Origin of the sequence: Baekduia sp. (assembly GCF_035685985.1) — a bacterium.
In the GTDB taxonomy this organism is placed as follows: Bacteria; Actinomycetota; Thermoleophilia; order Solirubrobacterales; family Solirubrobacteraceae; genus Baekduia.
Genome location: NZ_DASRZV010000024.1, coordinates 506,157 through 562,622, shown reverse-complemented (window position 1 = coordinate 562,622; position 56,466 = coordinate 506,157). Strand labels below are relative to the sequence as shown.

Genomic DNA, 56,466 nt, shown 5'->3' with positions numbered 1-56,466 from the left:
GCCCGCGCCCGGGTGCGGCAGCGCGCCCAGCAGCGCGCGCGTGTAGGGATGGCCCGGCCGCTTGAGGACGTCGGCGGCGTCGCCGCTCTCGATCACGCGCCCGGCGTACATCACCGACATGCGCTCGGCGATCGACGACATCACGCCGAGGTCGTGGGTGATCATCACCACCGACATGCCCTTCTCCCGACGCAGGCGGTCCAGCAGACGCAGGATGCCGGCCTGCACGGTCACGTCCAGCGCGGTCGTCGGCTCGTCGGCGATCAGCACGCGCGGCTCGCACATCAGCGCGATGGCGATCGCGATGCGCTGGCGCATGCCGCCGGAGAACTCGTGCGGGTAGGCGTGCAGCGCGGCCTCGCCGTCGGGGATGCGCACGTCGGCGAGCATCTGCACGGCGCGCGCCTCGGCGTCCTTCTTGGACAGCTTCAGGTGCCGGCGCGCGTGCTCGGTCATCTGCTTGCCGACCGTGAGCATCGGGTGCAGCGAGGTCATCGGGTCCTGGAAGACCATCGCCAGGTCGCGTCCGCGCAGCGCGCGCCGGGCGCTGGCGTCGGCCCCCGAGCCGAGCACCTCGCGCCCGTCGAAGCGCGCCGAGCCCGACGCGACGCCGCCGCGCGGCAGCAGGCCCAGCAGCGACAGCATCGTCAGCGTCTTGCCGCTGCCGCTCTCGCCCGCGATCCCGTAGATCTGCCCCGCCTCGACCTCCAGGTCGACGCGGTGCACGACCGTGCGCGGGCCGCGGGGCGTCGCCAGGCGGATCGACAGGTCCTCCAGCGTCAGCAGCGCGGTCACGACTTGTCCTCCTCGCGGAAGCTCGACTGCGGGTCGAACACGTCGCGCAGCCCGTCGCCGATGAAGTTGAAGGCCAGCACGGCGGTGAAGATCGCCAGGCCGGGGAACGTCGCCATCCACCAGTTCTGGAAGTACTGCGTGCCGACCGAGACCATCGAGCCCCACTCCGGCGTCGGCGGCTGCGTGCCGAGGCCCAGGAACGACAGCGAGGCCAGCAGCAAGAGGCCGTCGGCCAGGTAGATCGCCACGAGCACGACGATCGGCCCGACGACGTTGGGCAGGACCTCCTTGCGCATCGCGCGCGCGGCCGACGCGCCGTGCAGGCGGAAGGCCTGGACGTACTCGGCCTGCCCGATCGACAGCACCAGCGAGCGCACGACGCGCGCGTAGATCGGCCACTGGACGATCACCAGCGCGAGCACGGCGTTGCGCGTCGACGGCCCCAGCGAGGCGGTGACGACCATCGCCAGCACGATCGCCGGGAACGCCGAGACGAGGTCGGCCAGGCGCATGACCACGCCGTCGACCCAGCCGCCGACGTAGCCCGCGACGACGCCGAGGACCGTGCCGATCGTCCCCGACAGCGCGACGAGCAGCAGCGCGAGCGGCAGCGAGTGCCGGGCGCCCTCCATGACGCGGCTGAGGATGTCGCGGCCCAGCTCGTCGGTGCCGAAGAGGTGGCCGGACGACGGCGCCTGCGTGATCGCGAAGTCCTGCGCGAGCGGGTCGTGGGGCTCGATCAGCGGCGCGAAGATCGCGATCAGGATCCAGGCGGCCGCGATCGTCAACCCCACCACCATGGTCGGGCGACGCCAGGCCGAGCCGGCGGTCTTCGTGCCCGCGCGGCGGCGCAGGCGCGCCAGGCGCGAGGGCGGCAGGACGGCGGGCTGGGCGCTCACGACAGCCGCACCCGCGGATCGATCGCCGCGTACAGCAGGTCGACGATCAGGTTGATGATGACGTAGACCAAGGCGATGAAGATCGAGACGCCCATGATCGCGGGCAGGTCCAGCGACACGGCGCTCTTGTAGGCGTACTGGCCGATGCCCGGCCAGCTGAAGATGTTCTCGACCAGGACCGCCCCCGCCAGCACCGACGCGAAGACGAGGCCGAGCACGGTGACGATCGACGGCAGCGCCCCGCGCAGGATGTAGCGCGTGACGACGACGTGGTCGGGCAGGCCCTTGGCGCGCGCGGCGCGGACGTAGTCGGCGTTCAGGACCTCGAGCACCGCCGAGCGCGTGTAGCGCGCGATCAGGCTGACGTTGTAGGCCGTGAGCACGAGGCCGGGCATGATCAGGTGCTTGAACGCGTCCCAGAACGCGCTGAGGTTGCCGGCCAGCAGCGAGTCGATCGTGTCGAAGCCGGTGACGTCGGGCGGCGGCGTGACGGTCGGGCTCATGCGCCCGCCGCCGGGCAGCAGCCCCCACTTGAAGAAGAACAGGTACAGCGCGATCAGGCCGAACCAGAACATCGGCAGCGAGATGCCGGCCAGCGTCACGACGCGGACGCCGGCGTCGACGGCGGTGTCGCGCCGCAGCGCGGCGAGCACGCCGAGGCCGATGCCGAACAGGGCGCTGAGGACGATCGAGAACAGCGCCAGCTCGGCGGTCGCCGGGATCGCGACGCCGAGGTCGTGGGTGACCGCCTGATGGGTCTGCTGCGAGGTGCCGAGGTCACCCTGGAGCAGGTGCCCCATGTAGGTCAGGTACTGCTGCGGCAGCGAGTCGTCCAGGCCGTACTTCTCGTGGAAGGCGTGGATGGCCTCGGGCGTCGGGTTCTGGCCGAGGTTGGCCAGCGCCGGGTCGCCCGGCACCGCCTGCGTGAGCACGAACGAGACGATCGTGATCCCGATCAGCAGGAGGACCAGCGCGCCGAGGCGGCGCGCCAGGAACCGGACCAGCGGCTTGTGCGAGCGCGTCTTTCGACGCGCTCGCACGGGTGCCGGGACGGCGGCGGTTGTCTCAGTTGCCGCCAACGGCCGGGATGTTGAGGGTGTACGTCGGGTCGAGCACGACGTTCGTCAGGTTCTTGGACCCGACGATCGCCTGCGCGGGCTGGAACAGCGGGAAGTACGGGCTGTCCTTGTTGAAGCCGCGCTGCAGCTCCTGGAACAGCGAGCCGCGCTCCGCGTCGTCCAGCGTGCGGCCGGCCTTCTCGCCCAACGCGGCGAGGTCGGGGGCGTCCGCCTTGGTGTACTTGTTGTCGTTGGCGCGGCTGGTGCCCGGGGCGCCCGGCGCGTAGACGAGGTAGTCGTTGGGATCCGGGTAGTCCGGGCCCCAGTAGGACACGCTCATCTGGTTCTTGCCCGCGGCGTAGTTCTTCAGGAACGTGACCGCCGGGCGGCCGTCCAGCGAGACGTCGATCCCGATCTTGCCCAGGTCGGACTTGACCTTCTGGGCGACCGAGGCGAACGACACGCCGTTGGGCGTCGCGTCGGACGGGTAGGACAGCTTGACCTTGATGCCGGACTTGCCGCCCAGCGCCTGCTTGGCCGCGTCGAGGTCCTGCTTGACCGCGTCGGACTGCGGCAGCGCGCCGAGGAACTGCGACGGGATCACGCCCGGCGCCTGGACCGCGCCGGCGCCCGACAGCTTCGCGTAGCCGTCGTAGTCGAGCGCGAGGCGGATCGCCTTGCGGACGGCCGCGTCACCGGTCGGCGACACGCCGCTGTCCATGTTGGCCTCGACGTCGAAGATGTTGACCGAGGCGTCGGTGGTGACCTGCAGCGCGCCGTTGGACTTCAGCGTGCCGGCCTGCTGGGCCGAGAGGTCGAGGGCGATCTCGTTGCTGCCGCGCTGGACGTTGAGCAGCTGGGTCGGCGCCGCCATGTTGCGGACGACGACCTTCGGGTAGCCCTTGGCCTCGCCCCAGTACTTGGGGTTGGCGTTCAGCGTGTACTGCTGGTTCTGCTGCGCCGCGCCGAGGACGTACGGACCAGACCCGGCGCTCGCGGTCTGGAGGTACGCCTCGGCCTTGTCCGCCTTGTTGGCGTCCTTGGCGTCCGTGCCACCGTGCGCCTTGAGGACCTTCGAGTTCAGGATCGAGGTCGGCGGGGTGGCCAGGATGCGCAGGAGCGCCGGGTTGGACGTCTTGGACTTCACGACGACGGTCTTGTCGTCGGGCGCGGTGACGGTCACGCCGTCGAGCAGGAAGGCGCCGCTGCTCTGGAGGTTGACCAGGCGGTTGAGCGAGAAGACGACGTCGGCCGAGGTGACCGGGGTCCCGTCGGAGAACTTCGCGCCGTCGCGCAGCGTGAACGTGAAGGACTTGGCGTCCTTGGTGCCCTTCCAGGACTCGGCCAGCGACGGGACCGGGTCGGTCTTGCCGGGCTCGAACGTCACGAGCGTGTCGTACATCGCCTTGACGAGCATGTTGTTGGTCGGCGTGAACTCGTGACCCGGGTCGATGCCCTTGTCCACGAACGACTGGTCGACGACGAGCGTGCCGCTCGGCGCGCCCGCGGCCTTGGCGGTGCCGCCCGTGCTGCCGGTCGCCGCCGGCGAATCGGTCGACGCGCTGCCGCCACAGCCGGCGACGCCGAGCGCGCCAACGGCAGCGGCGAGGCCGACGGTCCTTCCAAGCCTGCTGATCTGCATGTGCTCTCCAACTCCTCCACGCGCCGGACGCGCCAAATCAATGTTCAGGGTGGGCTCTCAGGGAGCCGCCGCGCATTCTATTCAATATGCTGGCCGGAATGTCCAGTTCTTTGAATGAGTCGCTCGGGAAGAGCGTCGACGTCGCGATCGTCGGCGCGGGGATCACGGGTCTGTCGGCGGCGTGGCATCTGTCCCAGCGCGGGCTCACGGTAGCCGCCTTCGACGGGACGGGCATCGGTTCCGGCGCGACGGCGGTCCAGCCGGGCGGCGTGCGTCAGCAGTGGGGCACCGAGGTCGCGTGCCGGATGGCGCGCGAGGCCTACGCCTTCTACAACGAGATCGGCGAGCGCCTCGCGCCCGCCGTCGACCCGCGGCTGACGGCCTGCGGCTACCTGTTCGTGGCGCGCGGCGAGGCCGAGCTGGCCGCCCAGCGCGAGCGCCTGGAGCTGCAGCACAAGCTGGGCATCCCGTCGCGCGAGGTCACGCCGGAGGAGGCGGGCGAGCTGGTCGAGGGGCTGGACACCAGCGAGGTCGTCGGCGGCGTCTGGTGCGACCAGGACGGCTACTTCGACCGGCCGCTGGCCGTCGTCGGCGCGTTCGCCGACGCGGCCGCACGCGACGGCGCGACGTTCGTCGGCCGCCGCGTCGAGCGGATCGCGCGCGACGGCGAGGGCTGGCGGCTGGAGCTGGCCGGCGGCGAGGTCGCCCGCGCCGGCGCGGTCGTGGTCGCCGCCGCGTGGGACACGCCGAAGCTGCTGGGCCCGCTGGGCGTCGAGCTGCCGATCGAGCGCGAGCCCAAGTACCTGTTCTACTCCGACCCGATCCGCGAGCGGCTGCTGGAGCCACTGGTCGTCGTGCCCGAGCTGCACTTCGCCGCCAAGCAGCTCGCCGACGGCTCGGTCCTGGCCAGCGACCTCGGCGGCGGCAGCCGTCCGGACGAGGGCAAGGAGGACTGGCACCGCAACGTGCGCCGCGCGATCACCGCGACGCTGCCGATCCTCGAGTACGTGTCGTTCCCCGTGCTCGTCGAGGGCTTCTACGACGTGACGCCCGACCGCCAGCCGGTGCTCGGCGCGATCGACGGCCACGACGGCCTGTTCGTCGCCGCCGGCCTCAACGGCCGCGGGCTGATGATGGCGCCCGCGATCGGCCGCGTGATCGCCGACGGCGTGGCCACCGGCGAGGTCGAGGACTGGATGTCGGCCCTCTCCCCCTCGCGCTTCGCCGACGGGACGCTCACGCCCGAGCTGCAGGTCGTCTGACCGTTATGGTGCGCCCCGATGTCTTCGGCCGCTGACTCGCCCAGCCAACAAGCCTTCCTCGGCGCCCAGCTGCGGGCGCTGAGGGGCGCTCGTCGGCTGTCGCTGGGCGAGGTGGCCAAGGAGACCGGGATCTCCGCGTCGTTCCTGTCGCTGGTCGAGAACGGCCGCAGCGACATCACGATCGGCCGCCTGACGCGGCTGGTCGACTACTACGGCATCTCGATCATCGACCTGCTGCCGTCGGCCGAGCACGCCGACCCCGACGTCGTCCGCGCCGGCGAGACGCGCCTGCTGCGGTCGCCGGAGGAGGGCACGACGATGTACCTGCTGGCCTCCGGGACCAACCGCACCATGTTGCCGATGCTGCTGGAGCTGGAGCCCGGGTCGAGCATGGCCGAGCGCGGCCACCACGCGGGCGAGGAGTTCGTCCACGTGCTCGACGGCACGCTGCTGCTGGAGGTCGACACGACCGAGCCGCAGACGCTGAACGCCGGCGACTCGGCCTACTACCGCGCCGACCGCCCGCACCTGTTCCGCAACGCGAGCGCCGAGGCGCCGCTGCGGCTCATCTGCGTGGACTCGCCGCCGCCGCTGTAGCCCGGCGCACGACACTAGAGCGCCAGCGGCTCGACGTCGGCGGCCTTCAGCGTCAGGCCGTTGCCGACGCGCGACAGGTCGGGCGCCAGCGCGCCGTCGCGCGGGTCCGGGACGCCGTCGAAGAGCATCGACTCGATCCGGACGTGGTCGTGGAAGTACTCGAGGTGCAGCGCGGTCTCCGCGGCGCACATCGCGTGCAGGCTCAGCGCGGGCGCGCAGTGCGCCGACAGCGGGACCTCGCGCGCGCGGCAGAGGCCGTCGACGTGGCGGAAGCTCGTGAAGCCGCCGCAGCGCGTGACGTCGGCCTGGAGCGCGTCGACCGCGTCGTGGTCGAGCATCCGCTGGAGGTCGAAGGCGTCCCACGCGTACTCGCCGGCGGCGATCATCACGCCGGGCGGGCCCTGGCGGCGGACCTCGGCCAGCCCGCGCAGGTCGTCGCTGGAGACCGGCTCCTCCAGCCAGTCGACGCCCTGGCCGGCGAAGCGGTGCGCCCAGGCGATCGCCTCCTTCGCCTGGTAGGCGCCGTTGGCGTCGACCATCAGCCGGACGTGCGGCCCGATCGCCTCGCGGGCCAGCGCGACGCGCGCCGCGTCGGCGTGCGGGTCGCGCCCGACCTTCAGCTTCACGCGCCCGACGTCCTGCCGCGCCCAGCCGCCGAGCTGCTCCTGGAGCCGGTCGGCGTCGTAGTTGCAGAAGCCGCCCGAGCCGTAGATCGCGGCCTCGTCGTGGACCTGGCCCAGGAGCGTGACGAGCGGCACGCCGATCAGCCGCGCGGCGAGGTCCCAGAGCGCGGTGTCGACCGCCGAGACCGCCATCGCGCCGACGCCCTCGCGGCCGGCGTTGCGGATCGCGACGTTCATCCGCGACCACGTCTGCGCGGGCTTGAGCGCGTCGGCGTCGCCGACGATCGGCGCCAGCTCGTCGAGCACGAAGCGCCCGACCGCGGCCGGGCCGTAGGTGTAGCCGAGGCCCGTCCGGCCGCCCTCGTGGGCGAGGACGATCACGCAGGTCGTCGAGGACCACTCCAGCGTCCCGTCGCTCTCGCGGCCGCCGGGGCCGTCGGTGGGGATCTCGTAGACGCGGACCTCGAGCCGGGCCATGTCCCCGTGGTAACCCGAACGCGCCAGGCGAGTTGCGTGGATGTCCGTCCGGGCGCGGGCGCCCCACCCGGTGTCATCCGCATGACACCCGGCGATGCTCTGGCCCGCCGGTGGGTTAGAGGACCTAGCTCCGTCCCACCCGATGTCGTCCCGCCGTCTCTCTGCCGACGCCCGGCGCTTCCTCGCCGAGCACGTCGGCTCCGTCCTGCAACTCGAGCTCGTGCTGCTGCTCGCGCGCGATCCCGCGCGCGCGTGGACGGCCGCCGACGCGGCGAGCGAGCTGCGCGCGCCCGCGGAGTGGATCGGCGGGCGGCTCGCGGAGCTGGCGACGCTCGGCGTGGCCGCGACGCAGACCGACGCCTACACCTTCGTCGCCGACGGGCCCTGGGCGCCGGCGATCGACGAGGTCGCCACGCAGTTCGCGCGGCGGCGCACGTCGATCATCGAGGCGATCTTCGGCTGAGCCGAAGGCTCAGAGCAGCGCGGAGATCGGCGCGGCGTCGGCCGCGCCGGAGTCGACCGCGGCCTGGCGGACGGCCTGGGCGACCGACTCGTGCACCTCGCGGTCCAGGACGTCGGGCACCAGCTCGGACTCGACGGTCAGCCCGGCCAGCGCCCACGCGGCCGCGCGCTTCATCTCCAGGTTGATCCGCGTGGCGCCGGCCTGCAGCGCGCCGGCGAAGATGCCGGGGTAGCCGAGGACGTTGTTGACCGACGTGCCGTCGGCGGCGAACGCCGCGCCCGCGGCCAGCGCGGCGTCGGGCTCGATCTCGGGCACGGGGTTGGTCAGCGCGAGGATGACCTGGCCGGGACGGATCGTGTCGGGGGCGATGAGGCCGGGGCGACCGGAGGTCGCGACGACGACGTCGGCCTGCGCCATCACGTCCGCGAGCGTCCCGATCTCGATGCCGGCGGCGAGCGCCTGCTCCTGGGCGATCGGGTTGGGGTCGGTGGCGATCACGCGCTTGACGCCCGCGTCGTGGATCAGCGAGGCGATGCCGAAGCCGGCGGCGCCGAGGCCGATCTGGCCGACGACGGCCTCGTCGAGGCGCATGTCGACCTGGCGGCAGGCGGCGATCGCCGCGGCGAACGTGACGACCGCGGTGCCGTGGACGTCGTCGTGCATCACCGGCTGGGGCAGCGCGTCGATCAGCCGGCGCTCGATCTCGAAGCAGCCGGGCGCGGCGATGTCCTCCAGGTGGATGCCGCCGAAGCCGGGCGCGATCCGCACGACGGTCTCGACGAACTCGTCGACGTCCTTGGTGTCGATCAGGATCGGGACCGCGCTGATCCCGACGAGCTGGGCGTAGAACAAGGCCTTGCCCTCCATCACCGGCAGGCTGGCCACCGGGCCGATGTCGCCGAGGCCGAGCACGCGCGTGCCGTTGGTGCAGATCGCGACGCTGCGGCCCAGCGACGTGAAGCGCCCGGCGAGCTGCGGGAACTCGGCGATCGCCTCGCACACGCGGGCCACGCCCGGCGTGTAGACGTCGCGCACGTCCTGGTTGGTCTCGATCGGGCGCCGCGCGACGACCTCCAGCTTGCCGCCGTCGTGGGCGATGAACGCCCGGTCGTGGAACCACGCGACGGTCACGCCCTCCAGGTCGTTCAGCCCCGCGGCGAGCCGGTCGGCGTGGTCCTTGTCGACCACCTCGACCGTGATCTCCCGCAACGCCTCGTGCTTGGCGACCGAGATCGTCTTGACGTCCCCGATCAACCCACCGTGCTCGGCGATCCGGCCCGCGACCTTCGCCAGCTGGCCGGCCACGTGCGGGATCCGCAGCCGGTACGTGCAATCCATGGCCATGGCCTAACAACGTAGGTGATCGGCGCGCGCGCCGGCGGACGGCGCGTCGCCGCGGTCAGCGCCTGAGCTCGTCGCGCGGCGCGCTCCACGCCGACCACAGCGCGGCGTAGCGCCCGTCGGCGGCCAGCAGCGCGTCGTGGTCGCCGACCTCCACGACGCGCCCGGCGTCCAGGACGACGATGCGGTCGGCGGTGCGCGCCTGCGTGAGGCGGTGCGCGACGACCAGCGCGGTGCGCCCGTCCAGCACGGCCCGCGCCGCGCGCTCCAGGACGCGGGCGCCGGCGCTGCCGGCCTCGGCGGTCGCCTCGTCGAGCACGACGACCGGCGCGCCGCGCAGCACCAGCCGCGCGAGCGCGAGCTGCTGGGCCTGCAGCGCGGTCAGCGCGTGGCCGCCGTCGCCGACGACGGTCTCCAGCCCGTCGGGCAGCGCGGAGGCCCAGCCGTCGGCGCCGACGAGCGCCAGCGCGTCGTGAAGCTCCTGCTCGGTGGCCTCGGGCGCGGCCAGCCGCAGGTCGGCGGCCAGCGGGCCGGCGAAGACGTGGACCTCCTGGGTGACCAAGGCCATGTCCTTGCCCCGGCGCGCCGCGGCGACCGGCACGCCGCCGAGGACGACGTCGCCGCGCGTCGGGGTCAGCGAGCCGGCGACGATCCGCGCCAGCGTCGTCTTGCCCGCACCGCTCTCCCCCACCACCGCCACGCGCTCGCCCGGCGCGACGTCGAGCGCCACGTCGGCCAGCACCGCGCGGCCCGGGACGTGCTCGTGGCCGACGCCGGCGATGACCACCGAGCCGTCGCCGCGGCCGTCGGCGCGCGGCGCCGCGGGCGCGGGCAGCCGCGCCACGCCGGCCAGCCGCGTCAGCGCGGTGGCCGCCTGCTGGACCTGGTCGACCAACAGCAACAACTCGGCCACCGGGTCGAAGGCGCGGTGGAAGTACAGGGCCGCCGCGGTCGCCGCGCCGACCGTCACGTCGCCGGAGCGCACGAGCAGGAAGCCGACGACCAGCACCGCCGACAGGCCCACCAGCTCGGCGCCGTTGACCGCCGTCCAGAGCCGGTAGGCCTGCCGCCGCGACGCCTCCAGCGCCAGGTCGGCGACCGCGCGCGACGCCGCGTCGACCTCGGCCATCCGCGGCTCGCGCAGCCCGAGCGCGCGGACCGTCCGCGCCGCGCCGAGCGCGCCGACCAGCCGCTGGGTCCGCTCGCCCTCGGCGACGCGCACGCGCGCGTAGAGCGGCACGACGCGCCGCAGGTACCCGTGGACGCCGACGGCCTCCAGCGGCAGCGCCGCGCACGCCGCCAGCGCCAAGCGCCAGTCCAGGGCGGCCAGGCCGACGACCGTCAAGACCACCAACAACCCCGCGCGGATGAGCGACGGCAGGACGTCGCGGATGCCGCCCGACACGGTCTCGACGTCGTTGCCGACGCGGCTGACGAGGTCGCCGACGCCCGCGGCCTCGACGCGCGCCTCGGGCAGCGCCAGCGCGCGGTCCACGACGCGCTCGCGCAGCCGCGCCAGCACGGTCTCGCCCGCCACCGCGGTCTGCCGCGCGCCGACGGCGGTCAGCAGCGCCTGCGCGATCGCGGCGGCGACCAGGCCGAGCACCGGGGCGGTCACCGCGCCGGCGCCCGTGCCGTCCACGACGACGTCGACGAGGACGCCGAGCAGCGCCGGCACCGCCAGCCCGGCGATCGTCGCGCCCAGCAGGGCCAGCACGCCGACGAGCGCCGGGCGGCGCACGTCGCCCAGCAGCGCCCGCAGCAGCGCGAAGGCCTCGCGTCCCGACGCGACCGGCAGCAGCGCGCGGCCGCTCATCCCAGCACCGCCTCGCGGTAGCGCGGGTCGGCCAGCAGCTCGGCGTGGGTCCCGCGCGCCAGGACCGCCCCGCCGTCGCCGACGAGCACGACCGCGTCGCAGCGCGCCAGCAGCGCCGGGCTGCTGCAGACCATCACCGTGGTCCGGCCCTCGCGCACGCGCGCCAGGCCCTCGCCGATCCGCGCCTCGGTCGCCGCGTCGACCGCCGTCGTCGGGTCGTGCAGGACCAACACGATGGGGTCGATCGCCAGCGCGCGGGCCAGCGCGAGCCGCTGGCGCTGGCCGCCCGACAGCCGCCGCCCGCGCTCGCCGACGTCGCTGTCCGCGCCGTCGGCCAGCGCGTCGAGCACCTGGTCGGCGCCGGCGGCGGCCAGCACGGCGTCCGACGCCGCGCCGAGGTTGTCGGCCACCGAGCCCTCGAACAGCTCGGCGTCGTGGTCGGCGACCAGCAGCGGCCGGTCGGCGTCGTCGAGCACCAGGTCGCCCAGCGCGACGCCGTCCAGCGCGACCGTCGCACCCGCCGGCACCGGCGCGCGGCGCGCCAGGATGTCCAACAACGCGCCCGCCGCGGCCGGCGCGGCGACGACGCCGACGTGCGCGCCGGGCGCGACGTCCAACGCGATCGGCCCGCTCACGCGCAGCGCGCCCGCGCCGCGCGCGGTCGCCGCGCCCCCGGCGACCGCCGGCGCCGCCGCGAGCACCGCGTCGACCCGCGCCGCCGACGCGCGCGCCCGCGCGAGCATCCCGTTGGCGTAGGCCAACCGCTCCAGCGGCCCGACCAGGAACTGCGCCATCCCGACCGCGGCCACGAGCTGCCCGATCGAGATGTGCCCGTCGACCGCCAGGCGCGCGCCGACGAACGCGACCAGCGCGAGGAACAGGCCGCCGACGAGCTCGTTGACGGCCTCCAGGTTGCCCTCCGCGCGCGCCGCGCCGACCGTCGCGTCCAGCGACGCCGCGCTCACCCGCCGGTAGCGTCGCGCCGCCGCCCGCTCCATCCCCAGGCCGCGCAGGCCGCGCAGCCCGCGCACGAGGTCGGTGGCCAGGTGCGCGGCCTCGGCGCCGCGCGCCTGCTCGGCCGCGCTGCGGCGCTGCAGCGGGATCGCGGCGCGGTGCAGCAGCCAGGCGACCGGCGGCGCGCCGAGCAGGATCACCAGCCCGAGCACGACCGAGACGCCGGCCAGCAGGACGACGGCGGCGACGACCAGCGCCGAGATCGCGCCGGCGAGGATCGCGATCGCCGGGATCGCCTGCGCGGCGCGCAGCGCGTCGGTGCCGGCGACGTTCGTCAGCGCGCCGCCGCCGGTGCCCACGCCCTCCACCGCCGCCAGCCCTTCGGGCGCCAGCACGCGCGCCGACAGCGCCAGGCGCAGGTCGTGCTCGGCCCGCAGCGTGGCGCGGCGCCCGACGACGTACTGGGTGCGGTAGGCGCCGTTCAACACGATGAACAACGCGGCCAGCAGCCCGAGCCACAGCAGCAGGGCGCCGTCGTCGGACGGCGCGATCGCCTGGTCGACCGCCGCGCCGACGACCGCCGGCACGAGGATCTCGCAGGCCTGGTGGACGATGCCCCCGAGCGCCGAGATCGCGGTCGCGCGCCGGTGCGCGCGCAGCGTCCGGGGCAGCGCCAGGGCCTCCGTCACGCGATCCGCGTCAGACCGCGATCGAGGTCGTCCAGCGCGGCCGTCGCGGTCCCGTAGCTGACCAGCAGGAAGTTGACGCTGCCGATCAACCGCTTGGCCTTGACGGCCTCCAGCAGCTTGAAGCCCTTCTGCGCGAACAGCTTCGGCCCCAGGTTGGCGGGCGTGCCGTCGTTGTTGGTGTAGTAGAAGACCACGTCGGCGTCGGCGAGGCGGTCGAGGTTCTCATAGGAGACGGTCTGCTGCTCGGAGGCCGCCGCCGACGCCCGGGCCAGCGCCATGCCGGTCATCCCGAGCACGTCGCCGATGTTGGACTTCGCGCCGTAGGTCCAGAACTGGCCGTTGTCGAAGCCGCCCTGCAGCAGGTCGAAGCGCCACCGTGCCAGCGCGTCGGCGTGGTCGGCCTTCACCTTGGCCGCGCGCTGGACGAGCTTGGCGTCGAGCGCGCGCAGGTCCTCGGTGCGGCCCAGCGCCTCGGCCGTGCCCTTGGCCATCGGGCGCCAGGCGCCGTTGGACGCGGTGAACGGCAGCAGGACCGTCGGCGCGATCTTGCTCAGCTGCCCGTAGGGCGCCTTCTGGGCGTCGATGCCGATGATGAGGTCGGGCTTCAGCGCGAGGATCTTCTCGACGCTCAGCTCGCCGGCGACCTTCTCGTCGTTGATCACCGGCAGCCCGCGCCAGCGGTCCAGGTAGGTCGGCGGCACGTACTGCTCACCCGCCGAGTAGATGCCGATCGGGTCCAGGCCGAGGTCGAGCATCGTGTACAAGGCATAGTCGTTGATCGCCACCACGCGCGACGGCCGCGCGGGCACCTCGACGCGCCCCTTGGGCGTGGCGACCGTGCGCGTGGCGTCGGCGGCCGCCGCCTTGGTGTCGTCGTCGGCGCCGCCACACGCGGCCAGGCCGAGGCTGAGCCCCGCGGCGGCCGCGCCGCCGAGGAAGCGGCGGCGGGTGAGTTCGGCGACGACGGGCGGCAACGTGGCGGCAGACATGGTTAGGGCACCCTACAACGAGACGCGCCTCGGTGTTAGGTTCCCCTAATGCATTCGGCCTCCGCCCGTCCCGCCACCCGCCGGCGCTTCCTCGGCACCACGTTCGCCGCCGGGCTCGGCCTCGGTCTCGCGGCGTGCGGGAGCGATGACGACAACAAGAACGCCGGCGCCGCCGACCCCGACGCGCCGTGGACGTTCGTCGACGACCGCCACAAGCGCGTGCGCCTGGACCGGCGTCCGACGCGCGTCGTCTGCCTCACCGACACGACCACGGCCGCGCTGTGGGCGGCGGGCCTGCGCCCGGTCGGCGGCGCCGACAACGGCACGGGCATCACGACGGCCGCGCACGTCGACTTCGCCCGCGCGCGCAAGATCTCCGACAAGGACGGCGAGATCGACCCCGAGGCCCTGGCCGCGCTGCGGCCCGACCTGCTGATCGACGCCGTCCAGGCCGACGGGAAGCTGCAGGCGATCAGCACGACCCCGAAGCTCGCGGACCTGGCGCCCGCGGTCGGCCTCGACGTCTACCGGCCGGTCGAGCAGATCGTCGCCACCGCCGACCACCTCACCACCGCGCTGGGCGCCGAGCTCGCCGACGGCGCGGCCAAGGCCCGCTACGCCGCCGCGGCCGACGCGCTGCGCCGCGCGACGCGGGGCAACCCCGAGCTGCGCGTCGGCTTCGTGTTCGGCATGGGCGCCGACGGCGTCGGCGTCATGAACCCGCGCACGTGGGCGGTCCTCAAGACGGTGGCGGCGCTCGGCGTCAACCTCGTGCGCGTCCCGTCCGGCGCGGACAACCTCTACAGCCGGCGGATCAGCTGGGAGCGCGTCGGCGACATCCCGGCCGACCTGCTCGTCTGGGCCGTCCCGGACCCGCTGCCGACGCAGAGGATCTGGAAGGCCGCGCCCGCCGTGGCCGCCGGCCAGGTCTGGAAGCCCGCGCTGCCGTCCTGGTACGCCTACACCTACGACAACTTCGCGCTGCTGCTCTCCGGGCTGGCCGAGCACGTCGCCACGGCCAGGCCGGGCGTGGGGCCGGGCGCCGGGGCCTAGCGGACGCGCCGCACCGGGTGGGCCGGGCGCTTCGACTAGCGTCAGGCCCATGTCCGACGCCTCCCCGACCCCGCTGGGCCTGGCCGGCGCCGACGCGATCGCGCTCGGCCGGCTGACCCAGGAGCTCGCGACCGCGTGGGACGGCTTCCGGCGCCCGCGCGCCGAGGAGCCGGTCCCCGACGAGACGCTGCGGGCGCTGCTGGCCGAGCCGCTGCCCGAGGAGGGCACGCCGCTGCCGCGCGCGATCGACGCCACCATGTCGGTCCTCGACCGCAGCCTCGCGCAGTCGCGCCCGCGCTACTTCGGGTTCGTCGGCGGGTCGGGCCTGGAGTCCGCCGTGCTGGCCGACGCGCTGTCGGAGTCGTTCGACATCAACCTGGCCTCGTGGTCGGCGGCGGCGACCGACCTGGAGCCACAGGCGATCGGCTGGCTGGCGACGTTCCTCGGCTACCCGGCCGCCGACGGGCACTTCACCAGCGGCGGCACGATCTCCAACGTCACCGCGCTGGCCGCCGCGCGCCGGCGCGTCGTGCCCGACGTGCGCGTCGAGGGCCTGGGCGGCCGCCGGCTGGCGCTGTACTGCTCGGCCGAGGCGCACGCGTCGATCGTGCGCGCCGCCGAGCTGCTCGGGCTCGGCAGCGGGGCCGTGCGCGCGCTGCCGCTGCGCGCCGACCGCGGCGTCGACCCCGACGCCGTGGCCGCCGCGATCGCGGCCGACCGCGCCGAGGGCGTCGTGCCGCTGGCGGTCGTGGCCACCGCGGGGACGACGCTGACCGGCGCGATCGACCCGCTCGACGCGCTGGCCGACCTCTGCGCGCGCGAGGGCGTCTGGCTCCACGTCGACGGCGCCTACGGGGCGCCCGCCGCCGCGGTCGCCTCGGTGCGCGAGCGCTTCCGCGGGATGGAGCGCGCGGACTCGCTGACCGTCGACCCGCACAAGTGGCTGTACCTGCCCAAGGCCTGCGGCGCCGTGCTGGTCCGCGACCCGGACATCCTCGAGCAGACCTTCGGCCACGCCAAGTCCTACATGCCCGACGAGGACGAGCTGCCCAACGCGGTCGACCGCACGCTGGAGTACTCCCGCCCGTTCCGCGCGCTGAAGCTGTGGCTGGCCTTCCGCGTCCACGGCGCCGAGCGCTTCCGGACCGCGATCGAGCGCAACCTGCTGCACGCGCGCCTGTTGTACGACCTGGTCCAGTCGCACCCGCGCCTGCGCGCGATGACCGGCCCGCCGGCGCTCTCGGTCCTCCCCTTCCAGCACGTCCCCGAGGACCCCGACGTCGACCTCGACGCCCACAACGCGCGCCTCGCCCGCCGCCTCCAGCGCGACGGCCACGTCTGGGTCGCCTCCGCCGTGGTCGACGGCGCGGTCGCGATCCGGCCGTGCTTCGTGAACTTCCGGACGACCGACGCCGACGTCCAGGCGCTGGTCGACGAGGTCTGCCGGGTCGGGGCGGAGCTGGCCGAGACCCCGCTCAAATAAGACTCGATCTCATCTTTGTGACGGTGCCGGGCCATGCCCGAAGACCCCCGTCTGCCCGTCACCGTCCTCTCCGGCTTCCTCGGCGCCGGCAAGACCACCATGTTGAACCACGTGCTCGCCAACCAGGACGGCCTGCGCGTCGCGGTGATCGTCAACGACATGAGCGAGGTCAACGTCGACGCCCGGCTCGTGCGCGAGGGCCCGGGCGCCGCCGCGCTGACGCGCGTGGACGCCCAGCTGGTCGAGCTGTCCAACGGCTGCATCTGCTGCACGCTGCGCGAGGACCTGCTGGTCGAGGTCGCCCGGCTGGCGGCGGCCGGGCGCTTCGACTACCTGCTGATCGAGTCCACCGGGATCTCCGAGCCGCTGCCGGTCGCCGAGACCTTCACCTTCGCGGGCGACGACGGCCGCAGCCTCGGCGACGTCGCGCGGCTGGACACGATGGTCACCGTGGTCGACGCGGGCGCGTTCCTGGACGACCTCGGCTCGGTCGACGCGATCGCGCGGCGCGGGGAGGCGCTCGGACCCGACGACGAGCGCAGCGTGGTCGACCTGCTCGTCGACCAGGTCGAGTTCGCCGACGTCATCGTCATCAACAAGCTCGACCGCGTCGACGCCGACCGCCGCGGCCACGTCGAGGCCGTCGTGCGCTCGCTGAACCCCGCCGCCCGGATCGTCGGCGCGCGGCACGGCCGCGTGCCGCTGGACGAGGTGCTCGGCACCGGCCGCTTCGACTTTCACCGCGCCGCCGAGGCGCCCGGCTGGCTCGCCGTGCTGCGCGGCGAGGAGACGCCGGAGACCGACGAGTACGGGATCTCCAGCTTCGCCTACCGCGCCCGCCGCCCGTTTCACCCGGAGCGGCTGTGGGCCGCCGTCAACGGCGCCTGGCCCGGCGTCATCCGCGCCAAGGGCTTCTTCTGGCTGGCCACCCGCCCCACGCTGGCGGGCAGCTGGTCGACCGCGGGCGGCGTGCTCAGCATCGGGCCCGCCGGGTTCTGGGTGACGGAGGAGGACCGCGGTCAGGAGCTGGTCTTCATCGGCATCGACCTCGACGAGCCCGCGCTGCGCGCGACCCTCGACGCCTGCCTGCTCACCGACGCCGAGCTGACCGACGACGGGGCCGGCCTCGCCGACCCGTGGCCCGCCTGGGAGGCCTGAGCCGCCGCGGCGGCCGTCCGCTCAGTGCCCGTGGCTGTGGCCGTGCCCGTGGCCGTCGGGCACCGAGGCCGCCGGGATGCGCGCCACGAGCGCGGCGGCCAGCCCGGTGGTCAGCGGGACGGCGGCGATCAGCGCGACGCAGCCGACGGCGGTGGCCGCGATCGGCTCGGCGATCGACTGGGCGTTGAGCGCGTCGGAGAGCGGCAGGCGCGACTGGCGCATGATCAACAACAACGGCAGCGCCGCGCCGGTGTAGGCCAACACCAAGGTGTGGATCGTCGCCGAGAGGTGGTCGCGGCCGACGACGAACGCCTCGCGGTACAGGCGCGCGACGCCGAGCGTCGGGTTGGCGCGGCGCAGCGCCATGACCGCGCTGGCCTGCGTGACCGCGGTGTCGGCCAGCACGCCGAGCGCGCCGACGAGCATCGCGGCCAGGACCACGCCGGTCAGCGAGACCGTGCCGTTCTGGGCGCCGAGCGCGAGCGTGACGTCGTCGGTCTTGCCGTCCAGGTGCGCGAGCGTCACCGCCGCCTCGGCCAGCCCGCAGGCCAGCGCGAGCGTCACCGAGATCCCCAGCGCGGCGGCCAGCGTCTGGGCGCCGAGGCCGTTGGTCAGCACCAAGGTCACGAACATGACGGCCAGCGACGCGACCAGGGCCACCAACAACGCCGGGCGGCCGTCGAGGATCGCGGGAACCAGGAAGGCCAACACGATGAACAGCGACAGCGCGACGCCGCCGAGCGCCAGCAGCCCGCGCCAGCGCAGCAGCGCCAACGCCAGCAGGACGAGCACGGCGCCGATCCACAGCAGGCCGCCGTGGCGGTCGACGTCGACGAAGGAGTACGTGCCCGCGACCTTGCTGACGCGCACGCTCTCCCCCGCCCGCACCGCGGCGGCGGCGGTGACCGGGCCGAGCGGGATCGTGGTCGTGCGGCCCTCGGTGCGGACCGTCAGCGTCCGGCAGTCCTGCGGCACCGGCGAGGACGGGCAGCGCCCGTCGACGACCCGCTCGACGTGCGCGGGCAGCGTCGCGCCGACGCCCTCGCCGTGCGGATGCCAGCCGTAGGGCCACAGCGCCAGCAGGCCGATCAGCGTCAGCGCCGCGACCGTCCCGACCGCGCCGACCAGGACGCGCCCGCCGCGCGTGGCCGCCAGCGCGCGCAGCTCGCGCCCGACCGGGATCGGGCGGCGACGACGCCGGGCGCGGCGCGGGCCGCGCCGCCGCTGTCGCGCGTCCCGGCGCTCGCGCCGCTCGCGGGCGCGGCGGTCGTACTCGGCCAGCAGCTCGTCGTAGGCGTCGTCGGTGGCCATGCTGCGGGGTTCGCCCCGCGCTTCCCCGGCCCTGCGTGCGCGGCGATACTGGCGCGATGCGCCACAACCCCCATCACTCGGTCACCGACCCCGCCGTCGTCCGCCGGCTGATCGACGAGCACCCGTGGGCGACGCTGGTCAGCGAGCACGACGGCGAGCTGGTGGCGTCGCACCTGCCCGTGCTGCTCGACGACCGCGACGAGGACGTGCTGGCCGTCGTCACCCACCTCGGCCGGCCCGACGACGAGCTGCACGGCCTCGGGACCCGGGAGGCGCTGCTGATCGTCGCCGGCCCGCACGGCTACGTGTCGCCGAGCTGGTACGGCCCGCTCGGCGTGCGCGCGCCGACGTGGAACTTCAGCGTCGCGCACTGCTACGGCGTGCCCGAGATCCTCGGCGCCGAGGAGAACCTGCGCGTGCTCACGCGCCTGGCCGCGCGCTTCGAGCGCCAGGTGGACGACCCGGTCCACCTCGACCCCGAGGTCGGCGAGCGGCTGGCGCCCGGGACCGTCGGCCTGCGGATCCCGATCGCCCGCTTCCTCTGCAAGGTCAAGATGAGCCAGGACAAGGACCCGCAGAGCCGACAGCAGGTCCTCGCCGCGCTGCGCCGCCCCGGCCCGTACGAGAACCCGGCGCTGGCGGACGCCATGGAGCGCGCGCTGCGTGTGCTTTGATCGACGGCATGGGCGACGCGCGCGAGGCACCGGCCGGAGACTTCGACTACGAGGCCAACGGCGGCGGCTACGCGCTGCGCCGGCAGCCCGACCCGCGGATCGCGGCGCTCGTGCACGAGGCGCTGGGCGACGCGCGGACGGTGCTGAACGTCGGCGCGGGCGCGGGCAGCTACGAGCCGCCCGACCGCCACGTCGTCGCGGTCGAGCCGTCGGCGGCGATGCGGGCGCAGCGGCCCCGGCACCTCGCGCCGGCGCTCGACGGCGCCGCCGAGCGCCTGCCGTTCGACGACGACAGCTTCGACGCCGCGATGGCGATGATCACCGTCCACCAGTGGAGCGACCTGGAGGCCGGGCTGCGCGAGCTGCGCCGCGTGAGCCGCGGGCCGGTCGTCCTGCTGACCTTCGACGGCGACGCGCTGCCGGCGTTCTGGATGAACGACTACTTCCCCGAGGTCGTCGCCACCGAGCGCGGGCGCTTCCCGGCGATCGACCACCTCGTCGACGTCCTCGGCGGCGCGGCCGAGGTGCTCGCCGTCCCGGTCCCCCGCGACTGCACCGACGGCTTCGGCGAGGCCTACTACGCCCGCCCCGAGGCATTCCTCCAGGACGACGTCCGCGCGGCGCAGTCGGGCTTCGTGCTGACCGACCCCGACGCGGTCGCCCGCGGCGCCGCGCGGCTGGCCGACGACCTGGCCTCCGGCCGCTGGGACGAGCGCCACGGCCACCTGCGCGACCAGCCCGAGCGCGTCGGCGCCGTGCGGCTGATCGTCGCGCGCTAAGGCGCCAGCAGCCGCTCGGTCCAGCCGCCCGCGTCGCCCTCGCGGACGAACAGCCGCCGCTCGTGCAGGCGATCCGGCGCCTCCTCCCACAGCTCCACCGCGCTGGGCACCAGCTCCAGCACGCCCCAGTCCGGCGGGCAGGTCGGCGGCGTCTCGGCGACGCGCGTGAGATGGGCGAGGCGGTCCCGCAACGGCTCCAGGTCCTCGATCGGCTCGCCCTGGCGCGAGACGACCGCCTGCCAGCGGTGCAGCTCCTCGCGCTCGTCGAACAGCTCCTCGGCCAGCGCGCGCGGCCCGACCCGCGCGGTCGCGGTCACGTGGACCTGGCGCCCCAGCGACGGCCAGTGGAACAGCAGCGCGACGTGCGGGTTGGCGGCGACGTCGCGCGCCTTGCGCGTCCACAGCGCCGAGGTGAAGACCAAGGACTCGCTGTCGACGCGCTTGAGCGTGACCGTCCGCGCCGACGGCCGGCCCTCCGCGTCGGCGGTGACGAACGCGACCGAGGCCGGATGCGCGACGCCCGCCTCCCGCGCGGCGGCGATCCACGCCTCCAGTTCCCGCAGCGGATGCGCCGGCATCCGCGGAGCGTACCGGTAACATCTGTCGCCGCGTGGGGTGCGAGGAAGCCGGTTGAAGTCCGGCGCGGTCGCGCCACTGTGACCGGTCCTTCGGGTCCGGAAGCCAGACACTCGACCCCGCCGGACCTTTCGTATCCACGGGACGCACGATCCCGAGAAGGAGCCACCACCACATGTCTGACGTCGCTCTCGAGCGTCGCCCCGGCGCGGAGACCGCGCCGGTCCCGATCGCCTCGGCACGCGATCTCCTGCCGTTCGTCCTGTTCGGCGGGCTGATCCTCATGATCATCATCTACTTCGTGGGCGCCGAGGAGGGCGCGACGTCGGTCATCGCCGGCATGGACGTCCACGAGTGGGTCCACGACGCCCGGCACCTGCTGGGCTTCCCCTGCCACTAGGCGACCGAGACCATCGACATGGTTCGCTCCCTGCTCATCCGCGGGATGCTGGTCGGCGCCGTCGCCGGCGTCCTGGCGTTCGCGTTCGCCCTGATCTTCGGCGAGCCGCAGGTCGGTCACGCGATCGACTTCGAGGACTACCTGGCCAAGATGCACCACGACCCGGCCGAGGCCGAGATCGTCAGCCGCGGCGTCCAGCGCACCTGGGGCCTGCTGACCGGCACGCTGGCGATGGGGGTCGCGCTCGGCGGCCTGTTCTCGCTGGCCTACGCCTGGGCCTACGGGCGCATCGGCAACGGCAAGCTCGGCCCGCGGGCGACGTCCGCGCTGCTCGCGCTGGCCGCCTACCTGACGATCGTGATCGTCCCGTTCACCAAGTACCCGGCCAACCCGCCGACGGTCGGCAACCCCGACACGATCGGGCGCCGCACGGTCCTCTACTTCCTGATGATCGTGATCTCGCTGGCGGCCGCGATCGCCGCCGGGCGCATCCGCCGGCAGCTGCTGCCGGCGCTGGGCGCGTGGAACGCGGCGATCGTCGCGTTCGTGGCCTTCGTCGTCGTCATCGCCGTCGCGCAGCTGATCCTGCCCGTCGTCCACGAGACGCCGCAGGGCTTCCCGGCCGACGTGCTGTACCGGTTCCGCCTGGCGTCGCTGGGCATCAACGCCACCATCTGGCTGGTGCTCGGCCTCGGCTTCGGCGCGGCCGCCGAGCGCCTGCTGAGCCCGGCGGCGCGCCGGGCCCCGGCCGCCGCCCCCGCCGCCTCCTGACCACGGGGCGACGCGCGGCACCTATCGCGTGAGATCTCCGAATGTTGTGGGATCTCGATGAATCAGGTAGGTTGCCGTGCGTCGCCGCGCAGGGGAATCCGGTGGAGTCCGGAGCTGACGCGCAACGGTAGGGACGGCACCGCCCGTCCGAGCCCGAACGCCTTCGCGACGACGCAGATCAGACGACCCCGTCTCGCGAATCGGACGGCGGCCGCCACCCGAGGCACGGGTCGCCGAGCGCAAGGCGAGATCGTGGCGACGGAGCGTCCGGCGTCCTTCCCACAAGGAGCCTCACACATGTCTCGCACCCACCGGTCGCGGCTGCTGGCCGTGCCCACGGCGATGGCCGCGCTCGCCGCCGCCCTCGCCCCCTCGGCCCAGGCGACGACGTCGCCGCCCGCCCTGGCCACCTCGGTCGCCAACGCGGTGACCTACGTCAAGGGCCTGCAGGACGCCAACGGCCACTTCGTGACCACCGGCCTCTCCAACGAGTGGGCGTTCAGCGGCCTGGCCGCCGCCGGCACCGCCGCGGCCGACGTGCTGCCCGCCGCGCCGAACAACACCAGCGCCTACAACGCGCGGCTGGTCTACCGCGGCGACCTGTCGGCCGCCGGCTGGCCCGGCGCGTCGCCGGTCGCCACCGACTACGAGCGCGCGACGCTCAACGCCTACAGCGCCGGGATCGACCCCGCGCGCGTGTCGCCGGGCCGCAACCTGATCGCCGACATCGCCGCCGCCTGGCAGACCGCGTCGCCGGGGTACTGGGGCAGCCCGAGCCTGTTCAACGGCACGGTCTTCGGCCTGCTCGCGCTGAGCGCCGCCAAGACCCCGTCCGGCGCCCAGCGCGTGCCGCAGGCGTTGTTGAACACGTCGATCCAGACCGTCCGCAACAACCAGCACACCGACGGCGGCTGGAACTACCCCAAGGCCGAGGGCGTCCCGGCGCAGCTGGCGGCCGTCAGCGACATCGACATGACCGGCGCCGCGATGGCGTCGCTGTGCCAGGCGGGCGTGCCGAGCACCGACAGCGCGATCGTCGCCGCCAAGAGCTTCCTCAAGGGCAAGCTCGTCGCGACGACCGGCGCGTTCAACTCGTCCTTCGGCGCCAACACCGACTCCAACGGCTGGGCCGTCTCGGGCCTCAACGCCTGCGGCATCCCGAGCCAGGGCACGGACTTCACGACGTCCTCGGGCGCGACGCCGATCGACTTCCTGGTCGGCCAGCAGGTCAGCGGCGGCGGGTTCCGCTACACGACGGGCACGACGCCCAACGCCTACGCCTCGCTCGACGCGCTGCGCGCGCTGGCCGGCGGCGCGTTCTCGGCCACGCCCCCGACGCCGTCGACCCCGGGCGAGCCCCGGTTCGTGGGCAGCACCGCGTTCGCCTCCGGCACGACGAGCAAGCTCGCGCTGGTGGTCGACGACGGGTCCGGCACGCTGAAGGTCTGCGCGGTGCCGGTCTCGCCCACGACGTCGACGACGACGCTGGGCACGGTCCTGACGGCGGCCACGACGAGCGCGACGCCCAGCGGCTGCGTCTCCGGCTTCTCGCCCGCCAGCGGGACCATCACCACCGTCAACGGCGTCGCCAACGCCGGGACCTCGAGCTGGAAGGTCAGCGTCGACGGCGCCACCGCCGCCGCGGCGGCGACCACGACGACGATCGGCGTCGGCGACACGATCGCGCTGACGTACGGGTCCTAGCCGCCTCGGCGGATCCGCTGCCGACCCGCGCGCCCACCGACGGTGGGCGCGCGGCGGCGTCAGGTGATCGTGTAGATCGGGTTGGGCAGGAGCTGGGTCTTGCGCGCCGCGCCGCCGGCCAGGTCGGACTTCTGGTCGCCGATGTTGAGGACGATCGTGGCGCCCGCCTTGACCAGCCGCTTGCGCTGCTCCGACTTGTAGGGGACGACCGAGTCCCGCGTGTCGCTCGCCGGCCGGCAGGTCAACGTGAAGGCCTTGAGGCCCTGGGCGCGGAGGTTCTGGCGGCGCAGGTCGCACGCGGCCTCCGGGGCGCCGGAGATGAAGGCGATCCGCACCTTGCGCGCCTGGGCGTGCTTGATGAACGTCTTGGCGGCGCCGAACGCGACCGACTCGCTCTTGACCACGCAGGTGGCCAGGCCGATGAGGTCGAAGTCGACGGCGTTCAGGCACCCGTAGTTCGACATCGTGGTCTCGTCGACGTCGAGCACGACGGTCGGCTTCTTGGGGTGCTTCTTGAGCTGCGCGTCCAACGTCCTGGTGGCCTTGGCGTAGCCGGCGGCGATCGCGCGCTGATAGGCGGCGTGGCCGTCGCGCAGCTGCTGCGGCGTGGACGCGGTGCGGGTGGTGGCGGCCTGCGCGGCGGCGGGCACGAGGGCGAGGATGAGCACGACGGCGAGCGCCGACAGTCGGGACATGGCTCGCAGGCTAAGCGATCCGCCCGCCCCGCGACCGGCCCGCGGTCGGGCCGTGCCGAACCGGCTCGTCCTGCCGCTCCGTCACGCGCCCGCCGTTGGTGGGCGCGCGGCGGCGCGCTACGGTGCCGCCGTCGCCGCGCAGGGGGAATCCGGTGGAGTCCGGAGCTGACGCGCAACGGTGGGGACGGCAGCGCCCGTCCAAGCCCGAACACCTTCGTGGCGACGCAGCACGACGGACCCTGTTCTCGCGTATCCGGACGGCGGCCGCCAACGTTGCCGCGGGTCGCTGAGCGCAAGGCGAGACGTCGCACCGATGGGACGGCGCCCTCCACGACAAGGAGCCCCATCACGATGTCTCGCACCGATTGGGCGCGGCGGTTCGCCGCGCCCTGCCTCGCCGCGGCCGCCTTCGCGTCCGCGCTCGCCCCGGCCGCGCAGGCCCACACCTCCGAGCCGGCGCTGACTCACTCGGTCGCCACTGCGATCACCTACGTCAAGAGCCTGCAGGACGACGCCGGCAACTACGTGTCGACCGGCCTGTCCAACGAGTGGGCGTTCAGCGGCCTGGCCGCCGCCCACGTCGCCGCCGCCGACATCTGGGCCACTGGCGACGCCAACAGGAACGCCCGGCGCACGTATCGCCTGGCGCTCGCGGACCCGACGTGGCCCAGCGCCTCGCCGGTGGCCACCGACTACGAGCGGGCGACGCTCAACAGCTACTCGGCCGGCATCGACCCGGCGCGCGTCTCGCCCACTCGCAACCTGATCGCCAACGTCGTCTCGACCTGGTCGACGTCCAACCCGGGCTACTACGGCAGCCCGAGCCTCTTCAACGGCGCGGTCTTCGGGCTGCTGGCGCTGTCGGGGGCGACTACGTCCTCGGGCGCCCGGCGCGTGCCGCAGGCGCTGCTGGACAAGACGATCGCGGTCGTCAAGGCCAACCAGCACTTCAACGGCGGCTGGGACTTCTCCAAGGCCGAGGGCAACCACGCCAACCTGACTGCGGCCGGCGACATCGACATGACGGGCGCGGCGCTGGCGTCGCTGTGCCAGGCGGGCGTCGCGAACACCGACGCGGCCGTCGTCGCGGGCAAGAACTACCTCAAGGCCACTTACAACACTACGACCGGCGCCTTCAACTACCCGTTCGGCGCCAACACGGACTCCAACGGCTGGGCCCAGTCGGGCCTCAACGCCTGCGGCTTCGACGCCCAGGGCTCGGACTTCACTGGGCCGTCCGGCGCGACGCCGGTGGACTTCCTGGTGGGCCAGCAGGTCTCCGGCGGCGGCTTCCGCTACGGGACGACGGGCACGACGCCCAACGCCTACGCCTCGCTCGACGCGTTCCGCGCGCTGGCGGGCGGCGCGTTCTCGGCGACCCCGCCGGCGCCGAGCGTCACTACGAGCGAGCCGCGGTTCGTCGGCGACACGACGTTTGTCGCCGGCACTCAGAGCAAGCTGGCGCTGGTCGTCGACGACGGCTCGGGCACGCTGAAGGTCTGCTCGGTCGCCCTCTCGGCGACCGGGACCACGACGCTCGGCGCGGTGTTGACCGCGGCCACGACGAGCGCGACGCCGAGCGGCTGCGTCTCGGGCTTCTCGCCCACGAGCGGGACGATCACCACCATCAACGGCGTGTCCAACGCGGGCGCGTCGACGTGGAAGTCGAGCCTCGACGGCAGCTCGCCGATCGGCGCCGACGCGGGCACGACGGTCCACCTCGGCGACACGGTCTCGCTGAAGTACGGGACCTGATCACCGAACGCGGCGCGGCGCGCCGGGCCTGGTGGCCCGGCGCGCCCCCGCGGTGGCTCAGCCGATGCGCACGCGCACGGCGACCGCCTTGCCGTGGCTGCGGTAGCGCAGCGTGTAGGCGCCGGCCGGGACCTTGCGCGTCGCGCGCAGCCCGGCGACCGTGCCCTTGGCGTACACCTTGCCGAGCCGGGTCAGCGTCGCCTTGGTGGTCTTGGTCGTCGAGGACACCAACTTGCAGGTGACCTTCGGCGCGCCCTTGGCCTTCTTGACCGTGCAGACCGCGTCGCGGCCGTTCTTGCCGGCCTTGCCCTGAGCGCCCTGCGGGCCCGCGGCGCCCTGCGGGCCGGCGACGCCCTGCGGACCGGTCGCGCCGGTCGCGCCCGTGGCGCCGGTCGCCCCGGGCGCGCCCGCGTCGCCCGTGTCGCCCTTGTCGCCCGCGGGGCCGGGCGTGCCGGCCGGCGACGTGCCGCCCGTGCCGGTCAGCGGCACGTCGAGCGTCGCGTTGGCGGCGTCGGAGGCGATCCGCAGCGTCGCCGAGCGCGGGCCGGCCACCGACGGCGCGAAGCGCACGCGCACCGTGCAGCTCGGCGTCGTGGCGCCGGTGCCGCTGTCGACCTTCGTGCCGGTGCAGCCGTCCGAGGACACCAGGAAGTCGTCGGCGTCGGGGCCGACGAGCTTGGCGGAGGTGATCGTCGCGGTGCCCTGCGCCGGCGTGACCACGACCGCGCCCGGGGCGCCGATCGTCTCACGGGCCTGGGTGCCGAGGCCGACGGGGGGCGCCGACAGCGTGGCCGGGCACGGCGACCCGGCGGCGCCGGCGTAGACGCAGACGCGCTGGGGCAGCGCACGCGGCTGGTTGCTCTCGGGGTCGGCCGGGGCGTGCGCGCGAATCGCGTGCCAGCCGCCGGTGGAGAACGACAGCGTCGCGTTGCCCGACGCGTCGGCGGTCACGGGAGCGCCGACGTCCGGCGTCACGACGTAGCCGTCGCCGGGCTGCTGCGTGCCGCCCGCGAAGGCGTAACCCACGGCCTTGACGGTGAACGGCGTGGCGGGCGCCACCGTCGTCGGCACGTTCTGCAGCGCGACCAGCGGGGCCGTGAGGTTGAAGGGGTAGCTGTTGGTCTCGCTGTAGAGCGTCGCCGCCTGGAGGGTCAGCGTGGCGCCGTCGGCCAGCGGCTGGCAGAGCAGGCCGGCGCTCAGGATCGTGGTGCCGTCGGAGACCGCGGTGTGGTCGAACCACAGCTGCCAGGCCACGCTGTTGGTGCTGTCGGTCGTCCGCACGTCGTGCGTCACGCCGTCGAAGGTCAGCGTCGCCGGCCAGGTGTAGTAGCTGACGTCCCAGTCGGGGTCGGCCTGCTCCAGCGCGGCGGCGGCCGAGTTGGCGGGCGCGTAGCCGTAGGCCAGGCCCCGCTGGGTGCAGTCGACGTCGCCGGGGACGGCGACCGGCGCGTCGTCGGCCGTCCCGAGCGCGATGGTCTGGAGGGGCTGCGCCGCGCTGACGAACGGCGACGCCAGCGTGCTCGAGAGATCCTCGACGCGGACCTGCACCTTGGGCCCGGCGGCCGCCGAGGCGGTCGCGGCGGGCAGGACGGCGGCGGTGAGCGCGGCCGCGAGCGGCAGCGCGCGCAGAACCCGGCGCGTGCCGGAAGTGGATTTCATGATGGGGTTGCTCCTGTCTCGACAGGGCGACCACCAAGACGGTCCACGGGACGCGGCTCGCCGGCGGCCGTCCAGTTCGCGAAGACGGTTGACATGGCTGCGCCGGCCGGGTCTTCGGGCTCGGGATCGTCCTCAGGAGCTTCCTTCCCGGGCCGAGAGCCGGCTCAGTGGACCTGCACGCTCCGTCGTCACCCACACCGCTGCGCGTCAGCCCCGGATTCCCACCGGAGTTCCCCGCGTCCTTTGCGCGCGGCAATGTAGCATTCCCGCCGCAACAGCCAACCACCTGATCGCGGAACGGGGAAGTCGGTGCGAATCCGACGCGGGCCCGCCACTGTCAGCGAGGGACGTTCACCGCACGCCGCGCGAGCGCGGCAGCCACTGGGTCACGGCGACCTGGGAAGGCGCGGACCGAACGCTCGCAAGCCAGGAGACCCGACCGCGATCGAGACGTCGCTCGCCCTCGTGGAGCCGGGGCCCTGGACATGTCGCGATCAGCCCTGCTGGTCGGCCTCCTCGCCCTCGGGGTCGCCGGCCTCTCACCCTCCATCGCCGCCGCCACGCCCGACCAGACGGTCCTGGTCACGCGCGGCTTCGACGGGCGCCCCGGCAACGGCGTCGACCTCCCGTACGCCGACTCGGTGGCGCCGTACATCTCCGCCGACGGGCAGCGCATCGCGTTCACCTCGGGCGCGGCGAACCTGTGGCCCAGCTCCCTGGCCCCGCAGCAGCGGGCGTTCCTGCGCGACCTGCGCTCGACGCCGTTCGTCCTGGTCAGCCGCGCCGACGGCCTCGACGGCGCGCCGTCCGACGACGGCGGCCACCCCGCCGCCTTCGACGCGGCGGCCACGAGCATCACGCCCGACGGCAGCCGCGTCGACTTCATGGCCGAGCTTCCCGGGCCGTTCTTCGGCGGCAACTACGGCTGGCGGCGCGACGTCGACACCGGCACGACCACGCTGATCACCGCCGACGAGCACGGCGTGCCGGTGTGGTCCCGCGGTGTCCTCTTCGCGGCGGGCGGCAACCGCTACGTCCTGTTCCAGGCCGACGACTCGGTGCTCGACGGCCTCGGCCGCGTCGTCGGCGGGATCTACCTCCGCGACCTCCAGACCGGGAAGATCACGCTCGTCAGCCGCGCGACCGGCCGGAACGGCACGCCGGTGGGCGCCGTGCTGACCGGCGTCTCCCCCGGCGGCCGCTATGTCACGTTCCGCTCGTCGGACAGCACGCTGGCCGGCGGGCCCCCGGTGCGCGACATCCCCTACGCGGCGGCGTTCGTCTACCTGCGCGACCTCCGGCTCGGCCAGACGATCCTGGTCAGCCGCGCCAACGGCCGGCTCGGGACGCCGGTCGCCTCCCGCGCCTACGGCCCCACGCCGGTCACCGGCGACGGCTGCCGCGTCGCGTTCGACACCACCGGCGTCGGCCTCGCGGACGGCTCGCCGTCGACCGGCAGCAGCGAGGTCTACGTCCGCGACGTCTGCCAGGGCACCACGACGCTGGTCAGCCGCGCCAACGGCGCCAACGGCGACCCCGCCGCCACGCCGACGCCCGGTCCCTACACGTCGTCGGACGCGGTGACGCAGGCCATGAGCGCCGACGGGCGCTACGTGCTCTTCGGCACCGCCGCGCTCAACCTCGCCGACGGCCTGCGCCTCGGCCAGGAGGAGGTCTACCTGCGCGACCTGGAGGGCCACCGCACGCTGCTGGTCAGCCGCGCCGACGGTCCCGACGGGCGTCCCGCCGACCCGGGCGCCGCGTCCGGCTCCATGACGCCGGACGCGCGCTTCGTGACGTTCACGACGCGCGACCCCGGGTTCACCCCCGACGGCAACACGTGGATCCAGGTCTACCGGCGCGAGCTCGCCTCGGTCCCGCCCGCGGCCACGCCGCCGCTGACCTGCGGCCCGATCGACGACCCGGGCCTGGGCGGCGACCCGGTCCCGCCGTGCCCGGGCGACGGGGGCACGGGCGACGGCTCGGGCACCGGGACGGACACGACCACGCCGCCCGCCGACCCCAAGCCGGTCACGGTCACCGTGCCGGGAACGCCGCCGGCGGCCGGGACGGACAGCACCGCCACGACGACCCCGCCCGCCGCCGCGCCGGCCACCGGCGCGACCGTCCCGACGCTCGTCCGCGCCCCCACGCTGAGCGCGATCACCGCGACGTCCAAGGCCGTGCGCGCCTGGGTCGACCTGCCCGCCACCGTGCAGGTCGTCGTCGCCCGCCAGGACGGCCGCCGCTGGCGCACCCAGCGCACGGTCAAGCTGGTGGTCAAGAAGGCGGGCCGGGTCACGGTCAAGCTCCCCAAGCTCTCCCACCGGCGCTATCGCCTGACGATCCGCGCGCTCGGCGCGTCGGGGACCACGAGCCCCGCGATCGTCCGCACCGTCGACCTCCGTCCCCGGAAGGCCAAGAAGCAGTGATCTCTCCCCGCCGCCACGTCCTCGCGCTCGCCGCCGCCCTGTCGGCCGCGGCGCTCGCCACCGCCTGCGCGCCCGCCGCGCTCGCCGCGCCGTCGTCCACCGCCGACATCCGCGTCGAGGGCGCCACGAGCACGCTGTTCGAAGGCCCGGTCACCTCGTCGGGCAACCCGGTCAAGTCCGCGTCGGACACCGTGCAGCGCCACTGCGACGGCACGAACCTGAGCGCCCACACCGCGGCCGGCGCGACCGCGACCGGCGCCACGACCGAGGGCCTGCGCTCGGTCGGCCTCGACTTCGACGCCAAGTGGTTCCCCGGCTACGACGACTACTACGTCACGCGCTTCGGACCCGACGCCGAGGACCTCAACACCAACACCTACTGGGGCATCCTCGACAACGACGTCTTCACCGACGTCGGCGGCTGCCAGGTCCAGGTCCACGACGGCGACCGCGTCCTGTGGGCCTACGACGCCTTCCACGAGCGCGGCTTCCTCAAGCTCACCGCGCCGACGACGACCGTCGTCGTCAACCAGCCGCTGCGCGTGACGGTCTCGCGCGCCTACGGCGAGAAGAACCCGCAGTTCGTGCCGGTCGGCGGGATGACCGTCGCGCCCGTGACGACCGCGGCCAACGGCGTGCAGACCGTCGACCTCAACGCCGCGGGCGCCGTCGTCTCGTCGGGCATCGACGGCACCGCGTCGCTGTCGTTCTCGACGCCGGGCTGGCACCGCGTCAAGGCCGACGGCGGCGTCGGCGGCCCGATCCGCTCCAACCGCCTCGACCTCTGCGTCGTCGCGTCCGCCGGCGGGTCGTGCGGCACCCCGCCCACCGACACGCAGCCGCGGTCGGCCCCGGCGCTGCCGCCGGACCCGCCGGGCACGCAGTACCAGGACCCCAACAAGAACACGACCGGCGGCGGCACGCAGCAGGGCAACACCGGGACCGTCCAGGGCGCGCCGGTCATCGAGCTGCCGCGCTTCACGAGCGCCGGCGCGAAGGCCGGCCGGACCACGCTCAGCTGGCGGGTCCTGCAGCAGGGCGTCGGGATCAAGTCATGGTCCTTGTCCAGCCGCGCCGCCGGCGCGAGGTCCGGCGCCTGGACGGTGCGCGCGCACGGCACCAAGGGCACGAGCGCGAAGCTCGCGCTGCCCGCCGGCCGCACGTGGACGATCCGCGCGACGTTCACCGACAAGCTCGGCCGCAAGGTCACCGAGACCGTCGGCGACGTGCTCGTCCCGCTCGACGCCGGCGCCAAGGGCGTGCGCCGGGGCGGCCGCTGGACGCGCGTCAAGGACGCCAAGGCGTGGCTCGGCGCGGTCCATCGCGGACGCGTCGGCGCCAAGCTGTCGGCCAAGCTCGGCGCGGGCAAGGTGGTGGTGTTGGTCCGCGGCGTGCGGTCGAGCGCCGACGTCGAGATCACCGCGGGCGGCAAGCGGACGACCTACCGCGTCAGCGGCAGCGCGACGACCGCCACCCGCGAGGTCGTCACCCGCGCGCGGTCGCGCGCGGGCACCGTGACCGTCCGGATCGTGCGCGGGCAGGCGGGGATCGACGGTGTCGGCACGCGCCCGTAGCCGCCTCGGCCCGCTGGCCGCCGCGGCCGCGGCCGTCGTCGTGGCGCTGGCCGCCGCGCCGACGGCCCCGGCCGCCGTCACGCCCGCCGACCGGCTCTTCGACGCCGAGCAGTACCTGGCCAACGCGATCACGCCGACCGGCGACTTCCAGAACTCGGCGACGTCGATCCCCGAGGGGCGCGCGACGCTGGCCTGGGGCGCGCTGGGGCTCGCCGCCGCCGGGATCAACGTCAACCGCCAGCGCAACGCGGGCGCGACGGTCTACGAGGCGCTCAACCGGGCCCGGCCGCTGCTGGGCACCACCAGCGACCGGGCGCTGTACCTGCTCGTCGAGGCGACGATCCGCGACCTCGCCCACGACGACGGCACCGGCGACGCCACCATCCAGGGCCTGGTCGACGACATCCTCCCGACGCGCGTGGCGACCGGCGACGACGAGGGCGGCGGCTTCACCGACCAGGGCACCGGAGGGCCGCCGGGCGTCGCGCGTCCCACCGCGCTCGCCGCGCTGGGGCTGTGGGCGGTCCGCCCGGTGCGCGAGGTCCAGCTGTCGGCCACCGCGGCGGCGCTGAGCGCGGTCGACTGGCTCCTGCGCCACCAGCACGACGGCTACTGGACCGCGATCGACGGCGTCACCCCCGACACCGAGACGTCGGCGCTGGCGATCGAGGCGATCATGGCGGTCGGGCTGCACGACGTGCGGTCCCACGACGCGGCCACCGCGTTCGGCGGCTGGCTGCGCACGATCCAGAACCCCGACGGCGGGTTCAGCGCCGGCGTGGCGGGCAACCCGTCCGACCTGTCGGCGACCGCGGCGGCGGTCCAGGGGCTCGTCGCGACCCAGACGTCGGTGGCCGACTACAACCCGGCCGGCCAGACCCCGTTGGACCTGCTCGCCACGACCCAGGGCCCCGCCGCCCACTACACGCAGACCGGCGACCGCATCCGGCTGGCCGGCCACGTGGCGCTGGCGTTCTCGCAGACCCCGCTGCCGCTCGGGTACGTGACCGGGACCTACGGCGTCAGCAGCAGCGCGCCGCAGACGCCGCCCAAGGGCCTGCCGACCGGGCCGACGCTGCCGGTCGAGATCGCGGCGCCGCCGGTGACGCCGGCACCCGCCGCGCCGGCGCCCCCGGCCACGTCGGCCCCGGCGCCGACGATCCAGGCGCCCGCCGCCGCGCCGACGACGGCGCCGTCGGGCGTGCGCCGGATCGCCAACCACAAGCGGACCAAGCCCGCCGACGCGGGCGGCGACGGCGACACGGGCCTGGCGGGCGGGGGCACGGGCTCCGGCGGAGGCGGCGGCACGGTCGCCACCGCCGGCGCGCCCGACCGCGCCGGAGGCGGCGGCGGGACCGGCACCAGCGTGACGAGCGTCCCGGCCGCGGTCGCGGGCACGCCGCTGCCGACCGACGCCCCGCGCCGGCACGGCGGCACGCCGGTCAAGAGCGACAACGACGCGGAGCGCCAGGTCCGCGGCACGGTGATCGGCCGCGACAGCGCGACGCCCGGCGCCAAGGGCAGCCGCACCGCCGCGCCCGGCGCCGCGGGCAGCGCCGCCGGCCACGGCAGCACGCCGTGGTGGGCGATCGTGCTGGCCCTCCTCGTCGCCGGCGGGGTCGTCGGCGGCGCCACCCTCGACCGCCGCCGGCCGGAGCTCGCGCTGTGATCGCCTCGTTGTTGTACGCCTCGGTCGAGGGCGACCTCGGCGACGCGCTCTCCCGCTTCACCTCCGTGCTCGCGGTCCCGGTCGTCGTCGGCGCGGGGGTCGTCCTGGTCCTCGCCGCGATCGAGCTGGGCCGCTGGGCGGGCGAGCTGACGCGGCGACGCCGCGCCTCGGGGCCACTCAGCCTGCTGACGCGGCAGGTGCTGCACGACCCGTCGATGGCGCCGCGGATCGCGGCGGGCGCGCCGAGCCTGTACGCGGAGACGACGCTGCGCACGATCGGCGCGGCGGTCGCCGCCGGCGACCTCGAGGGCGTCGAGTACGCGCTGGACGACTTCGAGCACCTGGTCGAGCGGCGCCTGGACCGCACGCGGATGATCGTCCGCGCCGGCCCGGCGATCGGGCTCATGGGCACGCTGATCCCGCTCGCGCCCGGCCTGCGCGCGCTCGGGCGCGGGGACATCCACCTGCTGGCCGACGACCTCCGGATCGCGTTCGCGGCGACGACCGTCGGCCTGCTGGCGGGCACGGTCGCGTTCGCGCTGACGCTCGTGCGCACGCGGCGCTGGAACGAGGACCTGGCGTCGATGGAGCGCGCCACCGAGCGCGTGCGCGCGGCCGCCGCGGCCGCCGCCACCGCGCGCGCCCGGACCGACGCCGACGCGCTGCTGGAGGGCCACGGCGAGGAGCTGCTCGCGTGAGGCGCGCGCGCCGCGGCCGTCGCCGGCGGCAGCTCGGGGACGCCGCCGGCGATCCGCTCGACGGCCTGGTCAACCTCTTCGACCTGGGCATCGTGCTGGCCGTCGCGTTCCTGATCGCGGGCCTGGCGGCGAGCACGACCAAGACCCAGCAGCAGCAGGAGCAGCAGCAGCGGGCCGGACAGGTGCCGACGCCGTCCAAGGCGCCGCCGGCGCAGGGCCGCGGCAAGGCGGTCGGGACCGTCTACCGGCTGGCCGACGGCCGCCTGATCTACACGCGCCCGGGGGCCTCCGCCCCGTGAGACGCCGGCCCGCCGCGGCGCTCGTGGCGATGCTGCTCGCGGTCACGGCCGTGGTCGCGCCGTCGCGCGCGGCCGCCCCGACCCCGCCGTGGAAGGCCAACCGCGGCCAGCTGGACAAGACCATCGCCTACATGCGCGGGGCCCAGAACGCCGACGGCGGCTGGGGCGGCGCCAAGGGCGCGGCGTCCGACCCGCTGTTCACCGCGTGGGTGATCATCGGCCTGGCCGCCGCGGGCATCAACCCCAAGGACCAGCACGTGCTCGGCGGGACCGACGCCTACACCTACGTCACCGCGCACCCCGACGCGCTGACCGAGACCACCGACTTCGAGCGCGCGATGCTCGTGTCGATCGCCGCCGGGACCTCCCCGCGGAGCTTCGGCGGCCGCGACCTGGTCGCCGCGCTGCTGCGGCGCCGCCTGCCCGACGGCTCGTTCGCGCACGCCGCGGGCGGCACGACCGGCGGGATCAACGACACGGCCTTCGCGATGCTGCCGCTGAGCGCGACCGACGAGCCCCAGGCGCCGGACGTGATCGCCCAGGGCGCCGCGTGGCTGGTCGGCGTCCAGTCGCCCGACGGCGGCTGGGCCTACGCGCCCGGCGCGAGCGAGTCCTCCGACATCACCGCGGCGGTCATCCAGGCGCTGCGCGTCGCGCCGCGCACCGACCGCCGCGAGGACGCGCAGCGGCGCGGCTGGGCGTACCTGAAGAGCAGCCAGCACGCCGACGGCGGGTTCGGCCAGTCGCCCAAGGACCCGGACTCCAACAGCGCGTCGACCGCGTGGGTGCTGCAGGCGATGTGGGCGGCGGGCATCGACCCCACGACGTGGCGCACGACCGCGGGCAGCACGCCGCTGGACTACCTCGCCTCGCTGCAGCGGCCCGACGGCAGCATCGCCTACACGTCGGACAAGAGCATGAACGACCTGTGGATGACCGCCTACTCGGCGCCCGCGCTGGCCGGCTACCCGCTGCCGGTCCCCGACGTCGCCCGGACCGACGGCAAGGGCGGCAAGGGCGCGGGGCTCTACAGCCGCGCGCAGGCCGACAGCACCGGCAACGCGAGCGGCGGCGTGCGCGAGATCTCGTCGTCGTCCGAGGAGACCAGGACGCAGCGGCGCACGGGCGCGAGGAAGACCGCGACCGGGACCGCGCAGTCCAACGGCGTCGCGTCCTCGGGCGTGACGCCGGTCGCCTCGTCGACCAAGGACCCCAAGAAGACGGGCGGCGCCACCGACCCGCGCCCCGAGCCCGCCACGACCTCGGCGCCGGCGTCGAGCCCGTCGGCCGCCACCGAGGACGTGACCGGCCGCCTGCTGGCCTCCGCCGCGCCCGCGGGCGTGTCGGGCACCGGCACGCGCCCGGCGGCCGCGCAGGGCCTGCGCGCCGACCGGCCCGAGCCGGCGTCGGACTCCGCCACGACCGCGCTCGTGCTCGTCGCGCTGCTCGCGCTCGCCGCGCTGGGCGGCGCCACGCTCGAATCCCGCCACGGACGAAAGGACCTGCTTCCGTGATCCTCGCCGCCCTCGACCTCGGCGACGCGCTCTCGCGCATCGCCCAGGGGCTGAAGTACCCCGTGTTGGTCGCCTCGATCGTCCTGCTGCTGCTCGTGGCCGCCGAGCTGGGCCGCTTCGCGGTCGAGTCCTGGCGCCGCCGGCGCACGCCGCGCGGCACGCTGCGGCTGATCGCCGCCCAGGCGCTGGCCGAGCCCGGCGTCGCGCGGCACGTCAGCGAGCGGGCGCCGAGCGCGATCGCCGCCCAGGCCGTCCGCGACCTCGGCATCGCCGGCGCGACCGGCCGCGACCGGGCGATCGAGCACGCGCTGGCCGACTACGAGCTGGCCGTCCAGCGGCGCCTCGACCGCACGCGGCTGCTCGTCCGCGGCGGCCCGGCGCTGGGGTTGATGGGGACGTTGATCCCGCTGGCGCCCGGCCTCGCGGCGCTCGGCCGGGGCGACGTCGCGTCGCTGGCCGACGACCTGCGCACGGCCTTCGGCGCGACGGTCATCGGCCTGCTGGTCGGCACCGTCGCCTTCGCGCTGACGATCGTCCGCACGCGCGCGGCGACCGAGGACCTCGTCGCGCTGGAGCGCGCGGTCGACGACGCCCGCCCCGCCACGGCCGGCGCCCCCGTCGCGCCGCCCGCGCCGGAGCCCGTCGCATGAACCGCACCGGCCTGGGCCGCCACAGCGGCATCGACGACGCCTCCGGCGACCCGCTCGACGGCCTCGTCAACCTCTTCGACATCGGCATCGTCCTCGCCGTCGCCTTCCTCGTCGCGGGCCTCGGCCTCTCGGTCGACAAGACCACCAACAAGATCGAGCCCCGCACGACGACGACCGCCACGACGCCCACGCCCCAACCCCAGCCCGGCGCCACCACCTCCGGCAAGGGCACCTCGCTCGGGACGCTCTACCGGCTCTCCGACGGCCGTCTCGTGGTCGTCGAGCCCGACGGCAGGACCCGCCCGGTCACGCCGTAGCGGGCGGTCGCCGGCGCGCGTGGGCCAGCTCGCCGAGCGCGACGGCGACCGCGACCTCGCGCCGCGGCGCCATGCGCCCGGTGCCGCAGGTCGGCGTGAGCAGCGACCGCTCGCCGCCGACGCCGGTGCCCTCCAGCGCCGCGTCGAGCACGCCGGCGGCCTCGACGTCGGTGTCCGGGACGTGGGGCGCGAGCACGCCCCAGGCGATCCGCGTGCCGCGCGCGGCCAACCGCGCGATCGCCGCGGCGCCCGCGTCGTCGAGGCCGAGCCGCAGGTCGAACGAGATCAGGTCGGGCGCCGCCCGCTCGACGACGTCCCACGGCACCGCGCTGCAGACGTGCAGCCCCCACGCCGCCGCGACCGCGCGCAGCGGGTCCCAGGCGCGGTCGACGTCCGGCCCGTGGGCCAGCGCGCCGAGGCCGGGCTCGTCGACCACCAGCAGCGCGTCGAGGCCGCGCGCGGCCAGGACCTCGACCTGCTCGGCGACGTTGGACGCCAGCCAGGCGGCGATCGACGGCGCCAGCGACGCGTCGTCCAGCGCCCGCGCCAGCGTCAGCGGACCGGTCACCTGGAGCTTGACGATCCCGTGCTCGGGCGGGCGCATCCGCAGCTCGCGCAGCAGCCACTCCCAGGCGCGCGGGCGCTGCCGGTCGCGGTCGGGCGACCAGCCGCAGCCGGCCGGGTCGGCGCCCAGCCACTCCGCGACCATGTCGCCCTCCAGCCGCGGCAGCTGCGGGCAGAATGGCAGGTTGTAGGCCTTGACCGCCTGCGCGGCCGCCTTGGCGCCCTCCGTGTAGGGCAGGCTCCCGACGCCGGTCGTCGCCCACGCCGGGAGCCGCTCCAACACGCCCATGGGCCGTTAGGCGGCGACCTCCGCCGCCGCGCGGCGCGCCAGCGCCGCCGCCACCATCGCGCGCAGCGCGGGCTCGACGTCCTCCCAGCGGCGGGTCTTCAGCCCGCAGTCCGGGTTGACCCACAGCCGGCCACGGCCGACCCGCGCCTCGGCCAGCTCCAGCAGCCGCACGACCTCCTTCGTCGACGGCACGCGCGGCGAGTGGATGTCGTACACGCCCGGGCCGATGTCGGCCGGGTAGGTGAGCCCGCCGGCCGCGAACGCGTCCAGCACCTCCATGCCCGACCGCGAGGCCTCGATCGAGATCACGTCGGCGTCGAGGCGGATGATGTGCTCCATCATGTCGTTGAACTCGGAGTAGCACATGTGCGTGTGGACCTGGGTGTGGTCGGCGACCGGCGCGGTCGTCAGGCGGAAGCAGTCGACCGCCCAGCGCACGTAATCATCCCGCTCCGCGCGGCGCAGCGGCAGGCCCTCGCGCAGCGCGGCCTCGTCGACCTGGATCGCGAAGCAGCCGGCCTGCTCCAGGTCCAGGACCTCGTCCTGGATGGCCAGCGCGATCTGCGTGCACGTCTCGCGGCGCGGCTGGTCGTCGCGCACGAACGACCACTGCAGGATCGTCACCGGGCCGGTGAGCATCCCCTTCACCGGGCGGCCGGTGAGCCCCTGCGCGTAGCGCCACCAGCGCACGGTCATCGGCGCCGGGCGCGAGACGTCGCCGTAGAGGATCGGCGGCTTGACGCAGCGGCTGCCGTAGGACTGCACCCAGCCGTTCTGGCTGAACGCGAAGCCGTCGAGCCGCTCGCCGAAGTACTCCACCATGTCGTTGCGCTCGGGCTCGCCGTGGACGAGCACGTCGAGCCCCAGCTCCTCCTGGAAGGCGATCGCGCGCGCGATCTCGGCCTCCATCGCCGCCTCGTAGGCGGCGCGATCGATCTGCCCGGCCTTGTGCTCGCGGCGCGCGGCCCGGATCTCGGCGGTCTGCGGGAACGAGCCGATCGTCGTCGTCGGCAGCTCGGGCAGCGGGAGCCGGAGGATCTGCGCGTCCTTGCGGGCGACGACGTCGGCGTCGCGGTCGTAGTCGGACGGCGTCAGGCGCGCGGCGCGCTCGCGGACCGCGCGGTCGTTCGTGCGGGCGCTGCCGCGGCGGGCGGCGATCGCCGCGCGGGCGGGCGCCAGCAGCGCGTCGCGGCGCTCGGGCGCGGCGTCGGCGGCCTCGGCCAGGACCGCCAGCTCGTCCAGGCGCTGCGCGGCGAAGGCCAGCCAGCCGCGGACCTCCGGGTCGATCGCCGTCTCGCGCGCCGCGTCGTAGGGGACGTGCAGCAGCGAGCACGACGGCGCGAGCGTGATCCGGTCGGCGCCCAGGCGCTTGGCGGCGAGGCCGACGAGGTCCAGCGCGCGGTCGGGGTCGGTGACCCACACGTTGCGCCCGTCGACCACGCCGAGCGACAGGCGCGCGCCGCTGAGCGCGAGCCGGTCGAGCGCCGACGGCAGTTGGCCGGGCGCGCGGACGAGGTCGAGGTGCAGCTCGTGCAGGCCGTCGAGCGCGGCGACCGCCTGAAGCGTCGCCTCGTCCAGCGGCGCGAAGTACGTCGCCAGCGTGAGGTCGAGGTCGGTCGCCGAGATCAGGCGCCGCGCCGTCGCCGCGAACGCCTCCAGCTGCTCGCCGGTGGGGTCGAGCGCCAGGCACGGCTCGTCGAGCTGGACGGCGGTCGCGCCCGCGTCGGCCAGCGCCCGCAGCAGCGAGATGTAGGCGTCGGTCAGGTCGGGGAGCAGGTCCAGCGGCCGCCGCGCGCCCTTGGCCAGCAGCAGGAACGAGTACGGGCCGAGGACCACCGGGCGCGTCTCGATGCCCAGCGCCTGGGCCTCCTCCAGCTGGGCGACCCAATGCGATGGGTCGAGCGAGAACGTGGCGTCGTCGGCCAGCTCCGGCACCAGGTAGTGGTAGTTGGTGTCGAACCACTTGGTCATCTCCAGCGGCCGGGCGTCGCCGGTGCCGCGGGCCATCGCGAACAGCGTGGCGAGGTCGCGCGGCGCGCCGGGCCCGCCGAAGCGCTCCGGGATCGCGCCGAGCGCCAGCGCGGTGTCGAGGACGTGGTCGTAGAGGCTGAAGTCGCCCGACGGGATCGCGTCGATCCCCGCGTCGCGCGCCCGCTGCCACGACGCCGCGCGCAGGCCGCGCGCGGTCTCCGACAGCTCCTGCTCGCCGGTGCGACCGGCCCAGAACGACTCCAGCGCGAACTTCAGCTCGCGGTCGGGACCCACGCGGGGCAGCCCGAGGACGGCGGTACGTGCCATCTGCCTGCAACTCCTATGTGCCGTGCGGCCCATGTCGCGAGGCCGCGGTTGTCGGTGCGGCACCGCACGGCGCGGGCCGCGGAGTCGGCAGGTCTTCGGGCTCGAGCACGATGGAGAGCGCCGCCTTCCCAGACCTCGTGGCCCAGTGGCTTCGTGGCGTCTCGCGTGCTCCTACCGCTGCGCGTCAGCTCCGGCTTCTGTCCGGATTCCCTGACCCCAGGCGGGGGTGCGACCGACTCCGCGGGGGACAATACGGGATCGCGAGGCCGACCGGCCCGATCGGGCTATATGCTCCGATCCGCTGCGGTGACGGGAAGTCCGGTGTGAGTCCGGCGCGGTCCTCGCCACTGTCATCGGGGAGCCAGCCCCATCGGCGCCACTGGGCCGTGAGGCCTGGGAAGGCGGGGTGAGCTTCGATCCGAGAGCCAGGAGACCGGCCGCGGCGTCCACGATTCCTTCCACGAGCGATGGAGGTGGCGCGATGGCGCGGCCGACTCACAACCTGCACGACGACCCGACCCGCCGAGCGACCGCCCGGCGATGACGGCGGTCTCCGTGAGGGCGGCGGGCGTCGGGATCTCCGCGCCGCGATCGCTCACCCCCGCCGTGCGCCAGGCGCTGCACGGCCGGCTCTCCCCCGCGGCGCTCGAGCGGCGGCTGGCCGCCGTCCGCGCGCGCCGGCTGGACCTGCACGAGCGCCCCGGCCCCGGGCTGGCGCCGGTCACGGCGGTCGTCGGCGACGTCGCGCTGGCCACGCCGCTGCACGACGCCGCCGCGATGCTCGGCCTGGCCCCGCGCGGCGCCACGCACGCCGAGCGCGTGCTCGCGTCGCTCAGGGCCAACACCTTGCCGCGCCCGGTCCCGGAGGCCGAGCCGCTGGCCGAGCACCTGCTCGTCGCGCTGGCCGAGGCGCGCACGCGCGGGATGGTCGCCCGCGCCGTCCTCCCCGGCCCCGTCTCGCTGGCGCTGCGCCTGGGCGGCGCGCCGGACGCGCTCGCCGCGCCGTTCCTCGCGCTCGCCACCCGCCTGGTCGCCGCCGGCGCCGACGGCCTCCAGCTCGACGAGCCCGCGCTGGCCGGGCCGCTCGGCGCGGCCGCCACCACCGCGCTGCGCACCGTCTACGCCCGGCTACGCGAGGTCGTCGGGCCCACGACGACGATCGTCCTCACCGCCGTGCCCAAGGCGCTCGCGCCCGCCAACGTCGCGCTCGCCGCGCGCCTGCCGGTCGATGTCCTGCACCTCGCGCGGCCCGACCTCCTCGCGCCCGCCGTCGCCGAGCGCCGCGCGCGCACGCGCCTGGCGGTCGGCCTCGACCTCGCCGACCACGACGCCGCCCGGCGCCTGCGCGACCTCGCGGTCGCCGCCGTCGGCGCCGAGGCGATCGAGCTGGCGCCCGCGGCGCTCCCGGACGAGCCCGACGCCCGCCCCCACCTCGCGCGCCTCGCCGCGCTCGCCCGCCGGGACACGCCGGCGCACCGTCCCGCCCGCCCCCGCCCCACGCCCGTCGGAGCCCTCGATGCCTGAGCCGATCGCCACCGGCTTCCCGCCCGCCGACCTCGCCGCCTGGGAGGCCAAGGCCCGCGGCGACGACCCCGACGCGCCGCTGGCCACGCCGCTGGACGACGACCTCAGCGCCCGCTTCCTCTACACGCGCGCCGACGCCCTCGCCCCCGACGCGGCCACGCGCGGCGCCCGCCGCGGCGGCCTCCCCTGGGAGATGCGCCAGGAGCACGGCCACCCCGACCGCGCCGTCGCCCGCGCCCAGATCCTCGAGGACCTGGAGGGCGGCATGACCGCGATCGCGCTGCGGCTCGACGCCACGGGCGTCGACACGCTCGACCAGCTCGACGACGTCCTGGACGGCGTCTACCTCGACCTCGCCCCGATCGCGCTGCAGCCCGGCGCGCACGCGCTGCCCCACGCCGCGCTGCTGCTGGCGCTCCACGCCCGTCGCGAGCACGACGCGACGGCCGTCGCCGCGAGCCTGGGCTGCGACCCGCTCGGCACGCTGGCCGCCCACGGCGAGCTGCCGCTGCCCGCCGAGGCGGCGCTCTCGCGCGCCGGGACGTTCGCGGCCGAGGTCGCCGCCGGCTGGCCCGGCGCCCGGCCGCTGCGCGTCGACACCGCGCCCTACGTCGACGCCGGCGCCACGCCCGCGCTGGAGATCGCGCTCGCGCTCGCGACGGCCACCGACTACCTGCGCGCCTGCGAGGCCGCGGGCCTCGCGCCCGAGCGCGCCGCGCCGCGCATCGAGCTCACCTACAACGTCGGCACCGACCAGTTCCTGGAGATCGCCAAGCTCCGCGCCGCGCGCCGCCTCTGGGCGCGGATCCTCGACGCCTGCGGCGTAGAACCCCAACAACGGCGCTCGCCGACGATCGCCCGCACGTCGCGGCGGATGCTGTCGAGCGTCGACCCCTGGGTGAACATGCTGCGCGTCACCACGGCCGCCTTCGCCGCCGTGGCGGGCGGCGCCGACGGGCTGAGCGTCACGCCCTTCGACGCCCTGCGCCAACGGCCCGGCTCCCTGGGCCGCCGGATCGCGCGCAACACCCAGCTGATCCTCGCCGACGAGGCGCACCTCGCCGCCGTCGCCGACCCGGCGGGCGGCTCGTGGTACGTCGAGCGGCTCACCGACGACCTCGCGCGCGCCGCCTGGGACGAGCTGCAGCGGCTGGAGCGCGACGGCGGCGTCCTGGCCGCGCTGCGCTCCGGCGCGCTGGCCGACCGCCTGGCGCGGCAGACGCAGGCGCGCGCCGACGACCTCGCCCACCGGCGCCGCGAGCTGACCGGCGTCAACGCGTTCCCGCTGGTCGGCGACGACGGCCTGCACCCCGAGCCCGAGCCGGCGCGCTCGCGCCCGGCGCAGCCGCGCGGCATCGAGGTCGCGCCGCTGCGCGACGCCGCGCCCGGCGACCGCCTCCACCAGGCCGTCCGCCTGGCGGCCGCGGGCGCGACCGTCGCCGAGCTGACCGCCGCGCTCGGCGAGGACGGCCCGCCACCCGAGCGCCTCGCGCGCCCGCTCCGCGCCCATCGCGACGCCGAGCCGTTCGAGCGCCTTCGCGCCCGCGGCGACGGCACGCGGATCCTGCTGGCCGGCGTCGGCCCGCTCGCCGAGCACGCCGCCGCGATGACCTGGGCGCGCAACGCGTTCGGCGTGGCGGGCATCGCCGGGGTCGAGGAGGCCGACGAGCCGCTCGCGCTGGCCGCCGTGTGCCCGGGCAGGAAGGCCGACGACGACGCGATCCGCGCGACGATCGAGCGGGTGCGCGCCGGCGGCGCGCGCCACGTCTTCCTCGTCCAGCGCGGCTCCGAGCACGCCCGCACGCTCGGCGCCGACGCCTCGATCGCCCCGGGCGACGACCTGCTCGCCCTGCTGACCGACGCCCTGGAGGCCGCATGACGCGCATCCCCGACCTGACGACGCTCGGCCTCGGCGACGACGCCGACGGCGCGGGCGCGCCGGACGCCACGCCCGCCGGGACCGGCTGGGAGACGCCCGAGGGCGTCGTCGTCCACGACACCTACACGGCGGCCGACGCCGACGGCCTCGACTTCCTCGACGGCCTGCCCGGCTTCGCGCCGTTCCTGCGCGGCCCCTACCCCACCATGTACGTCAACCAGCCGTGGACGATCCGCCAGTACGCGGGCTACTCCACGGCCGAGGAGTCCAACGCCTTCTACCGCCGCAACCTCGCCGCCGGCCAGAAGGGCCTCAGCGTCGCCTTCGACCTCGCCACCCACCGCGGCTACGACTCCGACCACCCGCGCGTCTCGGGCGACGTCGGCATGGCGGGCGTCGCGATCGACTCGATCCTCGACATGCGCACGCTCTTCGACGGCATCCCGCTGAGCGAGATGTCGGTGTCGATGACGATGAACGGCGCGGTGCTGCCGATCCTCGCGCTGTTCATCGTCGCCGGCGAGGAGCAGGGCGTCGACCACGCACAGCTGAGCGGGACCATCCAGAACGACATCCTCAAGGAGTTCATGGTCCGCAACACCTACATCTACCCGCCCGAGGCGTCGATGCGGATCATCAGCGACATCTTCGCCTACACCTCGCAGGAGATGCCGCGCTTCAACTCGATCTCGATCTCCGGCTACCACATGCAGGAGGCGGGGGCGTCCGCCGACCTGGAGTTGGCCTACACCCTGGCCGACGGCGTCGAGTACGTCCGCGCCGGGATGGCCGCGGGCCTGGACGTCGACCGCTTCGCGCCGCGCCTGAGCTTCTTCTGGGCGATCGGCATGAACTTCTTCATGGAGGTCGCCAAGATGCGCGCCGCGCGCGTGCTCTGGGCGCGGCTGATGAAGCAGTTCGACCCCAAGAGCCCGAAGTCGCTCAGCCTGCGCACGCACTGCCAGACCTCCGGCTGGTCGCTGGCCGCCACCGACGCCTACAACAACGTCGTGCGCACGTGCGTCGAGGCGATGGCCGCCACCCAGGGCCACACGCAGTCGCTGCACACCAACGCGCTCGACGAGGCGCTCGGCCTGCCGACCGACTTCTCGGCCCGCATCGCGCGCAACACCCAGCTCTTCCTCCAGCAGGAGTCAGGCACGACGCGCACGATCGACCCGTGGGGCGGCTCCTACTACGTCGAGCGCCTCACCTACGAGCTGGCCCGGCGCGCGCTGGAGCACATCGAGGAGGTCGAGGGCCTGGGCGGCATGACCAAGGCCATCGACGAGGGCATCCCGAAGCTGCGCATCGAGGAGTCCGCCGCCCGCATCCAGGCGCGGATCGACTCCGGCAAGCAGACGGTCGTCGGCGTCAACCGCTTCCGGCCCGCCCAGGACACGATGGTCGACGTGCTGAAGATCGACAACGCCGACGTGCGCGCCCGCCAGGTCGCCAAGCTGGAGCGCCTGCGCGCCGAGCGCGACGACGCGCGGGTGCAGCAGGCGCTGGAGCACCTCACCAACGCCGCGCGCGACAAGCACGGCAACCTGTTGGAGCTGGCCGTGGCGGCCGGCCGCGCGCACGCGACCGTCGGCGAGATCTCGCTGGCGCTGGAGCGCGTCTACGACCGCCACGCCGCGGAGATCCGATCGATCGCGGGGGTGTACCGCAACGAGATGGGCGACAACGCCGAGCCGTTCCAGAAGACCAGGGCCCTGGTCGAGCACTTCGCCGAGCAGGAGGGCCGCCGCCCGCGCATCCTGGTGGCCAAGATGGGCCAGGACGGCCACGACCGCGGGCAGAAGGTGATCGCCACCGCGTTCGCCGACCTCGGCTTCGACGTCGACGTCGGGCCGCTGTTCCAGACGCCCGAGGAGGTCGCGCGCCAGGCGATCGAGGCCGACGTCCACGTCGTCGGCGTGTCGTCCCTGGCCGCCGGCCACCTGACGCTCGTGCCCGAGCTGCGCGGCGCGCTGGACGCGCTGGAGCGCCAGGACATCCTCGTCGTCGTCGGCGGCGTCATCCCGCCCGCGGACTTCGAGGCGCTCAAGGAGGCGGGCGCGGCGCTGATCTTCCCGCCCGGCACGGTGATCGGCGAGGCCGCCGCGGAGCTGCTGGAGCTGCTCGGCGCGGAGCTGGGCCACGACGCGCCCGCCGCCGACTCCCCCGCCGCGCGCGCCTGATGCCGCCCCGTCGCCCGTCGCTGCACGACCTCGAGACCGGCCTGCGCGCGGGCCGCCGCGCGACGCTCTCGCGCGCGATCACGCTCGCCGAGAGCACGCGCGCCGACGACCAGGCGCTGGCCCAGGAGCTGATCGCGCGCGTGCTGCCCGAGACCGGCAACGCGGTGCGGATCGGCCTGACCGGCGTGCCGGGCGCGGGCAAGTCCACCATGATCGAGGCGCTCGGCGTCTGGCTGATCGAGCACGGGCACCGCATCGCGGTGCTGACGATCGACCCGTCGAGCGCGCGCACCGGCGGCTCGATCCTCGGCGACAAGACGCGGATGCAGAGGCTCTCGGTGCGCGACGAGGCGTTCATCCGCCCGTCGCCGTCCTCGGGCGTCCTCGGCGGCGTCGCGCGCCGCACGCGCGAGGCGATGCTGCTGTGCGAGGCCGCGGGCTGCGACGTCGTCATCGTCGAGTCCGTCGGCGTCGGCCAGTCGGAGTCCGAGCTGGCCGAGCTGGTCGACACGTTCTGCCTGCTGCTGGTCCCCGGCGCCGGCGACGACCTGCAGGGCATCAAGCGCGGGATCATGGAGCTGGCCGACGTCATCGTCGTCAACAAGGCCGACGGCGACAACGTCGTCCCCGCCAAGCGCACGGCCGGCGACTACCGCCACGCGCTGCGGATGCTGCCGCCCGCCACGCCCGGCTGGACCGTCCCGGTCCTGACCGCCAGCGCGCGCGACGGCGCCGGGCTGGCCGAGATCTGGGACGCGATCGACGGCCACCGCACGCTGCTGGACGGCGCGGGCCTGCTCGCGCGGCGCCGCGAGCGCCAGCAGCTGCGCTGGCTGCGCGGCCTGCTGCGCGAGGCGGTGCTCCAGGCCTTCCACGAGCTACCCGGCGTCGCCGACGCGCTGGCCGACGCGGAGTCCGCGGTCGCCGCCGAGCGCGCGACGGTCCCCCAGGCGGCCGCGCGCGTGCTCGAGGCTTCCGGGCTGCGCGCGACCGTCTGAGGCGGCGCCGGTCAGCGGTGCGCCGGGTCTTCCGCGGCGGTCACTGGCAGGCCTCGCACTCGACGCCGTTGCGCTGGGCCTCGATCGAGCAGGCGATCTGCTCGGGCGTGAAGCCGTCGGCGTCGGGCGCGGGCGCCGCGGACGCGGGCGGTGCCGCGGCCGCGACCGCAGCCGGCTCCGGCGCGACCGCCCGCGCGGGCGCGGCGACCGTCGACTTCTCGATCGTCGACGCCCCGAGCGTGCGCAGGTAGTACGTGGTCTTGAGCCCCACGTGCCAGGCGCGGCGGTACATGTGGCTCATGGCCTTCATGTCGGGCGCGGCCAGGAACAGGTTCAGCGACTGCGACTGGTCGATCCACTTCTGGCGGCGCGCGGCGGCGTCGATCAGCCACGACGGCTCGATCTGGAAGGCCGTGCGGTAGCGCTCGCGGATCGCGGCCGGGATCGCCGCGATCTCCGCGACGTCGCCGTCGTGGGCCTTGACCTGCTCGGCCAGCTCCCGCGACCACAGGCCCGCGGCCTTGAGGTCGGCCACCAGGAACGGGTTGAGGACCGTGAAGTCGCCCGAGATGTTGGACTTGGCGAACAGGTTCTTGTACATCGGCTCGATGCACGGCGAGGTGCCCATGATGTTGGCGATCGTCGCCGTCGGCGCGATCGCCAGCACGTTGCTGTTGCGCATGCCCTGCGCGGCGATCTTGGCCCGCAGCGGCGCCCAGTCCAGCCGCCCGCCGCGCGGCACGTCGATCGCCGCGCCGCGCTCGGCCTCCAGCAGGTCGACCGTGTCCTGCGGCAGCAGCCCGCGGTCCCACTTGGAGCCGGCGTAGGAGGAGTACGTCCCGCGCTCGGCGGCCAGGTCGCTGGACGCCTCGTAGGCGTACAGCGCGATCGCCTCCATCATCTCGTCGCTGAACTCGACCGCCTCCGGCGAGCCGAACGCGATGCCCTTGCGGTACAGCGCGTACTGCAGGCCCATCACGCCGAGGCCGATCGGCCGGTGGCGGGAGTTCGCCGTCTCGGTCGCCGGCGTCGGGTACAGGTTGATGTCGATGACGTTGTCCAGCGCGCGGACGGCCACCCGGACCGTGTCGCGCAGCTTGACGTGGTCGATCGCGCCCTCGGGCGTCAGGTGCTGGTCGATGACCACCGACCCCAGGTTGCACACCGCCGTCTCGTCGGGGCCGGTGTTCAGCGTGATCTCGGTGCACAGGTTCGACGAGTGCACGACGCCCGCGTGGTCCTGGGGCGAGCGCACGTTGCACGGGTCCTTGAACGTGATCCACGGGTGCCCGGTCTCGAACAGCATCCGCAGCATGAGCTTCCACAGCTCCAGCGCCGGCATCGTCTCGCCGTGCAGCGTCCCGGCGGCCACGCGCGCCTCGTAGCCGACGTAGGCCTCCTCGAACGCGCGGCCGTACCGCTCGTGCAGGTCGGGCACGTCGGAGGAGCGGAACAGCGTCCAGTCGCCGCGCGCCTCGACCCGCTTCATGAACAGGTCGGGGATCCAGTTGGCGGTGTTCATGTCGTGCGTGCGCCGGCGCTCGTCGCCGGTGTTGCGCCGCAGCTCCAGGAACTCCTTGATGTCGTTGTGCCAGACCTCCAGGTACGCGCACCCGGCGCCCGCGCGCTTGCCGCCCTGGTTGACCGCGACCAGCTGATCGTTGTGCATCTTCAGGAACGGCACGACGCCCTGGGACTCGCCGTTGGTGGACTCGATGTGCGAGCCCGTGCCGCGCACCGCCGTCCACGAGCCGCCGAGGCCGCCCGCCCACTTCGAGCACATCGCGTTCTCGGCGATGCCGCGCCCGACGATCGACGAGAGCGTGTCGGAGATGTGGTACAGGAAGCACGACGACAGCTGCGAGTGCGTCGTGCCCGCGTTGAACAGCGTCGGCGTCGAGGAGCAGAAGCGCCGCTCCTTGTACATGGTGTAGATCTCCAGCACGCGCGCCTCGCGGTCGGTGGCGTCGCGGTCCTCGCCCAGGCCCAGGCCCATCGCCACCCGCAGCCAGAACGTCTGCGGGACCTCCATCCGCACCGGCGTCGCGCCGGTCTTGTCGCAGATCAGGTAGCGGTCGTACAGCGTCTGCAGGCCGAGGAAGTCGAAGTCGAGGTCGGCCGTCGGGTCCAGCGCCGCGGCGAGCCGGTCCAGGTCGTACTCCAGCAGCTCGGGCGACATGCGCTTGATCTCCACCGCCCGGCGGATCGCGGGCTCCAGCGCGCGGCGGTGCGCCGCGGCCAGCGCGCCGGTGCCGTCGCGGACGATGTCCCAGTCCAGCGCCTCCTCGTAGATGTAGGTCAAGAGGATCCGGCCGGCGAACTTGGAGTACTCGCTGTCGCGCTCGACCAGGGCCTTGGCGTTGAGGATCACGAGCTTCTGGAGGTCGGCGCGCTTGACGCCCGGGCGGATCGACCGGCGCAGCTCGCGCTCCAGGTCCTCCGGCGTGGCGTCCAGCTCCAGCCCGATCGTCGCGAAGGCGATCCGGCGCCGGACGTCCTCGCCGTCCCAGGCGACCTCGGCGCCGTCGTCGCCGAGGACCGGGATCGTCGGGGTCGGCGGCGTGAACAGCGTCGGCGCCTTGGCGGCCTCCTGGGCGCGCAGCATCGCGCGCTCGGCGCGGTAGACGATGTAGCGCTCGGCCACGCGCATGTGGCCGCCGAGGACCAGCTCCTCCTGGACGAGGTCCTGGACGGTCTCGATCGGGACATAGGCATTGCCCTGGTCGCGCACGCGCTCGGTGACGCGCGCCGCCAGGCGCTCGGCGGGCGCGGGGTCGGCCTGCAGCGACAGGAACGCCTTGCGGATCGCCGCCTCGATCTTGGCCTCGTGGAACGCCACGACGCCGCCCCCGCGGCGGATCAGCCGCAGCTCGGCGCCCGCGACCGGCGCCGGGTCGGCCTCCGGCACCGCGCGCGCGATCACCAGCGCCTTGGCGACCTCGTAGTGCCCGGCGTCGATCAGCGCCGCCTCGACGAGCGCCGACAGGTCGTCCTCGGTGACGCGCGCCGCGCCCGCCGCCTCCAGGCGCGCGAGCACCTGGCCGGTGGTGGCGCGCGCGATCCCGCGCCCCAGCGCCGTGTCCGCGCGCTCCTCGCCGTGCGCGGCGGCCAGCGTCGTCAGCGCGCCGGCGATCAGCGCCGCCGGGTCGGAGGGCGCCAGCGCGCGCTCGCCGCCGTCGCGCGCCACCAGCGTCAGCGCGGGCGCGTCCAGCCCGGCGACGGCCGCGGCGACGTCGAACGCCGGGCGATCGCCCGGCGCCAGCGCGGCCGAGCGCTTCAGCTCCAGGTCGTGGAGGATCTCGGAGAACTCGATGACCATGATGATGTCCTTGCCTACAGCTCGTCGTCCGCGACGGCCGCCAGGGCCGACGCCTTCTGGTACTCGGTGACGCGGCCCTCGAAGAAGTTCTGCTCCTTGCGCACGTCCATCAGCTCGGCGAGCCAGGGCAAGGGGTTCTCCAGGCCGCCGTGAAGCGGGGCCAGGCCGCAGCCCTCGAGGCGGCGGTCGGCGATGTAGTCGATGTACTGCGAGAACTCGTCCTGGTCGAGGCCGACGCCCTCGACCGGCAGGCAGTCCTTGATGAAGTCCTGCTCCAGGCGCACGGCCTCGGCCATCAGCGCGCGCAGCTCCTCGCGGAACGCCGGCGTCCAGATCTCGGGCTCCTCGGCGACCAGCTCGCGCAGCAGGCGCCGGAACACCTCGATGTGGTTGGACTCGTCCCGCAGGGTGTAGCGGAACATCGTCCCGATGCCGGGCAGCTTGCCCTGCCGGTAGAGCGACAGGATCATCCCGAACAGCCCGTAGAACTGGGTGCCCTCCATGCACTGGCCGAAGACGAAGACGTTCTTGGCCAGCAGCGCCTTGGCCGCCGGGTCGGTCATGTCGAGGTCGCGGCGCAGCTCGCGCGAGACGTCGGTGACGAAGCGGTTCTTGGCGACGATCGTCGGGATGTCGTCGAACATCGCCTCGCACTCGTGCGGGTCGATCCCCAGCGAGGAGATCATGTACAACAAGGAGTCGGCGTGGATGTTCTCCTCGTGCGCGTGGCGGCCGAGGACGAGCTTCAGCTCCGACGCGGTCACCAGCTCGCGGACCACGTGGATGATGTTGTCGCCGACGATCCCCTCCGCCGCGCTGAAGTAGCCGATGCCCATGCGGACGATCCAACGGTCGATGTCGGAGAGCGTCGCGCCACCGCCCGCGCCGCGCCACTGCTCGAGGTCGCGCTGCATCGGCACGTCCTCGGGCTCCCAGTGGTTGGCCTTCATCGTGCGGTACAGCTCGTAGGCCCACGTGTACCGCAGCGGGAGCAGGTTGAAGGTCATGGTCTCGCGACCGCCCACGACCCGCTTGGCGGCCAGCGCCGCCTCGGCCTTGGCCTGGTCCAGGACGAAGGTCCTGGGGCCGATCGTGTAGGTCTTCTGCATCTGCTCCTCCGGGCTGGGCGGAGGAAGGTGGCCCGATCGCGGCGACCGTGAGCGGTCACGCGCGTCGCGTGGGCGGCCCTTCCTTCGAGGACGTTCCGACGACGTGGAGCAGGCGACCGGGCTCATCCACCGGGCGGTGGCTTTACCGTTGCGGGACAGCGCCGGGATCTCACCGGACTTCGCTGGCTTCCACGCCACCCCGGTATTCCGGGGTCAGAGGACCCTAGGCGGCGGGCCGGACGGATCGGCCCGACTTGCGGTGCGCCGCGGGCGCGGGCAGACTGCCCGCCGCGATGACGCTTTCGCCCGAGGCGCGGATCCTGAGGATGGTCGGCGAGGTGCAGGGCGTGCTCGACGTGGCCGAGCTCGGGCAGGCGCTGGTCGACGCGATCCGCGCCGAGGTCCCGTGCGACTGGATCTCGGTCAACGCGATCGGGCCGCGGCCGTCGGACCTGTGGGTGCTCGTGGTCCCCGAGATGACCGCCGAGCAGGTCGCGGCCTTCGGCGAGCTGGCCTACGAGAACCCGCTGGTCGCCCGCTACGCGCGGACGCGCGACAGCCGCGCCTACCGCTTCTCGGACGTCATCAGCCTCGCCGAGCTGCGCCAGCTGCGGATCCACCGCGAGTTCTACGGGCCGCTGGGCATCGACCACCAGCTCGCGTTCACGCTGCCCAGCCAGGCCGGGCACATCCTCGGCGTCGCGCTGAGCCGTTGCGGCCAGGACTTCAGCGACGCCGAGCGCGACCTGCTGGAGGCCGCGCGGCCGTACCTGATCCAGGCCTACCGCAACGCGCTGGCCGTCCGCGACCTGCAGCGCGCGGCGGGCGCGCGCGACGACGGCGACGTGCTGACGCGCCTGCGCCAGGACGGGCTGACGCCGCGTGAGGCCGAGATCGCGCGGCTCACCGCGCTGGGCCGGGCCAGCCGCGACGTCGCCGAGGCGCTCCAGCTCAGCGTGCGCACCGTCGACAAGCACCTGCAGCACGCGTTCCGCAAGCTCGGCGTGCGCTCGCGGGCCGAGCTGGCCGCGTTCGTGTGGGGCGCGGCGGCCGACGACGAGCCTACGTAATCCTACGTAGAGCCCATTGGACCACTCTACGGGCCACCGCATACGTTGCCGGCCGATGCCGACCCTGCCGAAGTCCCGCCTCGTCGCGGCCGCCCTCGCCGGTGGCGCGCTCACGCTCGCCGCCGGCGCGCCGGTCCTCGCCGCCGCCACCGTCAAGCCCGGCTTCTACCTCGACGGCGCGCACGGCGTGACGATCATCACCACCAACGGCGCGGGCGCGCTGAAGAGCGTCCGGATCGCCTGCCGCGGCGGCGAGGTGTCGCTGTCGCGCCAGGTCAAGATCAAGGCCAACGGCACGTTCGCCTACACCGGCCGCTTCCGCTTCGCCAACGCGACGACCACCGGCGCGCTGAGCGGCACGTTCACCGCCAACGGCCTGCGCGGGCGCTTCCACGAGACCGGCACCGCCGCGGGCTGCTCGACGATCGCGTTCAACGCCCGCTACTACGGCGCGCACCCGAAGGGCTGACCATGAGGGCTCTCCTGGCGGTGGCGGTCGCGGCGACCCTGGTCGCGCTCGCGGCCGTCGCGCCGCGCGCCCACGCCCGCGCCGACGCCGAGAACGGCCTGCTGCCGATCTGCGCGCCGACCACCACGGCCGATCCCGACTGGGACCCGAGCGGCACGGCGTGGAAGGCCCACGTCGACGGCCGTCAGAACGACTACTTCGTCAACCCCTACGTCGGCCTCGGCCTGGCCCAGGACTGCGCCTACCAGTCGGCCCCGCGCTGGGACGAGGAGTGCGACGGCATGGGCAACTGCCACCCCGCCGACGTGGGGACCTACGCGCCGTTCGTGGCGGGCAAGGCGTTCCCGGACACCTTCGACGCCGCCGCCGGCGACCACCAGCGCGTCACGATCACCATGCCTGGCACGGCGCCGTACGCGTCGTCGCGGGCGCCGGGCGTCGCGTGGGGCGCGTGCTTCCCGGGCTTCAAGTGGCACGAGCCGCTGGTCCTCACCGGCTGCGACCCCGACGGCTGGATGTACGACGACCAGGAGATCCCGGTGCTGCCGGGCACGACCGACTCGTTCCCGGCCCAGGGCGGCGAGATGCTCTACCGGCCGCGCAGCGCGGGCGGCACGTTCACCGGCGCCTGGACGGCGTCGATCGGCGACGCGAGCCCCGGCTTCCACCTCCAGCACGTCGGCGCGACGCCGTGCACGACCGACATGACCAGCACGACCGACATGACCAGCTGCGACTACGAGCTGGACTTCACGCGCGACCCGACCGGCCAGCTCCAGGTCACCCAGGACATGCAGGTCGTGCTCCAGATCGACGCGACGAAGGTCGGAGCCGATGGGCCGACGGAGGCCGACGTCGCGGTGCCGATGCTCGTGATCCAGACGGGCGGCAACGGCGCGCCGGGCGGCGGCGGCAACGGCAACGACAACGGCCCGGGCTCACCGTCCTCGCCCCCGCCGTCCGGCGGCGGCGGCGGTGGCGGTGGCGGGGCCGCGCCGATCGCGCCGCCCGCGACCGCCAAGCCCAAGGCCGTCTGCGTCGTCCCCAAGGTCGGCCGGCTCACGCTCACCCAGGCCCGGCGGGCGCTGAGCAAGGCCCACTGCAAGGTCGGCGCGACCCGCCACGCCTACTCCGACACGGTCAAGAAGGGCCGCGTCGTCGCCGCCTCGCCGCGGACCGGCAGCACGCGGGCGAGCACCAAGGCGGTGGCCTTGACGATCAGCCTCGGCAAGAAACCCAGGCACCGCGCGCACCGCTGACCCGGGGCCCCGCCGGGTAGCCCGGGTCCGGTGGATCGCGCCGAGACCACCACGATCGCCGTGCGCGCCGGTCCGGTCGCGCTGACCGGCGACCTCGTCGTGCCGGGCGCGCCGCGCGGCGTCGTGCTCTTCGCCCACGGCAGCGGCAGCAGCCGCCACAGCCCGCGCAACCGCGCCGTGGCCCGGCACCTCACCGACCACGGCCTGGCGACGCTCCTCGTCGACCTCCTGACCGCCGACGAGGAGGACGCCGAGCGCCGCACGGGCCACCTGCGCTTCGACATCATGTTGTTGATCGAGCGCCTCGACGCGGCGCTGGACCGCCTGCGCTCCGACCCCGCCACCGCCGCGCTGCCCGTCGGGTGCTTCGGCGCGAGCACCGGCGCCGCCGCCGCGCTGGGCGTGGCCGGCCGCCGGCCGTCCGACGTCGCCGCCGTCGTCGCGCGCGGCGGCCGTCCCGACCTCACGCCGCCCGAGCTGCTGGCCGCCGTGCGCGCGCCGACGCTGCTGATCGTCGGCGGCGACGACGCGCCGGTCATCGCGATGAACCGCGACGCCCAGCGCCGCATGGCGATCGCCGCCGAGCTGCGGATCGTCCCCGGCGCCACGCACCTGTTCGCGGAGCCGGGCGCGCTGGAGCGCGTGGCGGAGCTGGCGGCGGGCTGGTTCGCCCGCCACCTCAGGGCGTGACCAGCGCCGCCTCGACGTCCGCGCTCGTCGTCGCCGCGCGCTCGCGCCGCGCGAGCCGCACCCGTGCCCCGTCGCCGGGCGTGATCGTGATCATCCGCCGGCGCGTGCGCTCCGGCGGCCCGACGGCGTGCACCGTGAAGCGCTCGGCGGCCGCGGCCAGCACCAGGCGCATCTCCAGCAGCGCGAAGCTCGCGCCGAGGCAGCGGCGGCGCCCGCCGCCGAACGGGATCCAGGTGTAGGTGCCGGGCTTGGCGTCCAGGAACCGCTCGGGGCGGAACGCGTGCGGCGCCGGGTAGATGTCCGGGTCGGTGTGGACGAGCGCCGCGGCGAGGATCAGGATCGTCCCCGCCGGATAGGTGTGCCCGCCGATCGTGACGTCCTCCTTGACCAGGCGCGGCTCGGCGTTGGGCAGCACCGGGCGCAGGCGCAGCACCTCGTCGATCGTGGCCTCGAGGTAGCGGCCGTCCTCGTCGGCGGCCAGGCGCTCCTGGACGTGCGGCGCGCGGGCCAGCTGCTCGAAGGCGAAGGCCAGCGACGAGGCCGTCGTCTCGTGGCCGGCGACCAGCGCGGTCAGCAGCTCGTCGCGGATCTCCTCGTCGCGCATCGGGGAGCCGTCCTCGCGCGTGGCGGCCAGCAGCATCGCCAGGACGTCGTCGCGGTCGCCGGGGTCGCGGCGCCGCTCGTCCATCAACGCGTACAACTCGCGGTCGACCGCGGCGCGGTCGCGCTCGAAGCGCCCGAAGCGCCCGCGTCCGCTCAGCAGCCGCTGCGCCTGCGGCAGCAGCGACACCGGGCTCTCGCCGAACGAGAGGATCGCGGTCAGCCGGTCGCGCAGGCGGTCCAGGCGGGCGCCCTCGTCCAGGCCGAAGACCGCGCGCAGGATGATCTCCAGCGTCAGCGCCTGGAGCCGCCCGTGCAGCTGCACCGGCTGGCCGACCGGCCACGCGTCCAGCTCGCGCTCGGTCAGCTCGGCCATCAGGCCGGTGAGCCGCTGCATCCGCTCGCCGTGGAAGGCGGGCAGCATCAGCCGCCGCTGCTCCAGGTGCGGGCCCTCGTCGAGCAGGATCACCGAGTGGGCGCCGACGATCGGCTCCAGCAGCCGCGCGCCCTCGCCCGGGTGCAGGACCTCCGGCGGCGCGGTGAAGACCTCGCGCAGGTCGGCGGGATCGGAGAGCACCACGAACGGCGGCTGGCCGAGCAGGCGCATCGTGAAGCGCTTGCCGTAGCGGTCGCGCAGCCGCTCGACGTAGGCGGTCGGCCGGCTCCACCAGCCGATCGTCTGCACCAGCGTCGGCGTTCGGGGTCCGGGAGGCAGCGTGGCCCGCATCGTCGTCGTCCCTTCGCGGTTGTGTCGACGGAGTGCCGCGGAAGTATAGATACCGACCGGTATTTGACAAGCGCGAGCGGGAACGCGCCGCGCCGCGGCCGGCTCCCGCTGGCGCGTCCGACGCTCACCGGTTAGCGTTCGTCGCCAGGCCGACGATGACCGACGTCTCGACCAGCCCTCCGCGGGTCCTCCGGCGCTCCCGCCCGCGCCGCGCCGCGCTGCCGCCCGGCCCGCGCGGACCCGCGCTCGTCAACACGGCGCGGATGGTCGAGGACCCGGTCGGGTCGCTGACCGGCTGGCACCGCCGCTACGGCGACGTGTTCACCGTGCCGTTCCTGGTCTTCGGCGTCGGCGTGTACGTCGCCGACCCCGAGGCGATCCGGTCGCTGTTCACCGGCGACCAGTCCGACCTGCACGCCGGCGAGGCCAACGAGCCGCTGTCGCCGGTGCTCGGCAAGCGCTCCGTGCTGATCCTCGACGGCCCCGAGCACCTGCGCCACCGGCGCCTGCTGCTGCCGCCGTTCCAGGGCTCGGCGGTTGCCGCGTTCCGCGCGGTGATCCGCGACGTGACCGCCGCGGAGCTCGCGCGCTGGCGCCCGGGCGAGGAGCTCGTGCTGCGCGAGCGGATGCGCACGCTGACCTTCGAGGTGATCGCGCGGGCGGTCTTCGGCGTCACCGTGCCCGCGCGGATCGACCGGCTGCGCGACGC

47 protein-coding genes and 5 riboswitches (2 of these 52 running past the window's edge) are annotated in these 56,466 nt (G+C 74.7%); of the genes, 29 read left to right on the top strand and 18 right to left on the bottom strand.

Annotated elements, in window-relative coordinates; genetic code table 11:
- The 4 genes in view from VFG42_RS14990 to VFG42_RS14975 are tightly spaced (at most 25 nt apart) and all read right to left on the bottom strand, a layout consistent with a single transcriptional unit that may run on beyond the window.
- Positions 1-795 carry the 5' portion of an ABC transporter ATP-binding protein gene (locus tag VFG42_RS14990; RefSeq protein ID WP_324909545.1) on the bottom strand. It extends 192 nt beyond the left edge of the window, so the window shows 795 of its 987 coding nt (coding positions 1-795); the start codon lies at positions 793-795; the stop codon falls past the left edge of the window.
- Entirely contained in the window at positions 792-1,694 is a 903-nt protein-coding gene (locus tag VFG42_RS14985; RefSeq protein WP_324909544.1) for an ABC transporter permease, read from the bottom strand. Before VFG42_RS14985 ends, VFG42_RS14990 begins: the two co-directional genes overlap by 4 nt.
- Positions 1,691-2,734, bottom strand: a complete 1,044-nt coding sequence (locus VFG42_RS14980) for an ABC transporter permease (protein WP_324909543.1) — start codon at positions 2,732-2,734, stop codon at positions 1,691-1,693. Before VFG42_RS14980 ends, VFG42_RS14985 begins: the two co-directional genes overlap by 4 nt.
- Positions 2,735-2,759: 25 nt before the next feature.
- Entirely contained in the window at positions 2,760-4,394 is a 1,635-nt protein-coding gene (locus tag VFG42_RS14975; protein ID WP_324909542.1) for an ABC transporter substrate-binding protein, read from the bottom strand.
- A 98-nt stretch (positions 4,395-4,492) separates the two neighbouring features.
- Between VFG42_RS14975 and VFG42_RS14970 the strand changes: the two genes are divergently transcribed.
- Both VFG42_RS14970 and VFG42_RS14965 read left to right on the top strand, forming a co-directional pair.
- Entirely contained in the window at positions 4,493-5,656 is a 1,164-nt protein-coding gene (locus tag VFG42_RS14970; RefSeq protein ID WP_324909541.1) for an FAD-binding oxidoreductase, read from the top strand.
- A gap of 18 nt (positions 5,657-5,674) precedes the next feature.
- The gene (locus tag VFG42_RS14965; protein ID WP_324909540.1) at positions 5,675-6,253 is read left to right on the top strand and encodes an XRE family transcriptional regulator; all 579 of its coding nucleotides are present in this window, start codon (positions 5,675-5,677) and stop codon (positions 6,251-6,253) included.
- Positions 6,254-6,267: 14 nt separating this feature from the next.
- Here VFG42_RS14965 and VFG42_RS14960 read toward each other — a convergent pair whose 3' ends face one another.
- Positions 6,268-7,353 carry an enolase C-terminal domain-like protein gene (locus tag VFG42_RS14960; RefSeq protein ID WP_324909539.1) on the bottom strand — a complete coding sequence of 362 codons (1,086 nt, stop codon included), beginning with the start codon at positions 7,351-7,353 and terminating at the stop codon, positions 6,268-6,270.
- Between the two features lie 142 nt (positions 7,354-7,495).
- Here VFG42_RS14960 and VFG42_RS14955 point away from each other — a divergent pair, with 142 nt between their 5' ends.
- A complete protein-coding gene (locus VFG42_RS14955; RefSeq protein ID WP_324909538.1) occupies positions 7,496-7,816 on the top strand; it encodes a hypothetical protein in 321 nt (106 codons plus the stop codon).
- A gap of 9 nt (positions 7,817-7,825) precedes the next feature.
- Here VFG42_RS14955 and VFG42_RS14950 read toward each other — a convergent pair whose 3' ends face one another.
- The 4 genes from VFG42_RS14950 to VFG42_RS14935 all read right to left on the bottom strand — a co-directional run bounded on the left by VFG42_RS14950 (position 7,826) and on the right by VFG42_RS14935 (position 13,605).
- Positions 7,826-9,154, bottom strand: a complete 1,329-nt coding sequence (locus VFG42_RS14950) for an NAD-dependent malic enzyme (RefSeq protein WP_324909537.1) — start codon at positions 9,152-9,154, stop codon at positions 7,826-7,828.
- Between the two features lie 61 nt (positions 9,155-9,215).
- Complete coding sequence (locus tag VFG42_RS14945; protein WP_324909536.1) at positions 9,216-10,973, bottom strand: ABC transporter ATP-binding protein; 1,758 nt, start codon at positions 10,971-10,973, stop codon at positions 9,216-9,218.
- Positions 10,970-12,616, bottom strand: a complete 1,647-nt coding sequence (locus VFG42_RS14940; RefSeq protein WP_324909535.1) for an ABC transporter ATP-binding protein — start codon at positions 12,614-12,616, stop codon at positions 10,970-10,972. The genes VFG42_RS14945 and VFG42_RS14940 overlap by 4 nt, the downstream gene beginning before the upstream one ends.
- Positions 12,613-13,605, bottom strand: a complete 993-nt coding sequence (locus tag VFG42_RS14935) for an ABC transporter substrate-binding protein (RefSeq protein WP_324909534.1) — start codon at positions 13,603-13,605, stop codon at positions 12,613-12,615. The genes VFG42_RS14940 and VFG42_RS14935 overlap by 4 nt, the downstream gene beginning before the upstream one ends.
- 48 nt (positions 13,606-13,653) lie before the next feature.
- Here VFG42_RS14935 and VFG42_RS14930 point away from each other — a divergent pair, with 48 nt between their 5' ends.
- Genes VFG42_RS14930 through VFG42_RS14920 form a run of 3 tightly spaced genes read left to right on the top strand, consistent with a single transcriptional unit; the run spans position 13,654 to position 17,299 of the window.
- Complete coding sequence (locus VFG42_RS14930) at positions 13,654-14,658, top strand: ABC transporter substrate-binding protein (protein WP_324909533.1); 1,005 nt, start codon at positions 13,654-13,656, stop codon at positions 14,656-14,658.
- A 49-nt stretch (positions 14,659-14,707) separates the two neighbouring features.
- A complete protein-coding gene (locus VFG42_RS14925; protein ID WP_324909532.1) occupies positions 14,708-16,141 on the top strand; it encodes a pyridoxal phosphate-dependent decarboxylase family protein in 1,434 nt (477 codons plus the stop codon).
- A gap of 33 nt (positions 16,142-16,174) precedes the next feature.
- Positions 16,175-17,299: a GTP-binding protein gene (locus VFG42_RS14920; RefSeq protein WP_324909531.1), complete on the top strand. Its 1,125-nt coding sequence runs from the start codon at positions 16,175-16,177 to the stop codon at positions 17,297-17,299.
- Between the two features lie 21 nt (positions 17,300-17,320).
- On the opposite strand, the gene VFG42_RS14915 is transcribed toward VFG42_RS14920, so the two are convergent.
- Positions 17,321-18,610: a YibE/F family protein gene (locus VFG42_RS14915; protein WP_324909530.1), complete on the bottom strand. Its 1,290-nt coding sequence runs from the start codon at positions 18,608-18,610 to the stop codon at positions 17,321-17,323.
- Positions 18,611-18,666: 56 nt separating this feature from the next.
- On the opposite strand from VFG42_RS14915, the gene VFG42_RS14910 reads away from it, so the two are divergent.
- Together VFG42_RS14910 and VFG42_RS14905 are read left to right on the top strand one after the other, a co-directional pair.
- Complete coding sequence (locus VFG42_RS14910) at positions 18,667-19,284, top strand: FMN-binding negative transcriptional regulator (RefSeq protein ID WP_324909529.1); 618 nt, start codon at positions 18,667-18,669, stop codon at positions 19,282-19,284.
- 8 nt (positions 19,285-19,292) lie between these two features.
- The gene (locus tag VFG42_RS14905) at positions 19,293-20,063 is read left to right on the top strand and encodes a class I SAM-dependent methyltransferase (RefSeq protein ID WP_324909528.1); all 771 of its coding nucleotides are present in this window, start codon (positions 19,293-19,295) and stop codon (positions 20,061-20,063) included.
- On the opposite strand, the gene VFG42_RS14900 is transcribed toward VFG42_RS14905, so the two are convergent.
- Complete coding sequence (locus tag VFG42_RS14900; protein WP_324909527.1) at positions 20,060-20,641, bottom strand: pyridoxal 5'-phosphate synthase; 582 nt, start codon at positions 20,639-20,641, stop codon at positions 20,060-20,062. The genes VFG42_RS14905 and VFG42_RS14900 overlap by 4 nt on opposite strands.
- An 18-nt stretch (positions 20,642-20,659) precedes the next feature.
- Positions 20,660-20,775: riboswitch (cobalamin riboswitch) on the top strand.
- A gap of 39 nt (positions 20,776-20,814) precedes the next feature.
- Here VFG42_RS14900 and VFG42_RS14895 point away from each other — a divergent pair.
- The 3 genes from VFG42_RS14895 to VFG42_RS14885 all read left to right on the top strand — a co-directional run bounded on the left by VFG42_RS14895 (position 20,815) and on the right by VFG42_RS14885 (position 23,514).
- Positions 20,815-21,039, top strand: a complete 225-nt coding sequence (locus tag VFG42_RS14895) for a CbtB domain-containing protein (protein ID WP_324909526.1) — start codon at positions 20,815-20,817, stop codon at positions 21,037-21,039.
- Between the two features lie 18 nt (positions 21,040-21,057).
- Entirely contained in the window at positions 21,058-21,810 is a 753-nt protein-coding gene (locus tag VFG42_RS14890) for a CbtA family protein (protein ID WP_324909525.1), read from the top strand.
- A gap of 297 nt (positions 21,811-22,107) precedes the next feature.
- Entirely contained in the window at positions 22,108-23,514 is a 1,407-nt protein-coding gene (locus tag VFG42_RS14885; protein ID WP_324909524.1) for a prenyltransferase/squalene oxidase repeat-containing protein, read from the top strand.
- 59 nt (positions 23,515-23,573) lie between these two features.
- On the opposite strand, the gene VFG42_RS14880 is transcribed toward VFG42_RS14885, so the two are convergent.
- A complete protein-coding gene (locus VFG42_RS14880; protein WP_324909523.1) occupies positions 23,574-24,209 on the bottom strand; it encodes an HAD family acid phosphatase in 636 nt (211 codons plus the stop codon).
- Positions 24,210-24,560: 351 nt separating this feature from the next.
- Between VFG42_RS14880 and VFG42_RS14875 the strand changes: the two genes are divergently transcribed.
- Entirely contained in the window at positions 24,561-25,964 is a 1,404-nt protein-coding gene (locus tag VFG42_RS14875) for a hypothetical protein (protein ID WP_324909522.1), read from the top strand.
- Between the two features lie 57 nt (positions 25,965-26,021).
- Here the strand turns inward: VFG42_RS14875 and VFG42_RS14870 are convergent, their stop codons facing one another.
- On the bottom strand, positions 26,022-27,623 hold the full coding sequence (locus tag VFG42_RS14870) for a hypothetical protein (RefSeq protein WP_324909521.1): 1,602 nt from the start codon (positions 27,621-27,623) through the stop codon (positions 26,022-26,024).
- Positions 27,624-27,731: 108 nt separating this feature from the next.
- Positions 27,732-27,859: riboswitch (cobalamin riboswitch) on the bottom strand.
- 17 nt (positions 27,860-27,876) lie between these two features.
- Positions 27,877-28,080: riboswitch (cobalamin riboswitch) on the top strand.
- Positions 28,081-28,108: 28 nt separating this feature from the next.
- Between VFG42_RS14870 and VFG42_RS14865 the strand changes: the two genes are divergently transcribed.
- The 8 genes from VFG42_RS14865 to VFG42_RS14830 are packed head-to-tail and all read left to right on the top strand — an operon-like array spanning position 28,109 to position 36,776.
- Positions 28,109-30,055, top strand: coding sequence for a hypothetical protein (locus VFG42_RS14865; protein ID WP_324909520.1), 1,947 nt, complete (start codon positions 28,109-28,111; stop codon positions 30,053-30,055).
- Positions 30,052-31,629, top strand: a complete 1,578-nt coding sequence (locus VFG42_RS14860) for a hypothetical protein (protein ID WP_324909519.1) — start codon at positions 30,052-30,054, stop codon at positions 31,627-31,629. The genes VFG42_RS14865 and VFG42_RS14860 overlap by 4 nt, the downstream gene beginning before the upstream one ends.
- Entirely contained in the window at positions 31,610-33,298 is a 1,689-nt protein-coding gene (locus VFG42_RS14855; protein ID WP_324909518.1) for a hypothetical protein, read from the top strand. Before VFG42_RS14860 ends, VFG42_RS14855 begins: the two co-directional genes overlap by 20 nt.
- Positions 33,295-33,996, top strand: a complete 702-nt coding sequence (locus VFG42_RS14850; protein ID WP_324909517.1) for a MotA/TolQ/ExbB proton channel family protein — start codon at positions 33,295-33,297, stop codon at positions 33,994-33,996. The genes VFG42_RS14855 and VFG42_RS14850 overlap by 4 nt, the downstream gene beginning before the upstream one ends.
- The gene (locus tag VFG42_RS14845) at positions 33,993-34,295 is read left to right on the top strand and encodes a DUF2149 domain-containing protein (protein WP_324909516.1); all 303 of its coding nucleotides are present in this window, start codon (positions 33,993-33,995) and stop codon (positions 34,293-34,295) included. The genes VFG42_RS14850 and VFG42_RS14845 overlap by 4 nt, the downstream gene beginning before the upstream one ends.
- Positions 34,292-35,809, top strand: coding sequence for a prenyltransferase/squalene oxidase repeat-containing protein (locus VFG42_RS14840; protein WP_324909515.1), 1,518 nt, complete (start codon positions 34,292-34,294; stop codon positions 35,807-35,809). The genes VFG42_RS14845 and VFG42_RS14840 overlap by 4 nt, the downstream gene beginning before the upstream one ends.
- Complete coding sequence (locus tag VFG42_RS14835) at positions 35,806-36,459, top strand: MotA/TolQ/ExbB proton channel family protein (protein ID WP_324909514.1); 654 nt, start codon at positions 35,806-35,808, stop codon at positions 36,457-36,459. Before VFG42_RS14840 ends, VFG42_RS14835 begins: the two co-directional genes overlap by 4 nt.
- A complete protein-coding gene (locus VFG42_RS14830) occupies positions 36,456-36,776 on the top strand; it encodes a DUF2149 domain-containing protein (protein WP_324909513.1) in 321 nt (106 codons plus the stop codon). The genes VFG42_RS14835 and VFG42_RS14830 overlap by 4 nt, the downstream gene beginning before the upstream one ends.
- Here the strand turns inward: VFG42_RS14830 and VFG42_RS14825 are convergent.
- Positions 36,766-37,623, bottom strand: a complete 858-nt coding sequence (locus VFG42_RS14825; protein ID WP_324909512.1) for a hypothetical protein — start codon at positions 37,621-37,623, stop codon at positions 36,766-36,768. The two genes, VFG42_RS14830 and VFG42_RS14825, sit on opposite strands and share 11 nt — an antisense overlap.
- Before the next feature lie 12 nt (positions 37,624-37,635).
- Positions 37,636-39,927 (bottom strand): 5-methyltetrahydropteroyltriglutamate--homocysteine S-methyltransferase, encoded by a 2,292-nt coding sequence (gene metE, locus VFG42_RS14820; protein WP_324909511.1) that lies wholly within the window; start codon positions 39,925-39,927, stop codon positions 37,636-37,638.
- 69 nt (positions 39,928-39,996) lie between these two features.
- Positions 39,997-40,179, bottom strand: a riboswitch (cobalamin riboswitch).
- A gap of 35 nt (positions 40,180-40,214) precedes the next feature.
- Positions 40,215-40,383, top strand: a riboswitch (cobalamin riboswitch).
- Positions 40,384-40,467: 84 nt separating this feature from the next.
- Here metE and VFG42_RS14815 point away from each other — a divergent pair.
- From VFG42_RS14815 to meaB, 4 genes are read left to right on the top strand one after another with little or no spacing between them, the layout of a single operon-like run.
- The gene (locus VFG42_RS14815) at positions 40,468-41,451 is read left to right on the top strand and encodes a hypothetical protein (protein ID WP_324909510.1); all 984 of its coding nucleotides are present in this window, start codon (positions 40,468-40,470) and stop codon (positions 41,449-41,451) included.
- A complete protein-coding gene (locus VFG42_RS14810) occupies positions 41,444-43,330 on the top strand; it encodes a methylmalonyl-CoA mutase family protein (protein ID WP_324909509.1) in 1,887 nt (628 codons plus the stop codon). The genes VFG42_RS14815 and VFG42_RS14810 overlap by 8 nt, the downstream gene beginning before the upstream one ends.
- Positions 43,327-45,516 (top strand): methylmalonyl-CoA mutase, encoded by a 2,190-nt coding sequence (gene scpA, locus VFG42_RS14805; RefSeq protein ID WP_324909508.1) that lies wholly within the window; start codon positions 43,327-43,329, stop codon positions 45,514-45,516. Before VFG42_RS14810 ends, scpA begins: the two co-directional genes overlap by 4 nt.
- Entirely contained in the window at positions 45,516-46,514 is a 999-nt protein-coding gene (gene meaB / locus VFG42_RS14800) for a methylmalonyl Co-A mutase-associated GTPase MeaB (protein WP_324909507.1), read from the top strand. The genes scpA and meaB overlap by 1 nt, the downstream gene beginning before the upstream one ends.
- Positions 46,515-46,554: 40 nt before the next feature.
- Here the strand turns inward: meaB and VFG42_RS14795 are convergent, their stop codons facing one another.
- Together VFG42_RS14795 and VFG42_RS14790 are read right to left on the bottom strand one after the other, a co-directional pair.
- Positions 46,555-49,833: a ribonucleoside-diphosphate reductase subunit alpha gene (locus VFG42_RS14795; protein ID WP_324909506.1), complete on the bottom strand. Its 3,279-nt coding sequence runs from the start codon at positions 49,831-49,833 to the stop codon at positions 46,555-46,557.
- Positions 49,834-49,847: 14 nt separating this feature from the next.
- Positions 49,848-50,942: a ribonucleotide-diphosphate reductase subunit beta gene (locus tag VFG42_RS14790; protein WP_324909505.1), complete on the bottom strand. Its 1,095-nt coding sequence runs from the start codon at positions 50,940-50,942 to the stop codon at positions 49,848-49,850.
- A 293-nt stretch (positions 50,943-51,235) separates the two neighbouring features.
- On the opposite strand from VFG42_RS14790, the gene VFG42_RS14785 reads away from it, so the two are divergent.
- The 4 genes from VFG42_RS14785 to VFG42_RS14770 are packed head-to-tail and all read left to right on the top strand — an operon-like array spanning position 51,236 to position 54,430.
- Complete coding sequence (locus tag VFG42_RS14785) at positions 51,236-52,012, top strand: helix-turn-helix transcriptional regulator (RefSeq protein WP_324909504.1); 777 nt, start codon at positions 51,236-51,238, stop codon at positions 52,010-52,012.
- A gap of 55 nt (positions 52,013-52,067) precedes the next feature.
- Positions 52,068-52,481, top strand: coding sequence for a hypothetical protein (locus VFG42_RS14780; RefSeq protein WP_324909503.1), 414 nt, complete (start codon positions 52,068-52,070; stop codon positions 52,479-52,481).
- Between the two features lie 2 nt (positions 52,482-52,483).
- Positions 52,484-53,740, top strand: a complete 1,257-nt coding sequence (locus VFG42_RS14775; protein WP_324909502.1) for a PASTA domain-containing protein — start codon at positions 52,484-52,486, stop codon at positions 53,738-53,740.
- A 30-nt stretch (positions 53,741-53,770) separates the two neighbouring features.
- A complete protein-coding gene (locus VFG42_RS14770) occupies positions 53,771-54,430 on the top strand; it encodes a dienelactone hydrolase family protein (RefSeq protein ID WP_324909501.1) in 660 nt (219 codons plus the stop codon).
- On the opposite strand, the gene VFG42_RS14765 is transcribed toward VFG42_RS14770, so the two are convergent.
- Positions 54,420-55,757, bottom strand: a complete 1,338-nt coding sequence (locus VFG42_RS14765; RefSeq protein WP_324909500.1) for a cytochrome P450 — start codon at positions 55,755-55,757, stop codon at positions 54,420-54,422. The two genes, VFG42_RS14770 and VFG42_RS14765, sit on opposite strands and share 11 nt — an antisense overlap.
- A gap of 155 nt (positions 55,758-55,912) precedes the next feature.
- Here VFG42_RS14765 and VFG42_RS14760 point away from each other — a divergent pair, with 155 nt between their 5' ends.
- Positions 55,913-56,466: the beginning of a cytochrome P450 gene (locus VFG42_RS14760; protein ID WP_324909499.1), read on the top strand. 826 nt of this gene lie beyond the right edge of the window; only the first 554 of its 1,380 coding nucleotides appear in the window; the start codon lies at positions 55,913-55,915; the stop codon falls past the right edge of the window.

Bases quoted from the DNA above. Each gene is read 5' to 3' on its own strand.
- VFG42_RS14975 (WP_324909542.1), bottom strand. From the start codon at position 4,394: ATGCAGATCAGCAGGCTTGGAAGGACCGTCGGCCTCGCCGCTGCCGTT.
- VFG42_RS14970 (WP_324909541.1), top strand. From the start codon at position 4,493: ATGTCCAGTTCTTTGAATGAGTCGCTCGGGAAGAGCGTCGACGTCGCG.
- VFG42_RS14965 (WP_324909540.1), top strand. From the start codon at position 5,675: ATGTCTTCGGCCGCTGACTCGCCCAGCCAACAAGCCTTCCTCGGCGCC.
- VFG42_RS14960 (WP_324909539.1), bottom strand. From the start codon at position 7,353: ATGGCCCGGCTCGAGGTCCGCGTCTACGAGATCCCCACCGACGGCCCC.
- VFG42_RS14955 (WP_324909538.1), top strand. From the start codon at position 7,496: ATGTCGTCCCGCCGTCTCTCTGCCGACGCCCGGCGCTTCCTCGCCGAG.
- VFG42_RS14950 (WP_324909537.1), bottom strand. From the start codon at position 9,154: ATGGATTGCACGTACCGGCTGCGGATCCCGCACGTGGCCGGCCAGCTG.
- VFG42_RS14945 (WP_324909536.1), bottom strand. From the start codon at position 10,973: ATGAGCGGCCGCGCGCTGCTGCCGGTCGCGTCGGGACGCGAGGCCTTC.
- VFG42_RS14935 (WP_324909534.1), bottom strand. From the start codon at position 13,605: ATGTCTGCCGCCACGTTGCCGCCCGTCGTCGCCGAACTCACCCGCCGC.
- VFG42_RS14930 (WP_324909533.1), top strand. From the start codon at position 13,654: ATGCATTCGGCCTCCGCCCGTCCCGCCACCCGCCGGCGCTTCCTCGGC.
- VFG42_RS14925 (WP_324909532.1), top strand. From the start codon at position 14,708: ATGTCCGACGCCTCCCCGACCCCGCTGGGCCTGGCCGGCGCCGACGCG.
- VFG42_RS14920 (WP_324909531.1), top strand. From the start codon at position 16,175: ATGCCCGAAGACCCCCGTCTGCCCGTCACCGTCCTCTCCGGCTTCCTC.
- VFG42_RS14915 (WP_324909530.1), bottom strand. From the start codon at position 18,610: ATGGCCACCGACGACGCCTACGACGAGCTGCTGGCCGAGTACGACCGC.
- VFG42_RS14910 (WP_324909529.1), top strand. From the start codon at position 18,667: ATGCGCCACAACCCCCATCACTCGGTCACCGACCCCGCCGTCGTCCGC.
- VFG42_RS14905 (WP_324909528.1), top strand. From the start codon at position 19,293: ATGGGCGACGCGCGCGAGGCACCGGCCGGAGACTTCGACTACGAGGCC.
- VFG42_RS14900 (WP_324909527.1), bottom strand. From the start codon at position 20,641: ATGCCGGCGCATCCGCTGCGGGAACTGGAGGCGTGGATCGCCGCCGCG.
- VFG42_RS14895 (WP_324909526.1), top strand. From the start codon at position 20,815: ATGTCTGACGTCGCTCTCGAGCGTCGCCCCGGCGCGGAGACCGCGCCG.
- VFG42_RS14890 (WP_324909525.1), top strand. From the start codon at position 21,058: ATGGTTCGCTCCCTGCTCATCCGCGGGATGCTGGTCGGCGCCGTCGCC.
- VFG42_RS14885 (WP_324909524.1), top strand. From the start codon at position 22,108: ATGTCTCGCACCCACCGGTCGCGGCTGCTGGCCGTGCCCACGGCGATG.
- VFG42_RS14880 (WP_324909523.1), bottom strand. From the start codon at position 24,209: ATGTCCCGACTGTCGGCGCTCGCCGTCGTGCTCATCCTCGCCCTCGTG.
- VFG42_RS14875 (WP_324909522.1), top strand. From the start codon at position 24,561: ATGTCTCGCACCGATTGGGCGCGGCGGTTCGCCGCGCCCTGCCTCGCC.
- VFG42_RS14870 (WP_324909521.1), bottom strand. From the start codon at position 27,623: ATGAAATCCACTTCCGGCACGCGCCGGGTTCTGCGCGCGCTGCCGCTC.
- VFG42_RS14865 (WP_324909520.1), top strand. From the start codon at position 28,109: ATGTCGCGATCAGCCCTGCTGGTCGGCCTCCTCGCCCTCGGGGTCGCC.
- VFG42_RS14830 (WP_324909513.1), top strand. From the start codon at position 36,456: ATGAACCGCACCGGCCTGGGCCGCCACAGCGGCATCGACGACGCCTCC.
- metE (WP_324909511.1), bottom strand. From the start codon at position 39,927: ATGGCACGTACCGCCGTCCTCGGGCTGCCCCGCGTGGGTCCCGACCGC.
- VFG42_RS14815 (WP_324909510.1), top strand. From the start codon at position 40,468: ATGACGGCGGTCTCCGTGAGGGCGGCGGGCGTCGGGATCTCCGCGCCG.
- VFG42_RS14810 (WP_324909509.1), top strand. From the start codon at position 41,444: ATGCCTGAGCCGATCGCCACCGGCTTCCCGCCCGCCGACCTCGCCGCC.
- scpA (WP_324909508.1), top strand. From the start codon at position 43,327: ATGACGCGCATCCCCGACCTGACGACGCTCGGCCTCGGCGACGACGCC.
- meaB (WP_324909507.1), top strand. From the start codon at position 45,516: ATGCCGCCCCGTCGCCCGTCGCTGCACGACCTCGAGACCGGCCTGCGC.
- VFG42_RS14795 (WP_324909506.1), bottom strand. From the start codon at position 49,833: ATGGTCATCGAGTTCTCCGAGATCCTCCACGACCTGGAGCTGAAGCGC.
- VFG42_RS14790 (WP_324909505.1), bottom strand. From the start codon at position 50,942: ATGCAGAAGACCTACACGATCGGCCCCAGGACCTTCGTCCTGGACCAG.
- VFG42_RS14785 (WP_324909504.1), top strand. From the start codon at position 51,236: ATGACGCTTTCGCCCGAGGCGCGGATCCTGAGGATGGTCGGCGAGGTG.
- VFG42_RS14780 (WP_324909503.1), top strand. From the start codon at position 52,068: ATGCCGACCCTGCCGAAGTCCCGCCTCGTCGCGGCCGCCCTCGCCGGT.
- VFG42_RS14775 (WP_324909502.1), top strand. From the start codon at position 52,484: ATGAGGGCTCTCCTGGCGGTGGCGGTCGCGGCGACCCTGGTCGCGCTC.
- VFG42_RS14765 (WP_324909500.1), bottom strand. From the start codon at position 55,757: ATGCGGGCCACGCTGCCTCCCGGACCCCGAACGCCGACGCTGGTGCAG.